The following is a 42,890-nucleotide window of genomic DNA, read 5'->3' as shown; positions in this document are numbered from 1 at the left end:
CGAGCGGCGGAGCATACATCCGGATCAAGGATGGCAACGTCGAGGTTCATGCGCCCGGGAAAATCGATATCAAGGGTGCGTCGCATACGTTCGCGGGGCCGGCGAGCATGGGGTATCCGCTGCCGAGCCCGCGGCCGGATCAGCCGGGGCAGCTGGAGTTGCTGCATCGTTACGCCAACGGCCAACCAGTGAAAGGCGGCACGTTCTCCGTATTCGACGCAAGCGGCGGCTTGCTCAGGAGCGGCGCGCTCGACAACAGCGGTCACATGGTCGTGAGTGGACTGCCAGCCGGTGCGGCTCAAGTGAAGTTCGGCCATGATCCGCGCGATCAGGGCCAGGATGCCAGCCTCTTCCCCGTTGAACGCTGGCCAGCGCAGCCGCAGCAGAATGGCGCCGCCGACGCGACGATTGCCAAAGATCAACTGGGCGGCTTGCTGCCCGCGGCAGCAAGTGCAGCCGGTGCCGGCGCGTTGACGAATGCAGCCGGTCTCGCGAACGCCGCCGGCCCATTGGCGGGAATCGCCGGCCAGGCCATGCAGGGCGCCCCCGCCCTGGCCAGCGCTATCGCCAGCCAGGCCTCCGGTATCGCGCAGCAGGCCATCGTCGGGCAACTGCCGGCCGCCGCGCAAGCCGCGTTGTCACAGGCGAGCCAGCTCACCGCAACCGCCAGGCAGCTCAGCAGTCTGGCGCAGACGGCGCGCAACGCAGCCCCCGTGCTCAAACTGACGTAAGCACCGTCTCGTCCAACTCCTTCGGAAAAAAACATCATGGCCGATTCGGGCGCCCTTCTTCCCAAGCCGACCGACGTTTTCGTGTCGCCGCTCAACAGAATCCAACCCATTGACGTCGATGCATCGATCAAGGTGATCGATGCATGGCTGGTCAACATCAGTGGCGGACTGGTCAATGCCGAACGCCTCAAGATGGTGGCATCCGGCATACCGATTCTCGCCAACATCTTTGCCGCGGTCGACGTCGTGCTCGATATCAAGGCGATGATCGAGCATGGCAGCAAACCTGTCGACGTATTCGACTGGACCAATCTCGGACTGGATCTGATCGGCGTCGTGCCGTTGCCACCCGGCACCGCGGAAATACGGGTTGCCGCCCGGCCGCTGCTGAAGATCATTCGCCAGGAAGTCGCGAAAAGCGGCAAGGCCGTGCTGGAATCATCCGCGTACATGTTGCGGGACGCCGTGATCGGCGCGATCGCGACGAGCCTGAACGAACGCTTCGCCGGCGAGATCGAGAACTTCATCAAGCACCTGAAAGCGGGGCTCTCGGATCTGCTCCACAAATGCGCGGAATACATCGGCAAATTGATGACCGCTTTTGCCGATCTCTTCGCTCAGGCCGCCGGCGAAAAAGGCTTCGAGGTGGACGGCAACCTGCGAGCAGCCGAGCGCCACGCAAAGGACATCAAGGCCGGATTCACGTCGTACGACGCGAAGAAGGTGTTCCATGGTGCAGGCCAGTTCATCGTCGACTTCGCGAAGATCGAAGTAAAGGGCGTCGCCAACGTCGCGACCAAAACCGCCAAATTCATCGATCCGGCCGCCAGCAAGGATCTGCTGAAGATCTCGAACGAGCTGCGGGCAAAAATCCCGGCCACGATGAAGTATGTTCGCAGCCTCGACGGCAACGAGATCGGCAAGATCGGCTGGTTGATCGAGGTCGGCGAACAGGGCGTCATGCGCTGGCGTCAGGTCAATCCGAAGAAGCACATGACGGGCATCCCGTCCCGCGGACAGGCCCGTGTCGTGGCACAGCGACCGCAAGCCCGCAACGAAGTCATGAATCACTCGGCACCGGCGGAGCATCCCGGTGCCGGCGACTGCAAGCGCGGGTGCCCCGTGCCGACGACACCAGAGCGCAGCGTGGGCTCGATTGGATTCGCGCTCGGCGATGAACGGATCGAGCATGACGATTTCGTGCTCGATGGCCCGTTATCGATCACCTGGCAACGGACCTACCGGTCTTTCTTCGACGCCTACGACGAGCGGGGCGAACTCGGTGCGCGCTGGATCACGCCCTACACATCGCGCTTCGACATTCACGCCACGAAGCTCGTCTACCACGGCGCCGACGGCCGGAGTCTCGATTACCCGCTGCTGGCCCCGGGTGAGGCGAAGGACGACCTCGCCGAAAGCCTCACCCTGCTTCGCGTCGACGACCAATGGCTGACACTCACGCGCGGCCCCGAACTCGTCGAAGTGTACGAAAGGCACGGCGACAGGTTCCGACTCGCATTCGTCAAGGACCTGACCGGCAATCAGCTCACGCTCGACTACGATGCACCGGGACGCCTGTCCCGAATCATTGCGCCGCATGCCCTCGTCGCATTCCGGCATGACGCACACGGCCGCATCGTGGAGATCGTCCACCACGACGCAGACGGCGTGCGACTGGGCACGCTGGCGACGTACACGTACGACCGGGAAGGCGACCTCGTCGCGGCCGCCGATCGCTACGGCAATACCCGCTCGTATCGCTACGCCAATCATCTGGTTACGTACTATACGGATCGAACCGGACGCGGCATGCATCTCGAATGGGACGGATCGGGACCCAAGGCGAAATGCATCCGCGAGCGGGCGGACGACGGAAGCCACGCGGTCTCGCTTGCCTGGCACCCCGACTTCCGGATGGTGTCCGTCACCGATGCGCTCGGCAACGTGTCGCGCCATTACTACGACATCAAGGGCTACACGTTCCGGGTCATTCACCCCGACGGCAGCGAGGAATGGCTGTATCGCGACGAGCATGACAACCTGACGCAATACATCCATCGCGACGGCAGCGTCGAGCACATGCGTTACGACGCACGCGGCAATCTCGTCGAGCACGTGCGGGCGGACGGCAGCACGATCGCCATGACCTATGACGACGACATGCGTCTCGTCGGCGTAACCGATCCGCACGGCCATGTCTGGAAACAGGAGCACGATGCGGCCGGACAGGTCGCCGCTCGCATCGATCCGCTCGGTCACCGAACCGAATACAGCTACGACGGGCAAGGTAACGTCACGGCAATCAAGGATGCGAAGGGTGGCGTCGTTTCGCTCACCTACGACACCGCGGGTCGCCTGACGTCCCGGACGGACTGTTCCGGCAAATCCACCGCGTTGACCTACGACGCCGACGGACGGCTGGCCTCCGAGCAGGATGCGTCAGGCGCCGTGACGACATTTGCTTATGGCGAAAACGGCCGACCGATCGAGATCAGGACGCCAGCGGGAATCGAGCGCGTCAGCTACGACGCCGAAGGACGGTTGCTTGCTCATGTCGATCCCCTGAACAACGCGACTCGTTTCGACTATGACGCCGCAGGCCGGATCGTGCGTCGGACCGATCCATTGGGGCACGCGACTACGTACCGCTATGACGGACTGGGTCACGTCACTGCCGTGGTCAACGCGCAATCCGCAACGTACGGTTTCGAGTACGACGCGCTGGGCCGGATCGTTCGGGAAACGGGATTCGACGGACGAACGATCCGTTACACGTACGGAGAAACGGACGGCCTGCTGCAGTCTATCGACGATGCCGGGCAAGTCGTGACGCTCGAACACGATCGCGCCGGCCGGCCGAATGCCCGCGCGGCCGGCGACGATTCCGAGCGCTTCGTCTTCGATGCGAGCGGCAGATGGATCGACGCAACCAACCGCCATAGCCGCGTGCAGCGCTTCTTTGATCCGGTCGGCAATCTGGTTCGCGAGCACCATGCGTACACGTTGTTCGGCGAAGCGCGCAGTTACGTGTGGCATCACGAATATGACGAGCTGGGCAACCGCGTACGGACCATTCGCCCGGACGGTCATTCGATCGACTGGCTCACCTATGGATCGGGACACGTGCACGGGATGCTGCTCGACGGCAAGGAGCACTTGCAGTTCGAGCGCGACGACCTGCATCGCGAAACGGTACGCACGCTGTCGAGCCGCGTCAGTCAATTCACTGCATTTGATCCGGCCGGCCGACTGGCCCGACGATCGGTGCAGCGCAACCAGGCACCGGCCCCGTTCGCCGCCCGCAGCTATCGCTACGACGCCGCGGGTCAGGCGGTCGAGATCGAGGACAGCCTCAAGGGCATCATCGGCTATCGTTACGATCCGGCCGGACGCCTTGTCGAATCATCCGGGCCGGCCGGTTCGGAGCGCTTCGCGTTCGACGCGGCCGGAAATTTCGCCAATCCGGATCGGTCGGCCACGCCCCGCCCGTCGCCAGGTGCCAGCCCCGTACGACCGGACAACACGCTACCGGCGAACGTACCGCGTGCGCTGGGCAATCTGCTGACCGAGTACGCCGGCACACGCTTCGCGTACGACCCACGCGGCAACCTCGTTCATGCCCGCTCACCGAGCGGTGAACGGCACTATGAATGGGACGCGTTCGGCCGCCTGACGGCGGCCCGCATCTCGACTCAGAACCGTCAGAGCCACGCGCGTTACTACTACGACGCACTGGGACGCCGGATCGCGAAGGAAGTCGACGGCGAACGCGTCATATTCGGCTGGGAAGGCGACCAGCTCGCCTACGAGACCGACGGCAATCGCAGCACGCACTACGTGTACGAACCGGGGACGTCAGTGCCAGTCGTCCAGTTCCTCTCGGGCTCGGGCATCGGCATGCCCACGCCGACGCACGACGATACCAATCGATACGCGCCGGAAAGCGACGCGCTGCAGCGTCATCCTCGCCGTCAAGGCGACGCCAGCGTGTTTTACTATCACTGCGACCAGATCGGCACACCGTTGATGCTCACGGACGAAGCCGGCGAAGTGGTGTGGGAGGCTTCCTATCGAGCCTGGGGCCATGCACAGGAAGTCATTGCGCGGGCATCACGGGCTGCCGGTGCGACGCCCCGCAACCCGCTGCGATTCCAGGGCCAGCAGTTCGACGACGAAACCGGGCTGCATTACAACCGCCTCCGGTACTATGATCCGCAACTCGGGCGCTTCATCAGCGAAGACCCGATCGCACTGCACGGCGGTGTGAATACGTACCAGTACGCGCCCAATCCTGTCGCCTACATCGACCCGCTCGGGCTGGCGAGAGGCAAATGCGTGATCTACTGGTACAACCATATCGGTGGTCGGACCGGGCATTACACCGTCAAGACCCTATCCGGCACCGGCAACGTGCATACCGAACAGGATATTAATGGTGACAAGACCTGGATCATACGCGTCAGTAGCCTCGCGCCAGGCGAACCTGTCAACAGCGCTACCTTCGATATACCGGACGTCGGCGCGGCACAGAAATTCCAGCGCGACAAGATACGTGCAGGTAGCGCGAAGACATCAGATGGCGCCTATGACGTGTTGAACAATAGTTGCATGACGCACGTAATGGACGTGCTCAGCGCCGGGGGAGCCGACGTTCCGACGCGGGGCAAGGCTGCGTGGGTATTCCTCAACCGACAGGGCGTCGGTCCGCGTGGGAAATAACCGATGACGAGGTAACGACAGATGAGGTCTCCAACGTTGTGCGCCAGGCACGGCGTCCGGCCATTCACCGTGGCAGCGAAACGCATCGACGACCGGATTCGCGAGCGCGGCCAGTTCGAGCCCGGTGAATTGGTGCGGGTATCGCTGGATCGGCCCAAACGCAGTCATGTTGCGTGGATGACGCGCGCGGATCTGGATGAGCATGCGGTAACCGCCAACCATGTCGACGGGGTCGAGCACGTCACCGAGCTGAGAAAGATTGCGTTGCTCGACCAGGCGTGCGAGCACGTTTGCCCGGATTGCCTGGATGAACTGCTCGTACGGTCAGGCGAGCAACCGCACTCACCGACGCCCGTGTCGCGCGCGTTCGACACGGCGATCGTCGCCGACAATGCGACGGTGAGCGGCCCGCTCGTCAGGTGCGACATCCACGGGATTGGATTCGGCTCGTGCACCTCGCCGGCCATGGCAGCCTTGATCGATCGGGGTGACGCGCTGCCGCACGGTCGGCTGATCAAGGTAGTCGTGGTTTCGCCGAAAGCCGAAAACGAATTCTGGTTCGACGAAGCCTTCCTTCGCCGCTTGCTCGGTGAAGATACCGATCTTTCCAGCGGCATTTATCGAATGGAATTGGGCGAGCGCAGCCTGCACCTGCTCGAAAGCGGGGAATCGGTATGCAGGTACTGCCTGGAAGACTGGCTCCGACGCAACGACATCGCTTAGCGATGCACCGCTCCTGACAGGCAACACCTCGTGCCGACCGGAGATCGTACGGCACGAAGTCGTGAAAGAGATTCCGCATGCTTGCGTCGGAACATGCGATGCGTGGAAGCGGGTATGCCACGCGACCCGCGTCGGGTTTGTCGCCTTATGGGACAGAAACGACAAAGGGCCGGGAGGAAAGCCTCCCGGCCCTTCGTTCAATGTGGTGCCGGCTGCAGGACTCGAACCCGCCACCTGATGATTACAAAGCACTTGAAATTCTCCGAAATTACAAGGGCTTATCGTATTTCCACGTTTCCAAACCCAGATAATTCACATGCTCCAGAGCCTTATGTGGCAAGGGCTCGCATAGTATTGGAAACGCGACACCCCTTTTCTCTAGTTGCCCTCCACACAGCTTCGATGGATGCTTGTGAAGCACTGCGGGAAGAGGCGCATGCGAGCACTCTTGCCAGACGCAAAGTGCTTCTCGCCAGTGCCGGGGAAGTGATTTTCCACGAGGGCGATATGAAAAATTCAACCAGCGAAAATGCCGGTCCGGCTTGGGGAATCGCTGCAGGCGTGATTCTTACAGTAGTCGGACTGAGCCTCGGCCTGTTTCCGCGCGCCCTGAACAGCACGGGGACTCTGAACGACTTTCTGTCGTCAGGGGTCGCGATGATGGGTATCTTCCTCGTCGCGTACTCCATACACGAGCTGCGACGAAAACATCATCACTGAGCGCCGAGACTGTCGCGTTCCACATCCACGAGCAGATCGTCAATGATGATTTCACCTGCGGAACGACCAGCCCGCAGAGCTTCTAGGCCATCAACGAATGGCATACCGCGATCATCAGCCAGGCGAATCGGCGTAAGAAAGAACGACGGCGCCGCCGTCGCGCGAACCTGCACGACAGCAACGAAACCCGCTTCGACGTGATTCGTCGTGAGGGCCGCTCTTGCCTGATTGAACTGATACTCGCAGCGGACGTCGATCGTGTATCCGCGATATGTGTACGCGCTGTCCATTTACGCCTCGCTGCAGGTTAGCCCCTAATAGGTGCTCCGAAGTATAGCTGCGTGCGAGCGTGCCGCAACGTGAAAAACGGCGCTACGCGCGCAGCTCGGCGTTGAACACGAGTTCGATGATTTTCTTCGTAGGAATGCTCGCCCGGATATTGGCGACCGCATCGTGGCGGAACCATTTGCATCGAGCAATTTCGTTACTCGGCTGCGGCTCCTGGTCAGCGACGAACGCCCCGATAAACACGTGATGCATCTTGCTGAGGCCGCCGAAGTGCATGGCGTAGGTCAGGTTCAGGTCGACCAATCCCGTCTCCTCCGACAGTTCCCGATGAGCCGCGTCAAGCGGCGATTCACCGACTTTTATCGTGCCTCCGGGCAATGCCCATCGTGACGCTGCGCGTGAGACCAACAGCACGCGCGGGCCATCGCAGCATACGATCGTTGCCCGCTCTTTGACGGGTGCATCTGGACTGGTCATGAAATCTAGGGACATGCAATTTTTGAGGTACGGCGGAAGAGTACAGGATAGAAATTGAAGTGGCGCGCCTCGTTACCCGGTATCCAGCCCTGCAGGCTCGCGCCGAGGTGAAAGGACGCAAAAAAGCCCGGCCACAGGGGGACCGTGACCGGGGTAAGAAACCGTCCGTACTCAGGCACGAGGCGGAACGTACCGGGAGTCTAGGAGTCGGAATCTCGTTCCAAAATAGTGGGAAACTAGGCGCGAGCGTCGTTCGCGCCAAACACTGCCTTCGGAGTTTTACCAGCGCACCACAACCCCTTACAAATCAATGCCTTGCGCAACTCGCACTTTGCAAAACCAAGGCTAATCAAGGGCAATCAGGGCTACCCAAGCCCACCCAAACTGTAATTTCACTGTACTTCGGTCAAGGCTCCGTGAAACGGTTTGCGGCACTTCATTCCCCGCTGTGCCCCTCTCATCATTTCGCCGCGGTAACTCTTACAGGATAGTTGCGTCTGGAGCACGTGCTACAGTCGCCGCGGATTTCCCGTGGCGATTCGGCATGAGTTCGGCATTCATCCGCGAAGGCGACACGACCGACCACGGCGGCCGGGTACTCGCCTGCACATCGACCAACATCGTCTTCGGCAAACCGCTCGCGCTCGAAGGCGACATGGTGTCGTGCCTGAAGGGCGGCGGCGTCTACTGGGTTGAGTTGCACAAGATGCCGAAGCTGCTATCACTTCATGACTCTGCAGCAATCGCGCAGGATCGGGAAACCGCCCCTGCGACTGCTGGTTTCGTTGCACCGGTCGTAGATCTTCCTGCTATGCTTGCACTACGCATCGTCATAACACACAAAACTGACCACTTCGATGGGCATCATCTATCAGAACCCCTCGCTCGTAGAGGTGATTTGCGAACTTCAATGGGAACTCACGCCTGTCGTGATGCCGCCAGGGTCGGCTGTTGACCCATTTTTTGATGTTGTTCGTGCGGACCTGACTGGCCGTCTGGCCTCGCAGGGGTTTGCAAATGTACAGGAACTCGCCCCGAGCCAGGCGCCAAAGCAGCTATTTGCGTGGCAGCCCCTTGTTCGCTATGCACCAGCTGCGGACAAGTGGCCCAAAATCCAATTGGGACCGGGAGTCTTTTCTGTCAACATGTCGGGGCCAGAGTATACCGGCTGGCCCGACTTTGCCCCCACCGTCCGAGTGGCAGTCCAAGCGCTGCTTCAGTCGTTTCCTAACCCCGAACGCTTTCTGAAGCTTCGCGCGATTCAACTGAAATATCTGAACGGCTTCACGAAACAACACAATTTCCGGTCGTACTCCCAGTTCACGACCGAATATTTAGGGTTGAAATCCGTTTTACCGGATACTTTTCTCGACCGACTTCATACCTCTGCATCAGCTGTTTCAACAAACGCGCAGAGTAAATTTTCGATCAACACGCCTTCCGATTCACACATCTTGATGCAAGTCGCTGAGGCGGACATTAACAAGTCGCCTGGCTGCATGCTACAGTTGGTAGTGGAGCGAACAGCAGACATACAGGTCGGAAACATTTTGTCATGGTTTGATCAAGCGAATCTTGCTGCTAGAGGTGCGTTTGAGAGCCTTGTTACGCGTCAATTAGTCGATCTAATGCGTCCGAGGGAAAAAAAATGACAGCAGCTGTGTTTGACTTTAACTTTTCACGCGCTCACGCGACTGCGACCGGCAATCGCAAACCGATTCGCTATTTTTCAACGGCCACCGATGCAGCAATTGATCAATACGTTTCACCTGAATTCACCAATTCAGAAAACATCACGCACAGCGCAGTCACACCAAATACGTTCACTGGTCTAATTTTCGCCACAAGCCCAGAATTAGCAAGCAGCATTTCAGAAAGCGAGTCGCTCAACCATGCAGCGCGCAAAAGCGAAAAATTGCTGCTCGAACGTCAAATTATCAAATTTCTTGAATTTGACGAATTTGACGATCATGATTCAACAGAATTGCTTGTAAGTGCGGTGCCTGAAGCTCTGGTATTCATCAATGAACTTCCGGAAGCGATACCGTTACCGAAGGCGTCGATCGATCTCGATGGAATCGTGACACTGGAGTGGAAAGATAGTCAAAAGAAAGCGGCCGCCATGTTTGAAGGCGGCGACGACTATGGTTACGCCTATTACAGCAACGGAAAATATGTGGCCGGTGCTTACAAGGCGTGCGCCGGCAGCGGAATCCCGGACGATTTGACGAGTTATCTTACTGCCTAGATTTTTTTGCGATGGCCGACGCTAACAACGAATATCAGATTGACCACTCGAAAGTAACACCAGGGGAAGTCGTAGACAAAGAGGATATATTGTTGGCCGTCATAGAGCCGAATAACTGGGCAGACGGCGCGTTTAGCAAACAGGGCTTCCAGAAAAAACACCTGACGGCTCGGTCGCTATCCGTGGCGAGGCAGCCATACTCGTCGCCTCGCCGACTCAAATTTTTTGTCTTCGATATCATATTGCAACGCCCCGGAAAAATCGCTCGCGGCGTTACGCGGTTTAATGCTCGGGCCCTTCGCGAACTTTCGAGCAAAGACGGCACGCGGCAGTTCATCATACTGGACGCTCCGCTCCCGAGAAATAATAAAATTGATTTTGCTCATGCCCATATTGGTTTCAGTGAAAATACGATTACCAAAGGAAGCAACGAACAAACGGCGGCCGTGCTTAATTTGCGTGAATTGCTCGAAAAGAGCGGGGAGCCCAAAAAACCAGAGGCGCAATTCGCACCATTTCCGCTCCTTTATTTTAGATTATCGGAATTTAGATTACTGCGCCTCCGACTGAGGATTTGGAGAAACGGTTCTGGCAAACAATTTCTCGCACTTGCAGAAAAATCAGCCCAGATCGACGCCTGACTCATTAATATCGGTGAAAAACTCGCTCTACTAGCAACATCTATTAGGGCGCGAACTCCGAATTTCCCAATACGCCGCTCGCCTGGTCGGCCGGCGCACGGGGGCAAGGTTCTTCTTGCACGAAGCGGTAGTCGTGCTAGCAGCCCATTATGGGGAAGCGAGCCAAGGGCAAGCCAAGAAGTGCAGCGACTGCATAACCAAGGCGCATAAAAATGCCTAGAAGAATCGACCCATCGATCGCAGCGCGGCCCGCGCCAGGCAGCCCTGAGCGCCTGGCGCATGAGTGCATAAAAAACTTTCATTTTTGCGGGCAGGTGGGGCGGGGTCACAACTGCGCGCGCCGGGGCTGCGCCGGCCTCTCAAGGGGGCTGATCCGGCCCTTGGATGGCACCTGGCACGCGCCAGTAGCCCCGCCACGGGCCGCCCGCGTGCTGACGCACCTGCGAGACACGAGCAAGCGGCCGGCCGCTCAGAGGGCGCGTGAGCACGCCGAGGCTGCGCAAGGGCATAGACGTAAAAAAAGCCGCCGGCACCGAAGTACCTGGCGGCTTTTTGCTGCTCGTCGACTGCGCGTCAGACGTCGAGCTGCGCGTCACTGATGCCGAGCGCGGCGGCGATCTTCTCGCGCGTCGACTTGCGCAGCTTCTCGCTGCTCTCCTGTTGAGCGTAGGCGGACTGGCTGATGCCGAGTCGCGCCGCGACTTCGGCCTGCGTCAGCCCGAGATATTCGCGCCACGCGCGCAGGGGCGTCGCCCCATCGACCGTTGCGCTCACGACTGCGTGCGGAATCAGGTCGCGTTCTTCGTCGCGCTGCGCCATGTATTCCGCGTAGGGGATCACCACAAAGGCCGGCGCTCCGTCCGGCCCGTTGATGATTTGGATGTTAGTACGTGCGTTCATCGCGTTTCTTTACCTCCTCGATTTCGACTACCTTGATCTCACCGTCCCAGTTGAATAGAACCCGGTAGTTCCCGACCCTCAGCCGGTACTCATATTCGTGATTCGTCAGCGACTTCACGTTATGGCAGTTCGGCATAGCTTCCAAGGTGCCCACGCTGTCTCGAATGACCGTCTGGATTTGGTGATCCAGCTTGCGCAGTTGCTTGAATGCTTTGGGGGTCCATTTGATCGAGTTCATGTAAAAGATTATAAGTTTTATTATAAGTTTTCACAAGAGTTTTATAAGTTATTTTCGCAACGCGCGCGGGCGCTTCGGATACGGGTATTCCGGCTGGAACTCCTGCACGAACCCATCACACTGCGCGTCCGTCAGCTCGTCCAGCCCGATCGCACGAACCCAGAAGGCGCAGCCAGAAACCGCGATCGCACGCACATGCTCCGACCCCGGCTGAAAGCACACCGCCGTCCGGTCGCTGCCCGCGATATACCCGCTCCAGTGCTCGCACGTCCAGCACGGGCCATCGAGTTTCGGGATGAATATCGCGTGGCCCTTCCCTTCGCTTCTCATCGCCAACACCTGTATATTTATACAGTGTAGCTGGGCGCATCGATTCCCGATACGGTGCAATCGACCGCGCCAGTCCGACAGAAAAAGGGGGCAGTGATGTGCACCAACTACAAGGCACCGAACGAAGATCCGGGCATCAACGAGCTGAAGATCGGCATCGGCGACCTGTATCGCCGCGCGCCGTGGGATCTCGACGTGTGGCCCGACTATCGGGCGCCGGCCGTACTTCCGGACGGCGACGGCTCGGCCGTAACCGAAGCCGTGTTCGGCTTCTGGCCGAAGTTCATGCAGCCGGACAAGTTTGACGACAACGGCAAGAAGCGGAAGAAGTTCGACACCGTCAACGCGCGCGGCGAACAGGTTGCCGAGAAGCGCCTATATCAGCGCGCGTGGCGCGACGGGCAGCGCTGCCTCATCCCGGCGCAGTACGTGGTCGAGCCGTCATATCCGCATGCGACGCCGAAGGCTGGCGGCGGATGGGATCGCGGCCCGTGCGTGTGGCAGCGAATCGGCCTGGCCGACTGGAGCGCTTACTGTGTCGCCGGCATCTGGCGACGCTACCAGGGCGACGACGGCCGCGTCCTGATCGGCATGACCATGCTCACGCTCAACGCCGACGAACACCCGCTGTTCAGGCTGATGCACCGGCCCGAAGATGAGAAGCGCGGCGTCGTGATGCTGCGGCCGGCCGACTACGACGAATGGCTGCACACGAAAAACGTCGAAGCCGCGCGCGCGATGCTGCAGCTCTACCCGGCCGACGAAATGGCCGCCGCGCCTGATCGGCCGGCGAAGTAGCGGCCCGCCGGCGCGCGGCGTCGCGTCACTGCGCCGGCGGCACGTAGGGGCGGAACCGCACGACCTCGATCCCGATCCAGTCGTTCAGCTCCCGGAGCCGCGCCTTCAGCGGCTCGATCTCGAGGCCATTGAACACCCCGGCCGCCTTCTCCACGTCGCCGAACCCGCCCGCGTTCGACGGGATGATCCCCATCAGTTGCGGGGGCACGCGGTGCGCCGCGAGCTGATCCTCGACCGTCACCTTCTTGATGTTCCAGAACTCGTCCTTCGCCGCGACCTCGCCGATCGGCAAGAGCTGGATGCCGTCCTTCTTACCCTTCGGCGCGTACATGAACAGGTTCCGGAAGTTGCCCGGCCCCTTCGCGTTCTTCAACGCCGAGCGCAGGTTGTCGACATCCTCCTGCTTCTCGGCCGCGTCGGTCATGTACAGGATGAAGCCGGCGTGGCTCCCGTTCTTGTAGTAGCGCCGGCGAAACAGCGTCGCGCTTTCGTTCAGCCAGGTCGAGTTCAACGCCGACAGGTATTCGGGTAGCCCGTAAATCTCCTGGTTCAGGTCAGGCTCGTACAGGTGATAGACCGAGCCCTTCGGGAACTCATACGGCTCCCGCACGTTCGTCACGAACCAGTATTGACCCGGCTCGACGCCGACGCGTGTGTACTTCGCAAGCGACGACTTCAGCGCCATCGGCGTGCCGAGCTGGTTCGTGCGCAGCTCGAGGTAGCTGTTCGCGAAGACCAGGTACTCGAGCACGAACCGGCTGAAGTCCGCGCGCGACAGCAGCGGATGCTCGATGTACGACTGCACGAGGATGTTGCGCTTCACGTAGATGGCCGAGCTGTGGTGTGGCGCGGCCCGAAACGAGCGCGCGAGGCCGTCGAGGGGCAGCGGCGGCTCGTACCAGTTCCCCATCCGCATGCATTCGACATACTCGAGCAGCTCGCGCCGATCCATTACCTCGATCGGATCGCCAAACGAGAACACCTCCGTGCGCGGCGTTGGCGCCGGCGCGGTTTCGGCGGCCTGCTCGGCGCGGCCATGCGAGCGGCGCCCGGCGCCGCGTCGATACTTACGTGACATCAAAAATCTCCATGAATCCGGTGTTGGTGCTCGTCGCGCCCTCGAGCGGCTCGTTCGCGAGCGCGTGCATGCACGCCCAGGCCAGGTCGCCGTGGCTCGCCTCTTCGGATCGGCTCGCCTTGTACGTGACCTGCAGGCCGCTGGGCGTGATGGTTTTCTTGATCGCCATGAACGACGCGGCGAGATCTTTCCAGCCCGAGTCGAACTCGAGCCGCCCCTTGCGGATCACGTTCTGCGCCTTCATCACGAGCGCGGTCTTGATCTCGACCGAGTAGTGGAACGGTGTCGCGGCCGGGAAAAACTTCGTGACGAGCTGGTAGACGCCCTGCCCGATCCCCGTCGTGTCGATGCCGATGTAGGTGACGCGGTAGCGCCTGGTCAGCGCCTCGATCTGCGCGGCCTGCGCTTCGAAGTCCAGGCCGTGCCACTGGAACCGCTCGAGCACGCGGAATTTCCCGCCGGGATACTTCGGCGGCGCCAGGACCACGCAGCCCGCGCTGTCGCCCGTGTGCGACGGGTCATAGCCGATCCACACCTCTTCGTCGCCGAACGGGCGCAGGTACAGCGGCTTGTAGTCGTCCCACACTTCCCAGGTGTCGACCATGCACGACTGCAGCGTCGACAGCGGGAACACCGACAGCGAATCGTCGATGAACTGGCACAGCAGCAGGTTCGCGTATTCGTCGGCGCTGTATTCGAGCTTCAACCGCTCGAGGTCGAACAGGTTGCAGCCGCCGCGCACGGCGTCCTCGACGGTCACGATCTGCCGCCACTGACCATCGCCGCACGCACGGCCCGCCGCAAGCGCCGCGTTGGAGATGTCGATCGATACCTGCTGATCCTTCGGCCGGCCGCGGTTGAACAGTTTCCCGGACCAAAACGGATACGCGTCGTGCGCGAGGCTCGACGGCGTCGAGAAATACGTCTGGCGCCACTGCGAATGTATCGCCATACCGGAAGCAACCTTGCGCAGGTCCTGGAAGCGCGGAACCCAGAAATACTCGTCGAAATACAGGTTGCCGTGATAGCTCTGCGCCGTGCGTGCATTCGTGCCGAGGAAGTACAACGTCGCGCCGTTCGGCAGCACCATCGGGTCGCCCTTAAGCTCGACGCCGACCGCGTCCTTCGCGAACTGGACGATGTACTGGCGGAACACGTGCGCCTGCGCCTTACTGGCCGACAGGAAGATCTGGTTGCGGCCCGTTTTCAGCGCGTCGAGCAGCGCTTCGCGCGCGAAGTACCAGGTCGCGCCGATCTGCCGGCTCTTCAGGATGTTGCGAATCCGCTCTTTGAAGCCCGCCCGATACCAGGTGCGCTGATAGTCGAAGATCGATTCGAGGAACGCATCGTTCAACTTCTCGATCTGCTCTTCGCTGAACGCGTTGCGGTCGTCCGAGCTGCGCGATCGGCGCGTGCCGCCACCGCCCCCGGATTCGCTCACCTTTGCATCGTTCGCTGGTCGCGAGCGCAACCGGTCGAGCTGACGCGTCAGCAGGTCGATCTCCTTGAAATCGCGCCCTTCCTTCGTCTCCTTCGTGACGAGCTTTATGAGCTGCGCCTCGATCGTCATGTTGACGCGATCAACCGGTTCCGTTTCGTCCCATCCATCGCGCTTTTTCCAGCTATAGAGCGTGGCCGACTTCACGCCGAGCAGTTCGGCGATACGCGCGATGCGATACCCCTGCCAATACAGGTCGCGTGCGCGTCGGCGTGGATCAACGTCGGATGAATCAATGGGAAGTGCAGTCATGCAGCAAGGCTACCGACGCGCGCGCGTAGGCCCTACTGCATCCGGTTGTATCGGTTGCGCGCACAACCAACATGCGTTGCGACACCGGTTCGAACTGCCGAAACTGGAATCCCTGAACACAGCACCCTCTCAGCGGATTCGCACATGGCACAGGACGCAAAGAAGACGAAGTTTTTCTGCATCGCGACGGAAGGCGCGACCACGGACGGTCGCACGATCGATCGCACGATGCTCGAGCAGATGGCGAGCAGCTACGACCCGAAGACGTACGGCGCGCGCATCAACATGGAACACATTCGCGGCATGTATCCGGACAGCACGTTCCGCGCGTACGGCGACGTGATCGCGCTGAAGACCGAGGAGCAGGACGGCAAGCTGCGCTTGCTCGCGCAGCTCTCGCCGACGAAGGACCTGGTCGAATTGACGACCGTGCAGCGCCAGAAGGTCTATTCGTCGATGGAGGTCGACCCGGACTTCGCCGGCACCGGCGAGGCATACCTGGTTGGCCTCGCCGTCACCGACAACCCGGCAAGCCTCGGGACCGAAATGCTTGCCTTCAGTGCGCAGCACAAGGCATTCGACAAGCGCAAACAGCGTACGGAAAACCTCTTCAGCGCAGCAGTCGAGGCAGTGATCGAGCTCGATGAGGAAACGCCGCGCACGAGCGACGCCGGCAAGTCGCTGTTCTCGAAGGTGCTGGGCATGCTGAATCGCAAGGAAGCGACCGACGACCAGCGTTTTTCCGACCTGTCGCAATCGGTCGTCGCGCTCGCGGAAAGCCAGAGCCAGGTGCTCGAGCAGCTCGAGAAGTTCAACACCAATGTCGACGAGCTGAAGCGCGCGCAGCAGGACGGCGAAAAGCGCCATAGCGCGCTGGTCCAGAAACTTTCGCGCACCGACAGCAGCGAGCAACAGCGGCCGACGTCGACGGGCAGCGACAACGGGGCGCAGACCGACTGCTAACCCGCCCTCATCCCATTTCCCATAGACGGAGAACCCATGCGGAACACTACCCGCGAGCAGTACAACCGGTACCTGGCCCGCCTCCAGGAACTGAACGGCGTCAGCGATGCAACGAAGAAGTTTTCGGTCGCGCCGAGCGTGCAGCAAACGCTCGAAACCAAGATCCAGGAATCGAGCGCATTCCTCGGGAAAATCAACATCCACGGCGTCGAGGAAATGGAAGGCGAGAAAATCGGCCTCGGCGTGTCCGGCCCGATTGCGAGCCGCACCGATACGACCAAGCGATCGCGTGAAACGCGCGACGTCGCGGCGCTCGACAACCAGAAATACCGCTGCGAAAAGACGGACTACGACACCCACGTCCGCTATCAGCAGCTCGATGCCTGGGCGAAGTTCCCGGACTTCCAGGCGCGCCTGCGCGACTCCATCATCCTTCGCCAGGCGCTCGATCGCATCATGATCGGCTGGAACGGCGAGAAGGTTGCGCCCGACACCGATCTCGCGGCGAACCCCCTGCTGCAAGACGTGAACATCGGCTGGCTGCAGCAGTACCGCAACAACGCGAAGCAACGCGTGTTCTCGGGCGTCAAGATCGGCAAGGGCGAGGAATTCAAGAATCTCGACGCGGTCGTTTCGCTCGCGCGCAACGAGTTCCTCGACCCGTGGTACGCCGAAGACCCGAATCTCGTCGTGATCTGCGGCCGCGAGCTGCTCCAGGACAAGTACTTTCCGCTCATCAACCAGGCGCAGCCGTCGACCGAAACGCTCGCAACCGACATCGTCGTGTCGCAGAAGCGCGTCGGCAACCTGCCGGCCGTGGCGGTCCCGTACTTCCCGCCGCACGCGCTGATGGTCACGCGTCTGGACAACCTGTCGATCTACTGGCAAATCAGCGCGCGCCGACGCTCGCTGAAGGAAGTGCCCGAGCGCGATCGCATCGAGAACTATGAAAGCTCGAACGACGCGTACGTGATCGAGCAGTACGGCGCTGGCTGCGTGGTCGAGAACATCCAGCTCGTCGACGCTGCACCGGCCGCTCCGCAGGGTAGCGCATGACGAACCCGTTCCGCCAACACTTCCAGCGCACCGTCGCGGCGACGGCCGCGCGCGGCACGCCGGCGAGTGTCGGCGGGTTGCGCGACGACTCGGCGTACACGCTGATGCTCGCGCAGCTCGACGAACACCGCCGTGCGCTGAAGGCTGTCGAGTCGCTCGAGCGGAAGGCCGACCTGAAGCGGCAGTTTCTGCCCGCATACGACGCGTGGGTCGCGGGTGTGCTTGAAGGCGCGGCCGGCGCCCAGGACGACGTGCTGATGACGATCATGGTCTGGCGCGTCGACGTCGGCGACTTCCGAGGCGCGCTCGAGATCGGCGCGTATGCGCTGCGCCACGGTCTGCCCCTGCCCGACCAGTACAAGCGCAGCACGCCGTGTCTGCTCGTCGAGGAATTCGCCGAGGCCGCGCTGCGTGCGAACCGGGCGGGCGAGGCGATCCAGGTCGAGCCGCTGCTGGACATCGAGCAGCTCACCGCACTGGCCGACATGCCCGACGAGGTGCGCGCGAAGCTGCACAAGGCGATCGGCTACGGCTTGGCCGCGTCCCATCCCGCAAGCGCACTCGATCACCTGCGCCGCGCGTTGCAGCTCTTCGCGAACGTGGGCGTGAAGAAGGACATCGAGCGGCTCGAGCGCGAGTTGAAGAATTCCGCCAACGGGGGCCAGTCCGGCCCCGGTGGCTGACACCGAGCGTACCCCGCGCACCAGGCGGCACGGGGCCGTAGCCGGCACTGTCCGCGCGAAAGCCCCGTCCACCGCCTCTACCGATCAACCAGACGAACCCGACCATGTCCTTTGTCTCGACCCCGCCGCTGCCTCGTGCGCCGGCGGAAGCGGAATCCGCCAAGCCGATCACGAACGACCCGTTCTATCCGGATGTGTCGCTCGAGCACGCGCGCGACACGATGCGCCTCGACGGGTCGATCACCGATGCCCGTTTGCGGCACGAGCTGCTCGCCGCGATCGCCGAGGTGAACGACGAGCTGCGCAGCGCACGCGCGGCGTGGCGCGATGCCGGCGTCACGTGCCTGGCCGACGTGCCGGCCAACCAGCTCGACGGCGAAAGCGTGCGGCTGCAGCACTACCGGCGCGCGGTGTATTGCCTGGCGAAGGCGACGCTCATCGAGCGGTACCGCGACTACGACACGACAGGCGATGGCGCACGCCGCGCAGACGAGCTTGAGCCCCAGGGCGACGAGCTGCGCCGGGACGCCCGCTGGGCCATCAGCGACATCATCGGCCGCCCTCGCATGACGGTGGAGCTGATCTGATGGAGGTGCGCGCGCTCCAGGGGGAAACCATCGACGCGCTTTGCTGGCGCGTGCTCGGCCGCACGCGCGGCGTCGTCGAAGCGGTGCTCGACCTCAACCGGGACCTGGCGCAGTACGGCCCGATCCTGCCTCACGGGCTGCTCGTCGAGCTGCCCGACGAAGTACCGCAAGCGGCGCAATCCGGCGCCGAGCGGCTCCAGTTATGGGACTGAGAATGGCTGAACCTATTTCCACGTCGTCCGCGACGGTCGCGGCGCTCGGCGTCGCCACGCTGTCGCTGTTTCCCGGCGTCGACGCCAACGTCGTCATGGGCGCGTTCGCCGGCTCGCTGCTGTTCGTGATGACGGCCGCCGACCCGTCGATCCCGAAGCGCATCGCGTTCTTCGTGATCTCGTTCGTCGCGGGCTGCCTCACGGCCGAGCTGTTCGCCGCCGCGCTCGACGCGGTGCTACCGGCCCGCGTCGAGGTGCACGCCGGCATCGGCGCGCTGATCGCCTCCGCGCTCGTCGTGAAACTGCTGCTGTGGCTGATCGCCCAGGCCGATGCGCCCGATCGGCTGCTGAACGTGTTCAAGGGGAGGGAAAAGTGATGCTCACGACCGTCTACGTGCTGCTGTGCGCGGCGCTCGCGCTGCGCCTCGTGACCTTCCGCCGTGGCACGAGCACGCACCGGCCGCTCGCGGCATGCCTGGCGTACACGATCGCGGTCGCCGCCGGCGCAGCGCCGATCCGGGCAGCGTTCGGCATGCTGCCGCCGGCGAATCTTGCCGACACGGTTCTGGTCGGCGTCCTTTGCCTCGCCGTGTACGGCGTGCGCGGCAACGTCGTCGAGCTGTTCCACCGTGGCAATCCGCGCGACTCTCTGATCGCGCGCGTGCTGCAATTCAAGGTATGGGGGCGCCATGTATAAGACCCTTCGCCTGGGCGATCGTGGCACGGATGTCGGCTACCTGCAGCGCCAGCTCGTCGCCGCCGGCGCGCGCATCGATACCGACGCGATTTACGGGAACACGACTCGCACCGCCGTCATGGCGTTTCAGGCGTCGCATGGCCTGGTAGCGGACGGTATCGCCGGCCCGAAGACCTGGTCGACGCTCGCAGCCGGCCGGCGCGATCCGCGACACCTCACCGACGCGGATCTGCAGCGTGCCGCCGATCGGCTGCAGGTCGACCTCGCGGCCGTGCGTGCCGTCAACGAGGTGGAATCGAAAGGCACCGGCTTCCTGCCGGACGGACGGCCCGTGATCCTGTACGAGCGGCACGTCATGTATCGCCAGCTCTCAGCGGTCGGCCTGGACGCCGACGCGCTGGCCACGAAGTACCCGGCCCTGGTCAACCCGAAGCGCGGCGGCTACGCCGGCGACGCGGCGGAATATGTCCGCCTGGCGAGCGCGTCTCAGATTTCAGCCGCGTGCGCGCTCGAGGCGACGAGCTGGGGTGCGTTTCAAATCATGGGCTTCCACTGGAACGCACTCGGCTATCCGGACGTGTTCGCGTTCGTCGATGCGATGAAGGTCAGCGAGGCCGAGCAGCTCGAGGCGTTCGTCCGGTTCATCCTGAACGACAAGACGCTGCTGGCCGCGCTGCGCGGCCGGAAATGGGCGAAGTTCGCCGAGCAGTACAACGGCAAGGCTTACGCCGAGAACCTGTACGACGTGAAGCTAGAACGGGCGTTCGATCGCTACAGCCGGGCGGGTGCGTGACCGCCGGCGCCCGTGTCTTCGCAGCTGGCGCGATCGCGCTTGCCGTGACTGGCGTCGTCATCGCGATCCAGCATGCGCGCCTGGTCGACGCCGACCGGCACGCCGACGAGCTCGCGCGCGACGTGCGGGAGCGGACAGCCGAGCGCGACGCGGCACGCCGCGACGTGAAGGTCGTCACGCAGTACGTCGACCGCGTCCAGGTCGTCCGCGAGAAAGGCGACACCATCATCAAGGAGGTTCCCGTTTATGTGGATCGCGAAGCCGATCGTGCTTGTGTTGTCCCTGTCGGTTTTGTGCGGGTGCACGACGGCGCCGCCACCAACGTGCCGGTGGGCGATCCCGGAAACGCTGATGCGGCCCCCTCGCGCGTTGCGCTCTCTGCCGTCGCCGCAACCGTCGCCGACAACTACACCACCTGTCACGAAAACGCCGAGCAGTTGATCGCGCTACAGGCTCGCGTGCGCGATGGCGAGGAACCTGCACCGTGAACAAGCCCAACAGCCTGCGCGCGGCGCTCACCGCAGCGCTGCCCGAGTTCGCGCGCAATCCTGACCGGCTGCACATCTTCATCGAACACGGGTCGATTGCCGTCACCGCAGCGAAGTCGCTGTCGTTCGAATATGCGTACACGCTCGACATCGTCGTGACCGACTACGCCGGCCATTCGGATCACCTGATGGTGCCGATCATCGCCTGGCTGAAGATCCACCAGCCCGAGCTACTACTGAACCGTGACCTTTGCCGCGACGGGTTCAAGTTCCAGGCCGAGCTGCTCGACAACGGTAAATCCGACGTCGAGATCCTGCTGAAGCTGACCGAGCGCGTCGGCGTGGTCGAGCAGCCGGGCGGCTATGAGATTCGCCACTTCGGCGAGCCCCCGATCGCGGGGGCCTGATGGTCGATCGACTATCCCGAGCCGAGGATTGGGCGTCTGGCCTGCTCGGCCAGCTCACGCCCGCGCAGCGCGTGGTCCTGGCGAAGGGGCTGGCCGGCGAGCTGCGCCGGCGTCACTCGCGACGCATCGCCGAGGCCCGCAACCCGGACGGTAGTCGCTTCGCGCCGCGCAAGCCGCAGGCCAGGCGCAAGAAGGGGCGCATCCGGCGCGCGATGTTCGCGAAGCTGCGCACCGCCCGCTTCCTCAAAACCGCCGCGACGGCCGACGCGTCCGTGCTGCATTTCACGCGCCAGGTCGAACGCATCGCACGCGTGCACCAGGAGGGCCTGCGCGACCGCGTCGAGCGTAACGGCCCGATCGTCCAGTATCCGGTGCGCGAGCTGCTCGGCTTGGCCGATGCTGACGTCGACCGGATCGCCGACATCGTCCTGGATTTTCTGTCGCGATAGCGCGACGAAAAGCCCGTTTGCGCTAGGCCGCGGTTGTCAGCCAGCCGCGTACAACCCTTTTCGCGTGACCCTCTCCCGCGCGCGCGGCATCCTCGTCGCATGGATGATTTTGCCGACCTGAACCGCCGCCTCGAAAGCCTACTGCGCGAGGGCACCGTGATCGACGTCGACCACGGCGCCCGCCGCGTTCGCATCGAATCCGGCGGCCTGCAAACTGACTGGATTCGCTGGCTCGCGCAGCGCACCGGCGACAGCATCGTGTGGGACCCGCCGTCGATCGGCGAACCGGGTCTGCTCTTCTGCCCGTCCGGCGAGCCGACGACGGGCCTCTTTCTCCCTGGCGTGTACTGCGACGGCCACGACTCGCCCAGCTCGAGCGCAACGCTGCACGTGCGCGTCTACAAGGACAAGGCGCGCATCTCGTACGACTTCGGATCGCATGCCCTCACAGCCGAACTGCCGGCGGGTGCGACCGTGCGCGTCGTCGCGCCGGTCAGCGTCACGGTCGAAACCAACACCGCGACCGTCAAGGCGAAGTCCGTCACGCTCGACGCCGACGATACGACTGTCACGGGCTCGCTGCTCGTGAAGGGACCGCTCACGTTCGAATCCGGCGCAACCGGCAAGAACGGGGGTAGCGCCGGCGGTGGCGGCTCCGTGATCGAAATTCAGGGCAGCGCACACTTCACCGGCACCGTGACCGCTGACGTCGATGTGCAGTCGCGCAACGTCAGCCTCGTGGGCCATCCCCACCAGGCACAAGGCGAATTCGCCACGACCTCGAAACCGATCGCGGGTGGCGCATGATCGGCATGAACGCCCGCACCGGCCGCGCGATCGCCGGCCAGGCCCACATCGAGCAATCCGTCGCCGACATCCTGTTCACGCCGCTCGGCACGCGTGTGATGCGCCGTGAATACGGTTCGCTTCTTCCCGAGCTGATCGACGGCCCGGTCAATCCGCTGATGCGCATGCGCGTCATGGCGGCGTCTGTCATGGCACTGGCACGGTGGGAACCGCGCATCCAGGTCAACCAGGTGGACTTCGGCAGCACGGGGATCGACGGCGGCGCCGTACTCGAACTGCAAGGCGAGCGCACGGACGGCCCGCGCGCGGGCACGTCGTTCGCTATGCGCCTGCCGGCGACGAACGGGCGAGGTGCGGCATGAGGACGACGCCGATCGACCTGTCGCAGCTCCCGGCCCCTGACATCGTCGACGAACTCGACTACGAAACGATCCTGGCCGAAAAGAAGGCTCGCCTGGTCGCCCTGTATCCGAAGGAACAGCAGGACGAGATCGCAGCCACGCTCGAGCTCGAATCCGAGCCGATGGTGAAGCTGCTGCAGGAAGCCGCGTACGACAAGATGCTGCTGCTCGCGCTCATCAACGAGAAAGCACGCGGCAATCTGCTCGCGTACGCGAAGGGCACGACGCTCGAGCACATCGGTGCCCTCTTCGACGTCGACCGCCTGCTGATCTCGCCGGGTGATCCGGACAAGGGTATCGATCCGGTCTACGAGGACGACGACAACCTGCGCGAACGCATCCAGCTCGCACCGCGCGGGTTTTCTGTCGCCGGGCCGACTGACGCGTATGTATTCCACGCGCGGGCCGCTGACGGGCGCGTGAAGGCCGCGACCGCCTACAGCCCGTCGCCGTGCGTGATGATCGTCACGGTCCTGTCGCGCGAAGGTGACGGTACAGCGAACGAGGATCTGCTCGGCATCGTCCGGAAGGCGCTGGAGAAGAAGCGGCCGCAGGCCGACGAAGTGATCGTGCAGAGCGCGAAGATCGTCCGTTACGCGATCAAGGGGACGCTGCGCTTCTTCGACGGCCCGGATCGCGCGGTCGCGCTCGCGGAAGCGCAGAAGAAGACGCAGCAGTTTGCCGACTCCATGCACCGCCCTGGTTCCGAGATCACGAAGGATGGCCTGTACGCGTCGATGCGCGTCGCCGGTGTCCAGAAGGTGCTGCTCGACACGCCGGCCGAAGGCGTGTCGATCGCGATCGACCAGGCGCCGTACTGCACGGGTGTCGACCTGAAGGACGGCGGGGTGGCCGATGACTAAGCTGGCCCCCTCCCTGCTGCCGCCGAACGCGACGGTGCTCGAGCGGCGCCTGGCGCAAGCCAATGCGGACGTGCGCGACATCCCGGTCGAGATCGACACGCTGATGGACCCGGATCGCATCCCGCTGCGCTTCCTGCCCTGGCTCGCCTGGCACATGGGCGTCGACACCTGGCGCGACGAATGGCCCGAGCAGGTGAAGCGCGCGCGCGTGAAAGCCGCGATTCGCATCGCCCGCAAAAAGGGTACGGCTGACGCCGTGCGCGACGTCTGCGCGTCGTTCGGCGCGAACGTGGTGATGCGCGAGTGGTTCGAGAAAACGCCGCGAGGTGTGCCGGGCACGTTCGAGATCGTGATGACGGTCGGTAGCCGTGATGGTGCGCCGGCCACGGCGCAGTACGTCAACGACATCCGGGCCGAGGTCGATCGCGCGAAGCGCGGCACCGCCCACTACACCTTCACGCAGGGCTTCAGCATGCACGGCTCGATCGGCGTCGCATGCGGCGTGCGCGCGGCCGTCTATCGCCGCCTCTCTCTCACGGACTGACGAATATGGCTGGAAACCTCATCTACATTACGGACGCCGGCCGCGCCGCACTGGTGGCACCCGGCAACACCGGGACAACCGCGCACCAGGTCACGCAGATTGGCCTCGCCACAGCGGCGTTCGTATTCAAGCCGGACATGACCGCGCTTCCGAGCGAGCTGAAGCGCATCACGACGTTCGGCGGCGATACCGTTGCGAAAGACACGATCCACATCGTGATCCAGGACGACAGCGCGGACCAGTACAAGCTGTACGGTTTCGGGCTCTACCTCGAGAACGGCGTGCTGTTCGGCGTCTATGTGCAAAACGACCCGATCCTCGAAAAAGCGGCGGCGTCGATGCTGCTGCTGGCCGCCGATACAGTATTCGCCTCGATCGACGTGACGAAGCTCGTGTTCGGGCCGACATCGTTCCTCAATCCGCCGGCGACCACCGAGCGCAAGGGCGTCGTCGAACTGGCGACGCAGGGCGAGGTCGACGCTGGCGCGGACGACACGCGCGCCGTGACGCCGAAAACCGCAGCCGCGCGATACGCGGCGCTCACGGGTGCTCGCTTCACCGGGAATGTCAGTGTGACGGGTGGAATTGCATCAGACGGCCTGGACAGCGGCGGCGCAAACTTCCGGCTGATGAACGGCCGCGATGTGATCCTGCGCAACGACGGGACGAACTTCTATTTGCTCATGTCGGACGGCAGCGGCATAGGTGCATCGTGGAATGCCCTGCGGCCGCTCACGATCGAACACAAGACCGGCGCAATAACGCTGGACGGCACGGGCTCGGGAACTACCTACGTCGGCGGTCAGTTGAACGTCAAGGGCATGCTCAACGTGAGCAACGGCACTGCGGAGGGGCGCGCAATCTTCGGCGCAAGTGGCGGCTACTTCTTCGGTAACGCATCGGAAGCGGGGTTTTACCTCCCGTCGAGCGGCACAATGTTTGCCCTGAATTTCGCGAAGAAAAACCTTCTCGTCAATGGCAAGGACGTGTGGCACACGGGCAATCTGCCGAACCCGGCACAGACGACCGGCATCACGATGTCTGGTCCGATTCTGGCCGCCGAAGGCACCGTGACCCAGCCGGGCATCTCGTTCGTGAATGACGGCGCGCCGGACACGGGATTCTTCCACATCGCCGACGGCGTGTTTGCGGTCACGAACAACGGACGAGAAACCATGCGGTTTCTGGCCGTAGACGGCACCTACCAGAATAATCGTGTCCTCATTGGCCAGCCGCCCGACGACGGCAGTTGGTTGCAGGTGGGGGGTAACGCGACCACACGAGGTCTGCATCGGTTTGGCAACGGTAAGACAACCGCATGGGCCAATTCCAACACCGATTGGGGATTCTTTCGCTCGAACGGCCATCTGTCGGTCGGTAGCGAAGGTGCCACTGGTGTCCTGCAACTGATCGCGGGTAATTCGGAGGGAGCGAAGCTCGTGCCCGGCGGTCGGATGACAATCGGCGGAACAACTGACGACGGCACGAACACCGCGCAGGTTGCCGGGAGCATGCGCGCCGGCAATTACTTCATCAACGAGCAGAGCGTAAGCACGTATGGCCTGATCGGCATGAACAAGGGAGCCAACGGGCCGAACATCGGTTTCTACGGCAGCTCCACCATCGGCGCGGGCGCGATGACATTGAGTGCTGGCGGGACCGAGCGCGCGCGCGTAACCGCAAACGGTAAGTTCGTTGTCGGACAGACCGGTGATGACGGTAGCGACGCGCTGATTCAGGTAAATGGCCCAATCAAGGCGAATGGTGCGATCAAAGGAACGAGCGGGGTCGGCGCTCTCGTCGCGACTAACGGCGGTGGTACGGGACAGACGTCGATCGTCCTGCGTCGTGAAGGTGGCGCAGCCGATCAGAAGCAATGGGAATTGATGCAGGGTGGTGACGGGACGCTTGCACTTCGCACGGTCAACGACGCCTACTCGGCATCCATGAACGCAATGTGGATCACGCGCGGCAACGGTTCGGCCGTCGGGAACATGGTTCTGATGCAGAGCGGCGGCCGCGTGATGATCGGCACGACCGTTGATACCGGTGCGATTCTGAACGCCGAAGGCCTCATTCGAGGGCGCGGCCTTACGGTGGACGGCGGATCGTCTTGGGCCACTGTGTACTTCCAAAATGGCAACACTACCCGCTTCACGATCGGAAAATCCGATACCGACGATTTCGCACTCAGCGCGTTCGAAAACGACGGCACGACGCAACGCCGCGTGCTGGACATTCCGCGCTTGACGCAGCAGGTCAATTTCGTGAAGCGCCCGACGTGGGCCGGTGCGACCCCGTGGGACTCGATGAACGTCACGCCGCTCGACAAAAACGTCGGCGGCACGATGGCCGCACCGCTCTACCTGCAATCCAGAGCCGGGACAAACGGGTTCGAGGACGGCACGGGCGACAACGCGAGCTACAGCTCATACAACTTTGCGTTGAAGGGCTGGTATGGCATGGGGATGCGTGCATACGACGGCAGCGTGAACGGGTTTTACGACTTCCGCGCAGGAAAGTGGGACGTGAAGGGCGGTTTCTATGTGAACGGTGCTCGCGTGTGGGATCAGGGAAATTTCGATCCGAACGCGAAGGTGAACAAGGCCGGCGACACCATGACCGGCGATCTGCGGGTCAAGCAGCCGAACAACACGGACGCGCGCGGCTTTGTGGTCGCCCGTGCTGACAGCACGGCGCAGGCGTGGTTTCACGGCACGATGAACGGCAACTATTCGGCGTGGGCAACCATGAAGCCGGACGGCGGCTGGCAGTCGAACGTCATCGTTGTCTATAACGACGACAACCGCGTCCATTTCAACTCGAATATCCATGTCACGGCGCTCTCGCGCTTCTACAACCGGCCTACGCTGAACCGCGACGGGTGGCAAGCGGATTTCGGCTTGCGCAACAACCGGCCAGGTTACGACTCCTGGACGTACCTCCGCGCGCGCGACGGCGGCGGCATGGAGATCATCAACAGTGCGTACAACGCGGTCACGTGGTCTGTTGACGACTGGGGAACGATGTTCATGCGCGGTACCCAGATTCTCAATACGGACGGGAATCTGAACCTCACGTTTCGTGGAGTATGGCTGTCCGACCAGCTCAACAACATCGACAACGCGATCGGCAGCAAGGCCAATGCGGGCGCGCGCGTGCAGTGGGATTCTGCCGTCCAAAATTTCGGCACGATCGACCGACTCAACGGCGCATTGCCCGCCCCATGGGTTGTGTGCGGCCTGAGTGGTCCGGGCAACGGCACGGCGAACGCCATCGTCGTCTACGGCGTAGTTTTGAGGAACCAGTGATGAACAGGAACATGTGGCTCGAGGTTGAGCAAGCAGCTTTCATCCTCGCGAAGAAATTCCCCGCGTTGGTGCGCTGCCGGGATTACTGGGTCTCGCATCCGGTGAACGAACAGACGTACGAACAGACCGATACGGCGTGGGTGCCGATCTGGGAGCGGCCCGACATACCGTGCCCGACGGCTGCCGACCTGCTCGAGTGGTGGCCCGAGTATGAAGCGGAATACAACCACATTGAAGTACCGAAGATCGTCCGGCGAAAGCGCGACGAGTTGCTCAAAGAGGCAGATGGGCTCGTCGAGCGGGCGGTAGACACTGGCGACACGGATCTCGAGTCCGCCCTTCGCAAGTACCGCGCCGAGCTGCGCGATGTTCCGCAGCAGGCAGGATTCCCGCTGAACGTTGTATGGCCGCAAACGCCCGTGCAACGGATTTGACACACACCAACAGGAGTTAGAAATGGCAATCAAGAAAAATGTTGTTCTTGCATCGACCGGCGCTACGGCTGGCTACCACGTTATCGGCAACGTCTCGATCGACGTGTTGAGCGGGACGACGGTTGCGTCGATCAACAGCTACGTGTCGGAAGAAACGCATAAGGCAGGCAAGCAAGCGCTGCAGCTCTCGGCGAGCATTGCCGTCGAAGGCGTACCGGAAGAGAACGAGGGCGCGGTGTCCTACATTCATCGTCGCCTGATCGAAGCGAAACCGGCCGACGATAAGCCGGTCGCCGGTCAACCGACGCTGTACAACGCGCTCGACCGCTACATGCTCGCCGGCGGTGTGATCGTCGCCTAAGCAACACCGAGGCGACGTAGGAAGGAAAGGACGCGGCGACGTGCGCGATGCAGGAACATCGAGCACGCCCCGCACCAGCAGAGACAGCCTGCAGGATTGGCCAGGGCCGCGACACCTCTCGAGAGGCGCCGGCATCCTAGCACACGCAGGAAACACCCCATGCAGGACATCCGATGCGGAAGCTGTAACCGCAAACTCGGCGCCGGCGAATACGTCCGGCTCACCATCAAATGCCCGCGTTGCGGCGCAATGAATATCCTGAGGGCCGCGAGCCCCTTACCCGCAGGCCACCGAGCCTCCGACAAAAGGGAATCGCCCCATGCAACACACTCTCCACGCTGATCTGATCAACCGCGTGCACCAGGCCGACGCACTCGGCGTCATGCGCGCGCTGCCCGATGGCTGCGTCGACCTGGTCTTCACCGATCCGCCCTACTCGTCCGGCGGCACCACGAGCGCGTCGCGCAGCCAGGCGCCGTCGAGCAAGTACATCGGCGGCGACGTGAAGACCGTCTATCCTGAATTCCAGCACGACAGCAAGGACCAGCGATCGTGGACGTTCTGGTGCATGACGTGGCTCGCGGAAGCCTATCGCGTGTGCCGCAACGAGGCGCACCTCGCGTGCTTCGTCGACTGGCGCCAGTTGCCGAGCCTCACCGATGCGATCCAGGCGGCCGGCTTCACCTGGCGCGGCGTCGCCGTGTGGGACAAGACGAGCGGCCGCACGCGGCCACGTATGGGCGGCTTCGCGCAGCAGTCGGAATTCCTGGTCTGGGCGACGAAGGGCGCGGTGCGCCGTGCCGACGTGTACCTGCCTGGCGTTTTCTCCGAGCGCCTGGCGCATCCGAAGCGCCACATGACCGAGAAGCCGTCGCAGCTCGCGCGCGACGTCGTGCGCCTGGCGCCGGCCGGCGGTGTTGTCCTCGACCCATTCGCGGGGTCCGGCACGTTCCTCGCCGCAGCCAAGGAAGCCGGTTTGAACTGGATCGGTTGCGAGCTCGAATCGAGCTACCACCAGGTCGCAACAGCGCGACTCGCCGAGCTGGACTCACTGCCTGTCGCGGCATAGTCACGTTCCATAGGGTTCCTGGTTGTACCAAGACGTCCCACAACCTCCCGCGCGTGATCTCCGCGCGCGCGGAAGGCAATCTTTCGGAAGGCTCACTTCCGGGAGAAAAGCTTGCCTTCTGATTACCACCACGGCGTACGCGTCATTGAAATCAATGACGGGACGCGCCCCATCCGCACGGTCAGCACGGCCGTGATCGGCCTGGTCAGCACCGGCGACGACGCCGATGCGGCCACCTTCCCTGAAAACCGGCCGGTCCTCATCACGGACGTGCAGGCCGCGATCGGCCGGGCCGGCACGAAGGGCACGCTCGCGCGCTCGCTCGACGCGATCGCCGCGCAGACTTCGCCGCTGATCGTCGCCGTGCGCGTACCGACCGGCAAGGATGCCGACGCTACAACCAGCAACGTAATCGGCACGACCAACGCGGACAACGGCCAGTTCACCGGCATGAAAGCGCTGCTCGCCGCAAAGAGCCGGCTCGGCGTGAAGCCGCGCGTGCTCGGCTGCCCTGGTCTCGACACGCTGCCCGTTGCAACCGAGCTGGCGACGATCGCGCAGAAGCTGCGCGGCTTCGGCTACGTCAACGCGTTCGGCGCGAAGACGAAGGAAGAAGCTGTTGCCTACCGCGCGAATTTCGGTCAGCGCGAGCTGATGACGATCTGGCCGGACTTCGTGAACTGGAACACCACGACCAACGCCGAGGACATCACCTGGGCGACGGCGCGCGCGCTCGGCATGCGCGCGAAGATCGACGAGCAAACCGGCTGGCACAAGACGATCTCGAACGTCGTCGTGAACGGCGTCACCGGCATCAGCCGCGACGTGTTCTGGGACCTGCAGGACCCGAACACCGATGCCGGCTACCTGAACAGTCACGAGGTCACCACGCTCGTGAACGCGGATGGTTACCGTCTATGGGGTTCGCGTACCTGTTCCGAGGACAAGCTGTGGGCATTCGAGAACTACGTGCGCAGCGCACAAGTGATCGCCGACACGATGGCCGAGGCGCACATGTGGGCGGTCGACCAGCCGATGAGCCGGACGCTGATCCGCGACGTCGTCGACGGCGTGAACGCGAAGTTCCGCGCGTGGAAAACGGCCGGTTACGTGATCGATGGCGAGTGCTGGTTCGATCCGGGCGCGAACGACAAGGATTCGCTCAAGGCCGGCCTGGGCTTCATCGACTACGACTTCTGCCCGACGCCTCCGCTCGAAGACCTGACTTTCCGCCAGCGCATCACCGACCGCTACCTGCTCAAGTTCGCGGAAAGCATCGCCGTCTGACGGTCCGCCACTCACCATAGGAAAACGCAATGGCTCTGCCATCCAAACTCAAGAATTTCAACGTGTTCGAGGACGGCGTCTCGTTCGTCGGCGAGGTGCCCGAGATCCAGTTGCCAAAGCTCACGCGCAAGATGGAGGCGTATCGCGGCGGCGGCATGAATGCCGAGGTCGACATCGATCTCGGCATGGAGAAGCTCGAGCTGGGCCTCACGATGGGCGGCTTCATGAAGGAGATGTTCAAGACGTGGGGCACGTCGAGGATCGACGGCGTATCCGTACGCTTCGCCGGCTCCTATCAGCGCGACGACACCGAGGAAACCGATGCGGTCGAGGTGTACGTGCGCGGCCGCTACAAAGAAATCGACCCCGGCAAGGCGAAGGCCGGCGACAACGCCGATCAGACCGGAACCATGTCGCTGTCGTATTACCGCCTCGTATCCAACGGCGAAACCCTGATCGAGATCGACATTCCCAACTTCGTCGAGATCGTCGGCGGCGTCGATCGCCTCGCCGAGCAGCGCCGCGCGCTCGGCCTGTAACCCCTACCCCTCACCCGCAAAGGAATGACCATGTCTCTGAAACGTACCGACGCGCTGCCCCTCGATACCCCGATCGCGCGCGGCGAGCAAAAAATCGACGCCGTCGCGCTGACCATGTCGGGCAGCGGTGCGCTGCGCGGCGTCACGCTCACCGATGTCCTGCAGCTCGATGTCATCGCACTGTCGAAGGTGCTGCCGCGCATCAGCAATCCGATGCTGACCGAGCAAGACGTGTTGCGCATGGACCCGGCCGACCTGGTCAAGCTCGGCACGGAGCTTGCCGGTTTTTTGGTACCGAACTCCGTCAAGCAGGACGCATCCCTCGAGCCGTCGACGAAGTGATGGCCGACATCGCCCTCGTTTTCCACTGGACGCCTGATTTGATGAACGCCATGTCGCTTGATGAGCTGATGACCTGGCGCGAGCACGCGCGCGTGCGCTACGAACGGGGCGATGAATGAGCGATCGATCCCTGCGCCTCGAGGTCGTCCTCAAGGCGCTCGACCAGGCGAGCCGCCCGATCCGCGAGATCGCCACCAAAAACCGCACGCTCGTGAAGGAGCTGCGGGACTCCCGCGCGCGGCTCAAGGAACTCAACGACACGCAGCGGCGTATCGGCGAGTTCCGCGAGATGCGCACGGGGCTCGCCAACACCGCGACGAAGCTCGCCGACGCCCAGAGGAAGGTCCAGGAACTCGCGAAGTCTCTGCGCGCGTATGGACCGCCATCGCAGCAGATGACCGCCGAGCTGGCGAAGGCCCGGCAAGCCTCATCCAAGCTCGGTGCCGCGTTCAAGAAGCAATCGGCCAGCGTCGACGAGCTGCGCAACCGGCTCGGCCGCGCCGGCGTCGACACGCGCAATCTTTCCCAGCACGAGCGCACGCTGCGCACCGACATCGCCGCGACGACCGGCGCGATCGACGCGCAATCACGTCGCCTCGACGCACTGAACGCCCGCCAGAAGCGCATCGCGGACGCGCGCGCCAGGATGGGCGCGACGCGCGGCGCCGCCGCTGAAATGGCGATCGGCGGATATGCCGCGCGTGCGACTGGCTCGCACATCCTCAACGACCTGCGCGAGCCGCTGGCCGAGGCGAAGAAGGTGCAGAACGAGCGTGGCCGCATCCAGGCGCTCGGCCTGGGCGACCAGGCGACGCAGGACGCCGAGCGCTACGTGCGCTCGATGAAATCGGTCGGCGTGTCGACCTCCGAGAACATGACGCTGATGCGCGACGCGATGTCGATCTTCGCGGACGAGCATCACGCGCAGATGGTCATGCCGACGCTCGCGAAGATGAAGTTCGCGAACGAGGCGATGTTCGGTGGCGGCCAGGGGCACGAGAACGAAGAGAAGTTCATGAACATGCTGAAGGTGATCGAGCTGCGCGGCGGCACGAAAAGCGAAGCGAAGTTCAAGAGCGAAGCGAACATGGTCCAGCAGGTGCTATCCGCTACCGGCGGTCGCGTCGGCGGCGACGAGTGGCGCAACTTCATCCAGACCGGCAAGGTCGCCGCGAAGCAGATGCGCCAGGACGCGTTCTATTACCAGATGGAGCCGCTGATTCAGGAAATGGGCGGGCATGCCGCCGGCACCGGCGTGCAGGCCGCGTACAGCAACCTGATGCAGGGCAAGACCTCCGTGCGGGCATCGAAGCGCCTGGTCGAGCTGGGGCTGGTAAACAAGAACGACGTCGAACATACGACTACCGGCAACATCAAGCGAATCAAGCCTGGCGCTCTGCTCCAAGGCGATCTCTTCAACGCGTCGCCGTTCGAGTGGATGGAGAAGGTGCTGCTGCCGAAGCTGAAGGCGAAGGGCATCACGTCCGACGCGAAGATCCTGGAGGAATTCTCCACGATCATGACGAACGGCAACGGCGCGAATCTGTTCGCCACGATGTACATGCAGCGCGAGCAGATTCACAAGAACGAAAAACTGAACCGTGGCGCGTACGGCATCGACAAGCTGCACGAGCTGGGCCAGAAGCAAACCGAAGGGAAGGAGCTGATCGCGCTCGAGAAGGTGCGCAACCTGCGCACCGTCATCGGCGAGCAGGTGCTGCCCGTGTACAACCGGGCGCTCGAGCTGACGACAAGCGTCCTCGAGCGGCTGCTCGGCTTCGCGAAGGAATACCCGAAGTTCACGCGCGCGGTCGCGATCGGCGCGGCCGGCCTCGGCGTGCTGCTCGCCGTCCTCGGCACGCTGACGATCGCGCTCGCGGGCATTCTCGGGCCGCTGGCGATCGTGCGCTTCAGCATGTCGATGCTTGGCATTCAGGGCGGCGTCTTCGTGCGTGCGCTCGGCGCCAGCGCCGGTGCGCTGCGCGGCATTTCTCGCGCGGCGTCCGGCGCCGCATCCGGCGTCACCGCCGCCGGCAGAAGCACGCAATCCGCCGCTGGCCGCATTCGCACAGCGCTGTCGAGCGCCTGGCAGGCGTCATCGCCTCGAGCTGCCACGTCGTCACTGCGCGCCTATGTCGCGTCGCTCGCCCAGCGCGTACCGGCTGCGTGCCAAGCCGCGAAGGCGTCGATCCGGCAATGGGGCGGATCGGCCGTGACTGCGATGAAGGATGGCGCCGGCGCCGCGCGGCAGTACACCGTCCAGGTGTGGCGGGCCGTCGCCGCGCAGGCGGCCGCGACGCGTGCATCGGCAGCGTCGCGCTGGACCGCAGCCCGGCAGTACGTCTCCCGGCGCGGCGCGTCCGGGATGGCAGTCGATACGGCGCGCGGTGGCCTCAATCTGGTCAAGGGCGGCACGATGGGCGCGATCAACGGCGTGCGGGCTGCGCTCGGCGGGCTCGCCCAGATGTTCCTCTTCGTCGGCCGCGTCGCGCTGATGAACCCGGTTGGCCTCGCGATCACTGCGATCGCTCTCGCAGCGCTGCTGATCTGGAGGTATTGGGAGCCGATCAAGGCGTTTTTCTCGGGCTTCTGGCAGGGGCTGACCGAGGGCTTGCGCCCGCTCGCGCCGATCTTCAGCGGCGTGCTCGCAACGCTCGGCGCGGCGTTCGCGCCACTGAAGCCCGTGTTCGACTGGTTGGTCGGTGCCGTGAAGAGCGCGTGGGACTGGATCACGCGTCTGTTGGGGCCGGTCGACACCAGCAAGAAAAGCCTCGACGCGGCGACCAACGCCGGCAAGGGGTTCGGCGCATGGCTCGCCGACATCGTCGTCGTGGCTGCGCAGGCCGCTGCCCGCTTCGTCGAATTCGGCGCCAACATGATGTCCGGCCTGGTCAACGGCATCAAAAGCGGCCTGGGTTCGGTGAAGGATGCGATCGAGTCGGCCGGCGGCAGCGTGATCGGCTGGTTCAAGGAAAAGCTCGGCATCCATTCGCCCAGCCGCGTGTTCGCCGCGCTTGGCGGCTTCACGATGGCCGGCCTGGATCAGGGTCTGCGCGAGGGCCAGGACGGGCCGCTGTCGACCGTGCTTGAGGTCGGCAAGCGGATCGTCGCCGCCGGCGCCGGCATCGGCATCACGGGCGCGGCGATCGCCGGCGGCGCACCGCTCACCGTCGACACCCGGCCGCCGCTCACGGTCGCGTCGGCCGCAGCGCGCGCACCGGTTGCGCCGGCGCCGATCACGATCCAGGTGTATGCGGCGCCTGGCATGGACGTACAGGCGCTCGCGCAAGAGGTCCGCAATGTGATGCGCCAGGAACAGGCCGCGCAGGCCGCGCGCGAGCGCTCGCGTCTGCGCGATCGCGATTGATGGAGGGTTTCTCATGATGATGGCGCTCGGGCTGTTCGTGTTCAGCCTGTCGACCCTGCCGTACCAGGAGCTGAAGCGCCGGCGCGGCTGGCGCTTCGCGAGCAATAACCGTGTCGGCAAAAAGCCGGCGCGGCAGTACGTCGGTGACGACGACGAAACGATCACTCTGTCCGGCGTGCTGCTGCCGGAGCTGACGGGCGGCGACCTGTCACTTGCCGCCATCGAAGCGATGGCGACGCAGCACACCTCCTGGCCGCTGATCGAGGGCAACGGACACATTTACGGCATGTTCACGATCGACAGCATCGAAACGACGCGCACGCTGTTTTTCGACGACGGCGCCGCCCGTCGCATCGAGTTCTCGATGACGCTGACGCGCTGTGACGACTTCAGCCTGCTCGGCATCGTGACCGATGCCATCAAGGGGGCGATCTCGTTATGAACCTGGCCGATATCCCCGGCGCCGACCTGGTACAGAAGACCGCGCTTGCCAACGATCGCGTGCCGCGCGCGATCTACTCGATCACGCTGAACGGCAAGAACATCACGAAGAAGTTCGACGGCCGGCTGATCTCGATGACGCTGCAGGACAACCGCGGCTTCGAAGCTGACCAGCTCGACATCAGCCTCGACGACTCAGACGGCGCGCTCGAGATCCCGAGTCGCGGCGTCACGTTGAAGCTGTCGATCGGCTGGGCTGGAGCTGCGAACGGCCTGGTCGACAAGGGCGAATTCATGGTCGACGAGGTACGGCACACCGGCACGCCCGACGTGCTGACCATCCGCGCGCGCAGCGTCGATCTGCGCGCGGGCCTGTCGATCAAGAAAGAGCGATCTTGGCACCGGCAGACGGTCGGCGCTATCGTGCGCGCGATTGCGAGTCAGAACAAAGTCGACGCGCGCATCAGCAAGGCGCTCGACGCGCAGCTCGTCGACCACATCGACCAGACTGCAGAGTCGGACGCCAATCTGCTGTCGCGCCTGGCGAAGATGTTCGACGCGATCGCCACTGTGAAAAACGGGCGGCTGCTGTTCATCAAGGCTGGCGAGGCGACGACCGCAAGCGGCAAGCCGCTGCCCGCCGTGACGATCACGCGCGACGTCGGCGATCGCCACGAGTTCGGCGTCGCCGATCGGGACACGTATTCCGGCGTGCAGGCGTTCTACCTCAACACGCGCACCGCGAAGAAACAATCGACCACCGTGAAGCGGCGCCGGCGTCGCACGACCGCGAAAAAGAAGAAACCGATCGACAAGAGCGGCGACGTGCTGTTCGGCACGGCCGAGAACGTCAAGACGTTGCGACACACGTACGCGAACAAGGGGAACGCGACGCGCGCCGCGAAGGCAGAATGGGAGAAGTTGCAGCGCGGCGTCGCCGAGTTCAGCATCGTGCTGGCGCTCGGCCGCCCTGAGCTGATGACCGAATTACCTGTAACCGTGCGCGGTTACAAACGTGTCATCGATGATTGCAACTGGATCATTGCGCGCGTTACACATACGGTCGACGGTAACGGCGGATTTACATCGGACCTCGATCTGGAGGTCAAGGCGACCGAGGTGCCGGAGATCGAATCCGAAGGGAGCGAATAGCGCCATCGACGCATAGGTCGCTTACGCGACGCGTAAAAAAGCCCGCGATCGCGGGCTTTGTTTCACTTGTGCATCGATTGTTACGCCGGCGTGCAATCGCGCAACATCGGGCTGCCAATCAAGCGGCCGTCACCTTCGCAGGTCCACGTCACCTTCTTGCCTTTCTCGAGTGACGCTGCAAGTGCTTCGTGCTCTTTGCTCAGGTATGCGTGGACTGGCATGAATTCGTTACTGGACCGCAGCTTCACCACGATATTCTCGAACGCGTCCTTGTCGATGCTTTGAATCGTTCCGCTTACCGATAGGGCTTTACCCTTGTACTTTTGGTCTGCGGCGACTTCGTTTTTCTCATATGCAGTGAAAAGCGCCCCAGCGGTCACACTGACTTTCTCAATCGGCTTAGATGCCTCGGTTACCGAGTTCGAAACAGTCGAGGTTCCGGTTGTTGCGTTCGACGCGGTTGATGTTCCCGTGGTTGGCTTCCCGCCAAAAATCGCACCCACGATCCCGATAGCAAAAACGACACCGACGACGATGCCAAGTACTTTGAGCAGTTTCTTCATAGGTCCCTCGGATAGGTAGCGCGTCGCGCCTGTTGGAAATTGGTATAGGAGGTCAGCGACGAGCCAAATCGGCTTTCTGCCATGCTGCACCGTCATCGACGGCGACACACTGTCGGCGAATACCCGCCTGCATGACGACACTGCCTGGTGAATAGCGATCGCCGCCGTACTCGCAATGACGTGGCAGTTCTGCTGCCGGTGCTTGTGCGGGCGCGTCAGAGCGGTGCGTCACAACATACAGCGCGGCAGCAATGGCTCCCGCTGCAGTCACCGTGACCGCCACCGCGAGCCACGATGACCGCTTGCTCTCTTGATGCACCGGTGCGGGCGCGGGCACCGGTGAGGGGGAGGGTGCGGGCACGGGTGTCGTCGCCGCAACGGCTGGAGGTACAGGGTGCTCAACCGGCAACTCGCTCGGCGCCACCGGCAGAGGCGCAGCAGGTTCCGGGTCTTTGACTTCCTGTTGTGCTGGCGCGCCAGACGTCTGTCCGAGTATGCCGTTTCGAATCCAGCCATCGAGATACTTGATCGCGCGCTCATACGCGGCGCGCGGCATCTCGTCCATTCTCTCGAAGTCGAACACCGTCATAAGGCGACGGTACACCATCAATTTATCGGTACCGGTCTTCGCTTCTATCTCGAATGCTTTGCGTGCGATCGCGTTGCGCTGCTTGTCGCTGATGAACTTTGTCGCGACCGGCTTTGGTTCACTGCTGTGGAAGTGCACATTGACGTTCGTCTGTGCGCTGTTGCTCTTCACATCCCCGCCAGCAACCTGCCCGACATCACCACTGAACTTCTGATTCATTGACTTCTTTTTCTCCTACGGCTGGCCCTGCCGTTTAGTGCTCTTTAGCGGTGATCAGCTTTCCCGCTTCTTCTTCCGTCCGGCACCGCCCATGTTGATCGAGAAGGGTGCCGTTACGTCGCCGGTGACGTGCTGCCCGACGTTGGCGCCTTCGAAGTTCTGGTGAACCGTCGTAGTTTTCGCGGCCTGCGGCGTGGTCGGTATCTGCTGCGTCATGCCTCCAATCATGCCGAGTACGCCAGCACGCCCTTTCGCATCGAGCGAACGATAACCAGCCAGCAGAACCTCCTCGTCAGTCGACAGGGCCGCAGCGTTGCGCTGCCCCGTCAGCAGGTAGGCAACATCAACGCCGTGCGCGGCGATCGCCTCCAGATACGCGGAATCCGGGCGCCTCACACCACTCTCGTAATTCAACTGGGTGTCCTTCGTGATGCCCCCCAAGGCGGCAAAGGCCGTCTGGTTCACCCCGAGACGTTTGCGCTCTTCTTTCAGCCTGCTCGCAAAATCTTTCAATTGCCCACCAATATCCGTTGACTTGTGGTCGTTCGCCCACTAATATCAAGTTGTGCAAGGTTAACGACAGGAAGTATACCGCCATGCTTCGTAAGAAAGCCCCCGTCAAACGCTCACCACGCGGCGTGCTATCCAGCAAGCCCGTCTACATGCGGCTCATGCCGGACGAACGCCGCGCACTCGAAGAGTTGTCCGCGTTCCTGAACCGCTCCACCTCGAGCGTCGCCCGCCTGATTTATCTCGAGGGCGTTGAGGGATACCGCGCCAAAGTTACCGACTCGGCCACTCAACCGCAGTCAAGTTCTTTTGCCGGGCGTTGAGTCATGCAACCACCCGCCCTCATCGAACCCGCATTGCGCCACGCGCTGCACGGACCCAAACGGCACGAAGTACAAACAGCACTCGGGTGGGACGACTCCGAGGTCAGTCGCTTCCTGAGCGGCGGCAAGGGCATCGTCATCGACAAGATTGACACGCTTGTTGCTGCTGTGGGTTTCGTATGCGTGACCCGCAAATATCTCGACGCTGTCGCGACCCTTGGTGAAGTCGGCATGTTTTGCCAATGCGCGCGCCAAGGTCGCGGCGAATGCAGCCGCCCGTAGGAGCATCCGGAATGAAATTGAAGTGTCACCACTGCGGCAGCCGCGCCGTCATTCGAACCAGCCGCACGCTGTCCGCTCTCGTTCGCGAGGCTTACTGCCAGTGCACCAACATCGAATGCGCGACGACCTACAAGATTCACGTCGCAACCGTCCACACGATCGCGCCGAGCCTCAACCCGAATCCGCACGTCTACGTGCCGATCGGCAAGGTTGATCGGCTTCCGACCGATTCGCGACAGCTCCCGCTGCTCGACGCCTAAGCCCTAACCCGCTTTTTCGCTGAACACCCATCGCGCCCGCTCTGCGGGCGTGAGGGACTCCTTTTGCCTGAAATTTCTTGGAGGCCGTATGCAATCGCTGATCCACGCCCCGCTCGCCGCGCTCGCTGAATCGATGTCCTACGACGAACGCGTCGCCTACCTCACGAAGATCTCCGCCGCCGACGTGCGCGCCGACGTGTTCGTCCGCTCCGCAAGCGCGCTCGGCTTCCGCGTCACCTGGGATCACACCAACGGCACGCCGATCCTAGCATGGCTGCACTGACCGCCCACACGATGCACCGCGCCCTGACCGAGCTCGAGCTGCGCGCGACCTGGCGCCGCTTGCACATGGTCGGCGACTTCGACTCGCTTCACCCGGCCGCACGCCGCGCCTTCGAATGTACGGCGAGCGTATGGCAGGCCAGGGAGCCAGCACCCGCGTCACAACCAGTCGACGGGAAACGCCGCGCCGCGAACGACTTCGACTGACCCATCCGCGCCGGCCGCCGGCGCACCAACCTGGAACCAAACGATGAAGCCCTACGTTTTCAGCATCGGCGTGCTGCTGATGCTCTCCCTCTCCCTCACCGGCATCTACTGCCTGGCCGCCGACGTGCTGCGCCTGTTCGACGTTCGGAACGCCCGCACGATTGGTTTCGCGATCGGCGTCGTCGCGATGGTCGTCCTGATCGTGGCGCTGGCCTGGTCCGTTCCGCCGCGCGGGTGACGCATGAAGCAAGAATCCACCATCCGCTACGAGCTGCTGACGCCGGCCGGCCTGCGCACCGTCGCAGGCGATCACGTCGTTATCCCCAACAGCGCCGACGCCACGTTCGGTATCCACGCCGAGCCGGACGTGCGCGACGGCCACCCCGAGAAGTGGATCGTTACGCACCTGGTATCCGGCATGCGGATCGGCCACGGCGCAACGCGCACCGCAGCGCTTGCGAACGCGACATCGAATGTCGATCGCAACCGCCGCCGGCTGCGCGACATCCTCGAGCAGGCGACGGGCTCGCGCTACGAGCTGCAGCACGCCGCTTACCGCCTGCAGCAGAACCATCACGACATCCTCGGAGGCGCAGCAGCATGACGCACACGACTACCCCTCACGATGCCGCGCTCGCGGCTTCCATCGCCGCAGCCGCCGACGTCCTCCGCTTCGACCACGAGCCCGGCGGCCTGCAGCGCGTCGCGGTGCTCGCGCTGTTCGTCAGCATCCTCGGCGATCGCTTGGCGCTCGCCTTCCCCGCGTCGGCCGGCGCGCTCCGTGCGCTCGTCGACAGCCCCGCGACACCCGGCAACCCTGCCGCCCTCTCCCTGCATCAACAGCAACAGCAACAGCAATAACGATGGCCTCGATCGACGAACTGAAACAACGCATCGACCTGCACGACCTCGCCGATCGCCTCGGCTTGAAGCGCGGGCGCGGTGGCGACCGCGCGCTCTACCACTCGCCGCAGCACGACGACAAGAGCCCGTCCCTGTCGATATACGTGAACCACCCGAAGCACGGCACCGGCTGGCGCGACCACAGCGCCGACGTCGGCGGTTCGTGTATCGACCTGGTCATTCACACGCGCGGCGGCACGGTCGCCGACGCGGTGCGATACCTGCACGATGCGTACGGCTTCCCACTCGATCGGCAGGCGCCGGTCGAGCGCCGCGAAAAAACGACCGTCGAGTACATCGCCGATCGGTGCTTCGCCGAGCGTGACCAGGTGCGCGAATACCTCGGCGGCCGCGGCATTTCCGCCGCCGCGATCGACGCAGCGATCGCCGCGCGCTCGCTTGGCTTCAACACCTGGACCAGCTCGAAGGTCGCCGCCGGCGAAGTCGGCCACGCCGGCCCGGCCGCCGCGTTCATCGTCCGCGCACCGGGCGACGCGCGCGTCGTCGCCGTCGACATGCGCTATATCGATCCGGCGCTCAACGGCGGCGTCAAGACGCAGACCCAGGGCGACAAGGCCGGCTACGGCTGGACCGCCGATCCTCGCCGGCTCGACAAGGCGAAGCGCGTGTTCATCGTCGAAAGCGCGATCAACGCGCTGTCGATCGACACCTGCGCGATGCCTGGCGCCGCCGCGCTCGCGCTGCGCGGCCTGGCGAACGTCGACGGCATCGACTTCGCGTTCCTGCGCGGCAAACAGGTCGTGATCTGCCTGGACAACGACGAGCCGTTCGCCGACGGCCATCCGCGCGCCGGCCGCCGCCCTGGACCGGAAGCCGCCTGGGCGCTCTACGAACGTCTGACGGCGCTGAACATCAGCGCCGTGCTCGTCGACCAGGCCGACTGGCTCGCCGATCTCGCGGACGGCGAGAAGACCGCCAAACCCATCAACGACGTCAACGATTACCTGCAGATGCGCGGCCCGCTCGAGCTGTCGCGCGCGCTCGAGCAGCTCGAACCCTGGCTCATCGCCGGCCTGGCCGGCGACGCCACACGCCGCGGCCGGCCGCGCATCTTCCTGCCGTCGCACGACTTCGCGCAGTACTGGCGCTTTCGCGTGCGGCCGGACTTCACCAGCTACATCACGAAGATGGACCGCAACGAGGAATCCGGCGTCGAAACGCCCGTCATGACGGATCTGTGCGGCTTCCGCATTGCCGGCATCAGCCGCGTGTCTGTCGCGAGCGCGACGTCGACCATGACGGGCGACGCCGACCAGGCACCGACCGTCTACTTCGCGGTGTCCGTCCAGGCGCCGCGCCACGGCGCGCAGCTCGTGCGCCGCGTGATGCTCGACGACCAGCTGCACAACGTCGACCAGTGGGGCAAGTTCGGCCCGATCTGGACGCCGGCGCCGTTCAAGCGCATGGTCAACATCCTGGAGCGCGGCGCCGACCTCGGTGCGCGCCAGGCGGCAAACTTCGTCGGGCTCGCTTGGCGCGACGGCCGCCTGATCGTCAACGAAGGCCCGGACTGCTACTTCACCGAAGCGGACAAGCAATGCCCGTATCACAACCTGACCTTCCCGACCGGGCCGGCCAGCGATGCACGCCGCGTCATCACCGCGTACCAGGCGACGTTCAAACAGAACGCCGCGACGATTCCGCTCGTGTGGGCGCTCGGCGGCCACCTGAAGGCGCTGCTCGGTTTCTGGCCGCACATCACCATCCAGGCGAACAAGGGCGCCGGTAAGTCGACGCTCATCAAGCGGCTCGAACGCTCGCTCGCCTTCACGATGTTTTCCGGGCAGTCGCTTCAAACCGAGTTCCGGCTGCTGACCAGCATCAGCCACACCAGCCA

At 63.4% G+C, this 42,890-nt stretch carries 55 protein-coding genes (1 of these 55 running past the window's edge); 45 read left to right on the top strand and 10 right to left on the bottom strand.

Going from position 1 to position 42,890, the window contains the following annotated elements:
• The 4 genes from QZM35_RS33020 to QZM35_RS33005 all read left to right on the top strand — a co-directional run.
• The coding region (locus QZM35_RS33020; protein ID WP_301777533.1) for a DUF2345 domain-containing protein at positions 1 to 731 on the top strand (731 nt) is incomplete at its 5' end.
• Positions 732 to 767: 36 nt separating this feature from the next.
• Positions 768 to 5,450: an RHS repeat-associated core domain-containing protein gene (locus QZM35_RS33015; RefSeq protein WP_089424348.1), complete on the top strand. Its 4,683-nt coding sequence runs from the start codon at positions 768 to 770 to the stop codon at positions 5,448 to 5,450.
• Between the two features lie 69 nt (positions 5,451 to 5,519).
• Positions 5,520 to 6,173, top strand: a complete 654-nt coding sequence (locus QZM35_RS33010; RefSeq protein ID WP_089430521.1) for a hypothetical protein — start codon at positions 5,520 to 5,522, stop codon at positions 6,171 to 6,173.
• Positions 6,174 to 6,680: 507 nt separating this feature from the next.
• Positions 6,681 to 6,893, top strand: coding sequence for a hypothetical protein (locus QZM35_RS33005; RefSeq protein ID WP_222907671.1), 213 nt, complete (start codon positions 6,681 to 6,683; stop codon positions 6,891 to 6,893).
• Here the strand turns inward: QZM35_RS33005 and QZM35_RS33000 are convergent.
• Together QZM35_RS33000 and QZM35_RS32995 are read right to left on the bottom strand one after the other, a co-directional pair.
• Positions 6,887 to 7,183 (bottom strand): hydrogenase maturation factor, encoded by a 297-nt coding sequence (locus QZM35_RS33000; RefSeq protein WP_222907630.1) that lies wholly within the window; start codon positions 7,181 to 7,183, stop codon positions 6,887 to 6,889. The genes QZM35_RS33005 and QZM35_RS33000 overlap by 7 nt on opposite strands.
• Positions 7,184 to 7,265: 82 nt before the next feature.
• Complete coding sequence (locus QZM35_RS32995; protein ID WP_222907631.1) at positions 7,266 to 7,658, bottom strand: NUDIX hydrolase; 393 nt, start codon at positions 7,656 to 7,658, stop codon at positions 7,266 to 7,268.
• Positions 7,659 to 8,202: 544 nt separating this feature from the next.
• Here QZM35_RS32995 and QZM35_RS32990 point away from each other — a divergent pair.
• Genes QZM35_RS32990 through QZM35_RS32975 form a run of 4 tightly spaced genes read left to right on the top strand, consistent with a single transcriptional unit; the run spans position 8,203 to position 10,547 of the window.
• Positions 8,203 to 8,613 (top strand): PAAR domain-containing protein, encoded by a 411-nt coding sequence (locus tag QZM35_RS32990; protein WP_301777532.1) that lies wholly within the window; start codon positions 8,203 to 8,205, stop codon positions 8,611 to 8,613.
• The gene (locus QZM35_RS32985) at positions 8,516 to 9,310 is read left to right on the top strand and encodes a TIGR04255 family protein (RefSeq protein ID WP_301777531.1); all 795 of its coding nucleotides are present in this window, start codon (positions 8,516 to 8,518) and stop codon (positions 9,308 to 9,310) included. Before QZM35_RS32990 ends, QZM35_RS32985 begins: the two co-directional genes overlap by 98 nt.
• Positions 9,307 to 9,906 (top strand): hypothetical protein, encoded by a 600-nt coding sequence (locus QZM35_RS32980; protein WP_301777530.1) that lies wholly within the window; start codon positions 9,307 to 9,309, stop codon positions 9,904 to 9,906. Before QZM35_RS32985 ends, QZM35_RS32980 begins: the two co-directional genes overlap by 4 nt.
• 11 nt (positions 9,907 to 9,917) lie before the next feature.
• Positions 9,918 to 10,547 (top strand): hypothetical protein, encoded by a 630-nt coding sequence (locus tag QZM35_RS32975; RefSeq protein WP_301777529.1) that lies wholly within the window; start codon positions 9,918 to 9,920, stop codon positions 10,545 to 10,547.
• Positions 10,548 to 11,120: 573 nt separating this feature from the next.
• On the opposite strand, the gene QZM35_RS32970 is transcribed toward QZM35_RS32975, so the two are convergent.
• Genes QZM35_RS32970 through QZM35_RS32960 form a run of 3 tightly spaced genes read right to left on the bottom strand, consistent with a single transcriptional unit; the run spans position 11,121 to position 12,015 of the window.
• On the bottom strand, positions 11,121 to 11,447 hold the full coding sequence (locus tag QZM35_RS32970) for a helix-turn-helix domain-containing protein (protein WP_301777528.1): 327 nt from the start codon (positions 11,445 to 11,447) through the stop codon (positions 11,121 to 11,123).
• Positions 11,431 to 11,685, bottom strand: a complete 255-nt coding sequence (locus QZM35_RS32965) for a type II toxin-antitoxin system RelE/ParE family toxin (protein ID WP_301777527.1) — start codon at positions 11,683 to 11,685, stop codon at positions 11,431 to 11,433. Before QZM35_RS32965 ends, QZM35_RS32970 begins: the two co-directional genes overlap by 17 nt.
• 48 nt (positions 11,686 to 11,733) lie before the next feature.
• Positions 11,734 to 12,015 (bottom strand): hypothetical protein, encoded by a 282-nt coding sequence (locus QZM35_RS32960; protein ID WP_301777526.1) that lies wholly within the window; start codon positions 12,013 to 12,015, stop codon positions 11,734 to 11,736.
• Positions 12,016 to 12,111: 96 nt separating this feature from the next.
• Here QZM35_RS32960 and QZM35_RS32955 point away from each other — a divergent pair, with 96 nt between their 5' ends.
• The gene (locus QZM35_RS32955) at positions 12,112 to 12,813 is read left to right on the top strand and encodes an SOS response-associated peptidase family protein (protein ID WP_301777525.1); all 702 of its coding nucleotides are present in this window, start codon (positions 12,112 to 12,114) and stop codon (positions 12,811 to 12,813) included.
• A gap of 25 nt (positions 12,814 to 12,838) precedes the next feature.
• Here QZM35_RS32955 and QZM35_RS32950 read toward each other — a convergent pair whose 3' ends face one another.
• Together QZM35_RS32950 and QZM35_RS32945 are read right to left on the bottom strand one after the other, a co-directional pair.
• Positions 12,839 to 13,891: a phage portal protein gene (locus tag QZM35_RS32950; protein WP_301777524.1), complete on the bottom strand. Its 1,053-nt coding sequence runs from the start codon at positions 13,889 to 13,891 to the stop codon at positions 12,839 to 12,841.
• Positions 13,881 to 15,641, bottom strand: a complete 1,761-nt coding sequence (locus tag QZM35_RS32945) for a terminase ATPase subunit family protein (protein WP_301777523.1) — start codon at positions 15,639 to 15,641, stop codon at positions 13,881 to 13,883. The genes QZM35_RS32950 and QZM35_RS32945 overlap by 11 nt, the downstream gene beginning before the upstream one ends.
• Before the next feature lie 144 nt (positions 15,642 to 15,785).
• Here QZM35_RS32945 and QZM35_RS32940 point away from each other — a divergent pair, with 144 nt between their 5' ends.
• From QZM35_RS32940 to QZM35_RS32810, 27 genes are all read left to right on the top strand, one after another.
• Positions 15,786 to 16,604: a GPO family capsid scaffolding protein gene (locus QZM35_RS32940; RefSeq protein WP_301777522.1), complete on the top strand. Its 819-nt coding sequence runs from the start codon at positions 15,786 to 15,788 to the stop codon at positions 16,602 to 16,604.
• Positions 16,605 to 16,640: 36 nt separating this feature from the next.
• Positions 16,641 to 17,660 (top strand): phage major capsid protein, P2 family, encoded by a 1,020-nt coding sequence (locus QZM35_RS32935; protein ID WP_301777521.1) that lies wholly within the window; start codon positions 16,641 to 16,643, stop codon positions 17,658 to 17,660.
• Positions 17,657 to 18,343 (top strand): terminase endonuclease subunit, encoded by a 687-nt coding sequence (locus QZM35_RS32930; protein WP_301777520.1) that lies wholly within the window; start codon positions 17,657 to 17,659, stop codon positions 18,341 to 18,343. The genes QZM35_RS32935 and QZM35_RS32930 overlap by 4 nt, the downstream gene beginning before the upstream one ends.
• A gap of 104 nt (positions 18,344 to 18,447) precedes the next feature.
• Positions 18,448 to 18,930, top strand: a complete 483-nt coding sequence (locus QZM35_RS32925; RefSeq protein ID WP_301777519.1) for a head completion/stabilization protein — start codon at positions 18,448 to 18,450, stop codon at positions 18,928 to 18,930.
• Complete coding sequence (locus QZM35_RS32920) at positions 18,930 to 19,142, top strand: tail protein X (RefSeq protein ID WP_012327677.1); 213 nt, start codon at positions 18,930 to 18,932, stop codon at positions 19,140 to 19,142. Before QZM35_RS32925 ends, QZM35_RS32920 begins: the two co-directional genes overlap by 1 nt.
• A gap of 2 nt (positions 19,143 to 19,144) precedes the next feature.
• Entirely contained in the window at positions 19,145 to 19,519 is a 375-nt protein-coding gene (locus QZM35_RS32915) for a putative holin (protein WP_012327676.1), read from the top strand.
• A complete protein-coding gene (locus tag QZM35_RS32910) occupies positions 19,519 to 19,839 on the top strand; it encodes a phage holin family protein (RefSeq protein ID WP_229050556.1) in 321 nt (106 codons plus the stop codon). The genes QZM35_RS32915 and QZM35_RS32910 overlap by 1 nt, the downstream gene beginning before the upstream one ends.
• Positions 19,832 to 20,632, top strand: a complete 801-nt coding sequence (locus QZM35_RS32905; RefSeq protein ID WP_301777518.1) for an N-acetylmuramidase domain-containing protein — start codon at positions 19,832 to 19,834, stop codon at positions 20,630 to 20,632. The genes QZM35_RS32910 and QZM35_RS32905 overlap by 8 nt, the downstream gene beginning before the upstream one ends.
• Positions 20,629 to 21,120 carry a hypothetical protein gene (locus QZM35_RS32900; protein WP_301777517.1) on the top strand — a complete coding sequence of 164 codons (492 nt, stop codon included), beginning with the start codon at positions 20,629 to 20,631 and terminating at the stop codon, positions 21,118 to 21,120. The genes QZM35_RS32905 and QZM35_RS32900 overlap by 4 nt, the downstream gene beginning before the upstream one ends.
• On the top strand, positions 21,117 to 21,527 hold the full coding sequence (locus QZM35_RS32895) for a phage tail protein (RefSeq protein ID WP_059698052.1): 411 nt from the start codon (positions 21,117 to 21,119) through the stop codon (positions 21,525 to 21,527). Before QZM35_RS32900 ends, QZM35_RS32895 begins: the two co-directional genes overlap by 4 nt.
• Positions 21,527 to 21,976, top strand: coding sequence for a phage virion morphogenesis protein (locus QZM35_RS32890; RefSeq protein ID WP_301777516.1), 450 nt, complete (start codon positions 21,527 to 21,529; stop codon positions 21,974 to 21,976). The genes QZM35_RS32895 and QZM35_RS32890 overlap by 1 nt, the downstream gene beginning before the upstream one ends.
• A 99-nt stretch (positions 21,977 to 22,075) precedes the next feature.
• Entirely contained in the window at positions 22,076 to 22,783 is a 708-nt protein-coding gene (locus QZM35_RS32885) for a phage baseplate assembly protein V (RefSeq protein WP_301777515.1), read from the top strand.
• Positions 22,780 to 23,145, top strand: coding sequence for a GPW/gp25 family protein (locus QZM35_RS32880; protein WP_174978966.1), 366 nt, complete (start codon positions 22,780 to 22,782; stop codon positions 23,143 to 23,145). The genes QZM35_RS32885 and QZM35_RS32880 overlap by 4 nt, the downstream gene beginning before the upstream one ends.
• Positions 23,142 to 24,047 (top strand): baseplate J/gp47 family protein, encoded by a 906-nt coding sequence (locus QZM35_RS32875; protein WP_301777514.1) that lies wholly within the window; start codon positions 23,142 to 23,144, stop codon positions 24,045 to 24,047. Before QZM35_RS32880 ends, QZM35_RS32875 begins: the two co-directional genes overlap by 4 nt.
• Positions 24,040 to 24,591: a phage tail protein I gene (locus QZM35_RS32870; RefSeq protein WP_301777513.1), complete on the top strand. Its 552-nt coding sequence runs from the start codon at positions 24,040 to 24,042 to the stop codon at positions 24,589 to 24,591. The genes QZM35_RS32875 and QZM35_RS32870 overlap by 8 nt, the downstream gene beginning before the upstream one ends.
• A 5-nt stretch (positions 24,592 to 24,596) precedes the next feature.
• A complete protein-coding gene (locus QZM35_RS32865) occupies positions 24,597 to 27,902 on the top strand; it encodes a phage tail protein (RefSeq protein ID WP_301777512.1) in 3,306 nt (1,101 codons plus the stop codon).
• Positions 27,902 to 28,336, top strand: a complete 435-nt coding sequence (locus QZM35_RS32860) for a phage tail assembly chaperone (RefSeq protein WP_301777511.1) — start codon at positions 27,902 to 27,904, stop codon at positions 28,334 to 28,336. Before QZM35_RS32865 ends, QZM35_RS32860 begins: the two co-directional genes overlap by 1 nt.
• Before the next feature lie 22 nt (positions 28,337 to 28,358).
• Positions 28,359 to 28,697, top strand: a complete 339-nt coding sequence (locus tag QZM35_RS32855; RefSeq protein ID WP_301777510.1) for a hypothetical protein — start codon at positions 28,359 to 28,361, stop codon at positions 28,695 to 28,697.
• Between the two features lie 159 nt (positions 28,698 to 28,856).
• Positions 28,857 to 29,039: a Com family DNA-binding transcriptional regulator gene (locus QZM35_RS32850; protein WP_301777509.1), complete on the top strand. Its 183-nt coding sequence runs from the start codon at positions 28,857 to 28,859 to the stop codon at positions 29,037 to 29,039.
• Positions 29,017 to 29,766: a site-specific DNA-methyltransferase gene (locus QZM35_RS32845; RefSeq protein ID WP_301777508.1), complete on the top strand. Its 750-nt coding sequence runs from the start codon at positions 29,017 to 29,019 to the stop codon at positions 29,764 to 29,766. The genes QZM35_RS32850 and QZM35_RS32845 overlap by 23 nt, the downstream gene beginning before the upstream one ends.
• A gap of 111 nt (positions 29,767 to 29,877) precedes the next feature.
• Positions 29,878 to 31,053 (top strand): phage tail sheath protein, encoded by a 1,176-nt coding sequence (locus tag QZM35_RS32840; RefSeq protein WP_301777507.1) that lies wholly within the window; start codon positions 29,878 to 29,880, stop codon positions 31,051 to 31,053.
• Between the two features lie 29 nt (positions 31,054 to 31,082).
• Positions 31,083 to 31,592, top strand: a complete 510-nt coding sequence (locus QZM35_RS32835) for a phage major tail tube protein (RefSeq protein ID WP_301777506.1) — start codon at positions 31,083 to 31,085, stop codon at positions 31,590 to 31,592.
• A 30-nt stretch (positions 31,593 to 31,622) separates the two neighbouring features.
• A complete protein-coding gene (locus QZM35_RS32830) occupies positions 31,623 to 31,934 on the top strand; it encodes a phage tail assembly protein (RefSeq protein WP_301777535.1) in 312 nt (103 codons plus the stop codon).
• On the top strand, positions 31,934 to 32,053 hold the full coding sequence (locus tag QZM35_RS32825; RefSeq protein WP_301777505.1) for a GpE family phage tail protein: 120 nt from the start codon (positions 31,934 to 31,936) through the stop codon (positions 32,051 to 32,053). The genes QZM35_RS32830 and QZM35_RS32825 overlap by 1 nt, the downstream gene beginning before the upstream one ends.
• Positions 32,050 to 35,301: a hypothetical protein gene (locus QZM35_RS32820; RefSeq protein WP_301777504.1), complete on the top strand. Its 3,252-nt coding sequence runs from the start codon at positions 32,050 to 32,052 to the stop codon at positions 35,299 to 35,301. Before QZM35_RS32825 ends, QZM35_RS32820 begins: the two co-directional genes overlap by 4 nt.
• A 13-nt stretch (positions 35,302 to 35,314) precedes the next feature.
• On the top strand, positions 35,315 to 35,743 hold the full coding sequence (locus QZM35_RS32815; RefSeq protein WP_367620801.1) for a phage tail protein: 429 nt from the start codon (positions 35,315 to 35,317) through the stop codon (positions 35,741 to 35,743).
• Positions 35,740 to 36,894, top strand: coding sequence for a phage late control D family protein (locus tag QZM35_RS32810; RefSeq protein WP_301777502.1), 1,155 nt, complete (start codon positions 35,740 to 35,742; stop codon positions 36,892 to 36,894). Before QZM35_RS32815 ends, QZM35_RS32810 begins: the two co-directional genes overlap by 4 nt.
• Before the next feature lie 80 nt (positions 36,895 to 36,974).
• Here the strand turns inward: QZM35_RS32810 and QZM35_RS32805 are convergent, their stop codons facing one another.
• The 3 genes from QZM35_RS32805 to QZM35_RS32795 are packed head-to-tail and all read right to left on the bottom strand — an operon-like array spanning position 36,975 to position 38,778.
• Entirely contained in the window at positions 36,975 to 37,457 is a 483-nt protein-coding gene (locus tag QZM35_RS32805; RefSeq protein ID WP_301777501.1) for a hypothetical protein, read from the bottom strand.
• Positions 37,458 to 37,509: 52 nt separating this feature from the next.
• On the bottom strand, positions 37,510 to 38,265 hold the full coding sequence (locus QZM35_RS32800; RefSeq protein WP_301777500.1) for an alpha/beta hydrolase: 756 nt from the start codon (positions 38,263 to 38,265) through the stop codon (positions 37,510 to 37,512).
• A 54-nt stretch (positions 38,266 to 38,319) separates the two neighbouring features.
• Complete coding sequence (locus QZM35_RS32795) at positions 38,320 to 38,778, bottom strand: helix-turn-helix domain-containing protein (protein WP_301777499.1); 459 nt, start codon at positions 38,776 to 38,778, stop codon at positions 38,320 to 38,322.
• 83 nt (positions 38,779 to 38,861) lie between these two features.
• On the opposite strand from QZM35_RS32795, the gene QZM35_RS32790 reads away from it, so the two are divergent.
• The 9 genes from QZM35_RS32790 to QZM35_RS32750 form a co-directional block, all read left to right on the top strand.
• Positions 38,862 to 39,098 (top strand): hypothetical protein, encoded by a 237-nt coding sequence (locus tag QZM35_RS32790; protein WP_301777498.1) that lies wholly within the window; start codon positions 38,862 to 38,864, stop codon positions 39,096 to 39,098.
• Between the two features lie 3 nt (positions 39,099 to 39,101).
• A complete protein-coding gene (locus QZM35_RS32785) occupies positions 39,102 to 39,380 on the top strand; it encodes a hypothetical protein (protein WP_006757082.1) in 279 nt (92 codons plus the stop codon).
• Between the two features lie 11 nt (positions 39,381 to 39,391).
• Complete coding sequence (locus QZM35_RS32780; RefSeq protein WP_006757081.1) at positions 39,392 to 39,640, top strand: ogr/Delta-like zinc finger family protein; 249 nt, start codon at positions 39,392 to 39,394, stop codon at positions 39,638 to 39,640.
• 88 nt (positions 39,641 to 39,728) lie between these two features.
• Positions 39,729 to 39,923, top strand: a complete 195-nt coding sequence (locus tag QZM35_RS32775; protein WP_301777497.1) for a hypothetical protein — start codon at positions 39,729 to 39,731, stop codon at positions 39,921 to 39,923.
• On the top strand, positions 39,911 to 40,129 hold the full coding sequence (locus tag QZM35_RS32770; protein WP_301777496.1) for a hypothetical protein: 219 nt from the start codon (positions 39,911 to 39,913) through the stop codon (positions 40,127 to 40,129). Before QZM35_RS32775 ends, QZM35_RS32770 begins: the two co-directional genes overlap by 13 nt.
• A 43-nt stretch (positions 40,130 to 40,172) precedes the next feature.
• Positions 40,173 to 40,367 carry a hypothetical protein gene (locus QZM35_RS32765; RefSeq protein ID WP_113194842.1) on the top strand — a complete coding sequence of 65 codons (195 nt, stop codon included), beginning with the start codon at positions 40,173 to 40,175 and terminating at the stop codon, positions 40,365 to 40,367.
• Between the two features lie 3 nt (positions 40,368 to 40,370).
• On the top strand, positions 40,371 to 40,733 hold the full coding sequence (locus tag QZM35_RS32760) for a hypothetical protein (RefSeq protein ID WP_301777495.1): 363 nt from the start codon (positions 40,371 to 40,373) through the stop codon (positions 40,731 to 40,733).
• A complete protein-coding gene (locus tag QZM35_RS32755) occupies positions 40,730 to 40,990 on the top strand; it encodes a hypothetical protein (RefSeq protein WP_301777494.1) in 261 nt (86 codons plus the stop codon). The genes QZM35_RS32760 and QZM35_RS32755 overlap by 4 nt, the downstream gene beginning before the upstream one ends.
• A 2-nt stretch (positions 40,991 to 40,992) precedes the next feature.
• Positions 40,993 to 42,890: the 5' portion of a toprim domain-containing protein gene (locus QZM35_RS32750; RefSeq protein ID WP_301777493.1), read on the top strand. Its footprint extends 895 nt past the window's final position; the window shows 1,898 of its 2,793 coding nt (coding positions 1–1,898); it begins with the start codon at positions 40,993 to 40,995; its stop codon lies beyond the right edge, outside the window.

It is taken from the genome of Burkholderia sp. AU45274 (assembly GCF_030482505.1).
Lineage (GTDB): Bacteria > Pseudomonadota > Gammaproteobacteria > Burkholderiales > Burkholderiaceae > Burkholderia.
This window is presented reverse-complemented; position numbering and strand designations above follow the sequence as displayed.

Bases quoted from the DNA above. Each gene is read 5' to 3' on its own strand.
- QZM35_RS32890 (WP_301777516.1), top strand. From the start codon at position 21,527: ATGGTCGATCGACTATCCCGAGCCGAGGATTGGGCGTCTGGCCTGCTC.
- QZM35_RS32765 (WP_113194842.1), top strand. From the start codon at position 40,173: ATGAAGCCCTACGTTTTCAGCATCGGCGTGCTGCTGATGCTCTCCCTC.
- QZM35_RS32820 (WP_301777504.1), top strand. From the start codon at position 32,050: ATGAGCGATCGATCCCTGCGCCTCGAGGTCGTCCTCAAGGCGCTCGAC.
- QZM35_RS32780 (WP_006757081.1), top strand. From the start codon at position 39,392: ATGAAATTGAAGTGTCACCACTGCGGCAGCCGCGCCGTCATTCGAACC.
- QZM35_RS32830 (WP_301777535.1), top strand. From the start codon at position 31,623: ATGTCTCTGAAACGTACCGACGCGCTGCCCCTCGATACCCCGATCGCG.
- QZM35_RS32855 (WP_301777510.1), top strand. From the start codon at position 28,359: ATGGCAATCAAGAAAAATGTTGTTCTTGCATCGACCGGCGCTACGGCT.
- QZM35_RS32995 (WP_222907631.1), bottom strand. From the start codon at position 7,658: ATGACCAGTCCAGATGCACCCGTCAAAGAGCGGGCAACGATCGTATGC.
- QZM35_RS32775 (WP_301777497.1), top strand. From the start codon at position 39,729: ATGCAATCGCTGATCCACGCCCCGCTCGCCGCGCTCGCTGAATCGATG.
- QZM35_RS33015 (WP_089424348.1), top strand. From the start codon at position 768: ATGGCCGATTCGGGCGCCCTTCTTCCCAAGCCGACCGACGTTTTCGTG.
- QZM35_RS32885 (WP_301777515.1), top strand. From the start codon at position 22,076: ATGGATGATTTTGCCGACCTGAACCGCCGCCTCGAAAGCCTACTGCGC.
- QZM35_RS32905 (WP_301777518.1), top strand. From the start codon at position 19,832: ATGTATAAGACCCTTCGCCTGGGCGATCGTGGCACGGATGTCGGCTAC.
- QZM35_RS32940 (WP_301777522.1), top strand. From the start codon at position 15,786: ATGGCACAGGACGCAAAGAAGACGAAGTTTTTCTGCATCGCGACGGAA.
- QZM35_RS32915 (WP_012327676.1), top strand. From the start codon at position 19,145: ATGGCTGAACCTATTTCCACGTCGTCCGCGACGGTCGCGGCGCTCGGC.
- QZM35_RS32920 (WP_012327677.1), top strand. From the start codon at position 18,930: ATGGAGGTGCGCGCGCTCCAGGGGGAAACCATCGACGCGCTTTGCTGG.
- QZM35_RS32945 (WP_301777523.1), bottom strand. From the start codon at position 15,641: ATGACTGCACTTCCCATTGATTCATCCGACGTTGATCCACGCCGACGC.
- QZM35_RS32805 (WP_301777501.1), bottom strand. From the start codon at position 37,457: ATGAAGAAACTGCTCAAAGTACTTGGCATCGTCGTCGGTGTCGTTTTT.
- QZM35_RS32925 (WP_301777519.1), top strand. From the start codon at position 18,448: ATGTCCTTTGTCTCGACCCCGCCGCTGCCTCGTGCGCCGGCGGAAGCG.
- QZM35_RS32770 (WP_301777496.1), top strand. From the start codon at position 39,911: ATGGCTGCACTGACCGCCCACACGATGCACCGCGCCCTGACCGAGCTC.
- QZM35_RS32950 (WP_301777524.1), bottom strand. From the start codon at position 13,891: ATGTCACGTAAGTATCGACGCGGCGCCGGGCGCCGCTCGCATGGCCGC.
- QZM35_RS32870 (WP_301777513.1), top strand. From the start codon at position 24,040: ATGACTAAGCTGGCCCCCTCCCTGCTGCCGCCGAACGCGACGGTGCTC.
- QZM35_RS32990 (WP_301777532.1), top strand. From the start codon at position 8,203: ATGAGTTCGGCATTCATCCGCGAAGGCGACACGACCGACCACGGCGGC.
- QZM35_RS32965 (WP_301777527.1), bottom strand. From the start codon at position 11,685: ATGAACTCGATCAAATGGACCCCCAAAGCATTCAAGCAACTGCGCAAG.
- QZM35_RS32875 (WP_301777514.1), top strand. From the start codon at position 23,142: ATGAGGACGACGCCGATCGACCTGTCGCAGCTCCCGGCCCCTGACATC.
- QZM35_RS33000 (WP_222907630.1), bottom strand. From the start codon at position 7,183: ATGGACAGCGCGTACACATATCGCGGATACACGATCGACGTCCGCTGC.
- QZM35_RS32835 (WP_301777506.1), top strand. From the start codon at position 31,083: ATGGCTCTGCCATCCAAACTCAAGAATTTCAACGTGTTCGAGGACGGC.
- QZM35_RS32810 (WP_301777502.1), top strand. From the start codon at position 35,740: ATGAACCTGGCCGATATCCCCGGCGCCGACCTGGTACAGAAGACCGCG.
- QZM35_RS32985 (WP_301777531.1), top strand. From the start codon at position 8,516: ATGGGCATCATCTATCAGAACCCCTCGCTCGTAGAGGTGATTTGCGAA.
- QZM35_RS32785 (WP_006757082.1), top strand. From the start codon at position 39,102: ATGCAACCACCCGCCCTCATCGAACCCGCATTGCGCCACGCGCTGCAC.
- QZM35_RS32825 (WP_301777505.1), top strand. From the start codon at position 31,934: ATGGCCGACATCGCCCTCGTTTTCCACTGGACGCCTGATTTGATGAAC.
- QZM35_RS32935 (WP_301777521.1), top strand. From the start codon at position 16,641: ATGCGGAACACTACCCGCGAGCAGTACAACCGGTACCTGGCCCGCCTC.
- QZM35_RS32970 (WP_301777528.1), bottom strand. From the start codon at position 11,447: ATGAACGCACGTACTAACATCCAAATCATCAACGGGCCGGACGGAGCG.
- QZM35_RS32800 (WP_301777500.1), bottom strand. From the start codon at position 38,265: ATGAATCAGAAGTTCAGTGGTGATGTCGGGCAGGTTGCTGGCGGGGAT.
- QZM35_RS32845 (WP_301777508.1), top strand. From the start codon at position 29,017: ATGCAACACACTCTCCACGCTGATCTGATCAACCGCGTGCACCAGGCC.
- QZM35_RS32755 (WP_301777494.1), top strand. From the start codon at position 40,730: ATGACGCACACGACTACCCCTCACGATGCCGCGCTCGCGGCTTCCATC.
- QZM35_RS32815 (WP_367620801.1), top strand. From the start codon at position 35,315: ATGATGATGGCGCTCGGGCTGTTCGTGTTCAGCCTGTCGACCCTGCCG.
- QZM35_RS32955 (WP_301777525.1), top strand. From the start codon at position 12,112: ATGTGCACCAACTACAAGGCACCGAACGAAGATCCGGGCATCAACGAG.
- QZM35_RS32975 (WP_301777529.1), top strand. From the start codon at position 9,918: ATGGCCGACGCTAACAACGAATATCAGATTGACCACTCGAAAGTAACA.
- QZM35_RS32760 (WP_301777495.1), top strand. From the start codon at position 40,371: ATGAAGCAAGAATCCACCATCCGCTACGAGCTGCTGACGCCGGCCGGC.
- QZM35_RS32865 (WP_301777512.1), top strand. From the start codon at position 24,597: ATGGCTGGAAACCTCATCTACATTACGGACGCCGGCCGCGCCGCACTG.
- QZM35_RS32960 (WP_301777526.1), bottom strand. From the start codon at position 12,015: ATGAGAAGCGAAGGGAAGGGCCACGCGATATTCATCCCGAAACTCGAT.
- QZM35_RS32880 (WP_174978966.1), top strand. From the start codon at position 22,780: ATGATCGGCATGAACGCCCGCACCGGCCGCGCGATCGCCGGCCAGGCC.
- QZM35_RS32790 (WP_301777498.1), top strand. From the start codon at position 38,862: ATGCTTCGTAAGAAAGCCCCCGTCAAACGCTCACCACGCGGCGTGCTA.
- QZM35_RS32860 (WP_301777511.1), top strand. From the start codon at position 27,902: ATGAACAGGAACATGTGGCTCGAGGTTGAGCAAGCAGCTTTCATCCTC.
- QZM35_RS32980 (WP_301777530.1), top strand. From the start codon at position 9,307: ATGACAGCAGCTGTGTTTGACTTTAACTTTTCACGCGCTCACGCGACT.
- QZM35_RS33005 (WP_222907671.1), top strand. From the start codon at position 6,681: ATGAAAAATTCAACCAGCGAAAATGCCGGTCCGGCTTGGGGAATCGCT.
- QZM35_RS32850 (WP_301777509.1), top strand. From the start codon at position 28,857: ATGCAGGACATCCGATGCGGAAGCTGTAACCGCAAACTCGGCGCCGGC.
- QZM35_RS32910 (WP_229050556.1), top strand. From the start codon at position 19,519: ATGCTCACGACCGTCTACGTGCTGCTGTGCGCGGCGCTCGCGCTGCGC.
- QZM35_RS32930 (WP_301777520.1), top strand. From the start codon at position 17,657: ATGACGAACCCGTTCCGCCAACACTTCCAGCGCACCGTCGCGGCGACG.